Genomic DNA, 54,515 nt, shown 5'->3' with positions numbered 1-54,515 from the left:
ACAGCCGCCGGTGACTTCAGGTCGATCACCATGCCGCGCTTGTTGCGGTTGGCGAGGTGCCAGCCGTAGTTGGCCCGTGCCCTGGGGCTGGGCGGGACCGAACTCAGCATGCGCTGGGGGTCGCCCGCGCCCGGCGGCTCGATCTTGATGACGTCCGCTCCGAAGTCGGAGAGCATGGTGGCCGCTGCCGGTGCCGCGATGAAGCTCGCCGCGTCGAGCACCTTCAGACCGGTGAAGACGGATTCGGTGGTCATCGCCGTCACCCCACGAAGGCGCTGAGGCCGGTGATGGACTTGCCCACGATGAGGGTCTGCATCTGGTGGGTTCCCTCGTACGAGTAGAGGGCCTCGGCGTCGGAGAAGAACCGGGCGACGTCGTAGTCGAGGACGATGCCGTTGCCGCCGAAGATCTCGCGGCACCACGCGACGGATTCACGCATGCGGGCCGCGACGTACTCCTTGGCCAACGCGGACTGCTCGTCGCGGAAGATGCCCTGGTCCTGGAGCCGGGCGAGCTGGACCAGCATGCCCCAGGAGGCGGTGATGTTGCCCAGGCTCTTGACCAGCAGGTCCTGCACCATCTGGAACTTGGCGATCGGACGGCCGAAGGCTATGCGTTCCTTGGCGTAGTCGAGTGCGAGTTCATAGGCGCCGATCATGACACCCAGCGCCTGCCAGGCGACTCCGCCGCGGGTGACGCGCAGGACCTCCGCGACGTCCCGGAAGCCCTTGATGTTGTGCAGCCGGTTGGCCTCGGACACGCGGACGTCGGTCAGGGTGATCTCGGCGTTCTGCACGATCCGCAGCGCGATCTTGCCATCGATCTTCTCCGGCCGGAAGCCCGGGGTGCCCTTCTCTACGACGAAGGCCTTGACCTTGCTGTCGTCGACGTCCCGCGCGAAGACCACGACGTAGTCGGCGAAGGTGGCGTTGCCGATCCACTTCTTGGCGCCGTTGAGGATCCACTCGTCGCCCTCGCGCCTGGCGGTCGTGCGCATGCCGCCGGAGACGTCGGAGCCGCCGAGCGGTTCGGTCAGGGCGAAGGCGCCGATCTTGTCCATCGAGGCCATGGCGGGCAGGAACCTGTCGCGCTGCTCCTGGTCGCCGCCGTAGTAGATCGAGTAGAAGCCGAGCCCGTTGTGGACGCCGAAGAAGGTGGCGGTCGAGGCGTCGACACGGCCCAGCTCGGTGGCGAGCATGCCGCCGAGCAGATGGCTGGCGGCCGGCTTGTGTTCGCCGTAACCCTCGTAGGCCAGGGCGGCCAGTCCGCTGGCGCGGAACTTCTCGATCATCTCGAAGGGGAACTCGCCTTTGCCCCAGTACTCGTTCACCAGTGGCTTGATCTCCTTGCGCAGGAAGGCGCGGGCCTTGAGCAGGATCTCGCGCTCCTCGTCCGAGAGCAGCGCCTCGTACTGGTAGAAGTCGGCGGCCAGTTGCTCGTCCTGCTCTTCGGCGGGGGTGACGGTGGTGGCGGTCGTGGTGGCTGTGGTCATCTCACTTCTCCTCGGGGTGCTCGGTGCGCCGGATGTCCTCCAGGGCGGACAGGACGGCGAGTTGTCCGCGGTCGCGGGCGTCGGCGAGGTCGGCGTACGGCGTGGAGCCATACGCCCTCTCCACCGCCTGGATCACCCGCTCGCGGTCCTCGGGGTCCTGCGAGGGCTCACCGAGGGGCATCCGCTGCATGGTCGAGCCGATGTGTTCGGTGATGTGGCGGTAGCCGCCGGGGCCACCGCCCAGGTGCGCGCCGAGGAACGGCCCGACCGTCGCCCAGCGGACGCCCAGCGAGTGGGTCACGATGGTGTCCAGGTCCTCGGGGGTCACCACGCCCTCCTGGACGAGGTGGACGGCCTGGCGGCTGAGCGCGTTCTGGAGCCGGTTGCCGACGAACCCGGGGATCTCCTGGCGTTCGACGACGGGGGTGCGGCCGACGGCGGTGTAGAAGTCGACGGCCGCCCGCACGGCTTCCTCGGTGGTGCGTTCGCCGGGTACGACCTCGACGAGCGGCAGCAGGTGGGGCGGGTTGAAGGGGTGCCCGATGAGGATGCGGCCGGCGTCCTCGAGTTCCGTGGTGAAAGCGGTCGCCGGGATCGCCGACGACGAGCTGAGCAGCAGCGCGTGCCCGGGGGTCGCCCGGACCAGCCGGGCGAACAGCTCCTTCTTGAACTCGACGCGCTCGGGGCCGTTCTCCTGGACGATGTCCGCGTGCCGGACGGCTTCGGTGACGTCGGCGGCGACGTGTACGCGGTGGGCGAGGCCGTCGGTGGCCAGACCCTGGGCGGCCAGGTGCGGGGCGAACGCGACAAGCGCTTCGGTGATCGCCTCCGGCAGGTCGGGGCGGGGATCGCTGACGTGGACGTCCAGGCCGTGTGCGGCGAACAGGGCTGTCCAGGAGAGTCCGATGGTGCCCGCGCCGATCACGGCGGCGGTACGGAACGGGTGCGTCACCGCGCGCCTTCCTTCAGGTAGTCGAAGACCGGCTCGACGGGTGCGAGGGTCAGGTCGGTGAGGATGTGGCTGGCCGAGACGACCTCCAGGACGGGCAGGTCCGCCAGCGGGGCGAGGACATGGGCGAAGAGCTGGAGCCGGGCCGGGCCGGCGTACGCCTCCTTGACCACCACGTCGGTGATCTCGGTGCGCACCAGTTCCTGGACGCGCAGTTCACGGCGGTAGCCCGGGACGGACTTGAGCATGAAGGTCGGCACCGTGATCTGGTCCCTGGCCGTGGCCTCGTCGAGGGTCCGGTGCTTGTAGCCCATGGTCGCGGTGGCGACACGGAGGGTTCCGTACTCGAGCGTGCCGACGAGCGTCCCGTTGTCGACGTACAGCGTGGGTGCGACCTTCGGGTACGCGCTGACCTCGCGCCCGGACGCCGTCGCCGGGAAGTTGTCCAGGTACATCGCGTGCAGGTACTCGCCCCGCTCGCCCTCGAAGACGACCTCGATCGCCTGTCCGGCCTCGGTGTAGGGACCGAAACCGCTGACGTCGCCCATCTTCATGATCTCGAAGCGGACCAGCGGGTCATCGATCCGAAGAGGTTCGGGCACGACGGCACGCAGCGCGTCGGGGTCGGTGCGGTAGACGATGTTGAGGTATTCACGGTCGGTGAAGCGGGGAACGGTGGGCGCATACGCGGGGCTGGTCAGCGGGGTGGTCGGATGCCGCCGGACGTCTTCCATCCGCATGTCACTTCCCCGTCCACCGCGGGGCGCGGCGCTCGGCGAAGGCGGTCATGCCCTCCCGGACGTCGGCCGTGGCCATCAGCTCGCTCATCACCGTGCGCTGCGCGGCGAAGGCGGCGGCCTCGGGTACACCGTCCGCGGCGCGGACGACCGCCTTCACGGCGGCCAGCGCCAGGGGGGCGTTCGCCGCCAGCCGTTCGGCGAGCCGGAGGGCCTCCGGCACGGCCTGACCGGCGGGAACGACCCGGTTGACCAGACCCAGCTCACCGGCCCGGACACCGCTCACCGGTTCGCCGGTCAGCAGCAGCTCCATCGCGAGGTGGTAGGGGACGCGCCGGGGCAGCCGGATCACTCCCCCGCCGGCGGCGATCAGTCCCCGCTTGACCTCCGGCAGACCGAAGTGCGCGTCCTGGGCGGCCACGATCAGGTCGCACGCGAGGGCCAGTTCGAAGCCGCCGCCCATGGCCCAGCCCTCCACGGCGGCGATCAGCGGCTTCGTCCGGTCGACCTCGGTGACACCGCCGAATCCGCGCCCCGGGATGTCCGGGGACTCGCCCCGCAGGGCCGCCTTCAGGTCCATGCCGGCGCTGAAGGCGCCCTCGGCACCGGTCAGCACGCCGGCCCGGAGTTCCGGGTCCGCCTCCAGTTCGTCCAGGGCGCTCGCCAGCAGGGCGGCGACCTCGGCGTTGACGGAATTGCGTGCTCGTGGGCGGTCGATCGTGATGAGCAGGGTCGTACCCGCCCGTCGGACCTGCACGTCGGCTCTGCTCGTACCGGTCCCCCGGTCCGTGTCGAGCGGCCCGGTGACGAAGCGTTCCGCCATCGCCTCTTCCTTCCGTTCGTGGGTCGTCGTTCCTGCCACATAACGTTAGGGAAGGGCACCGGATGACGGAATCATCAAAAGGGTGACGGCGGTGTGACCACGTCAGTCACACCATTTTCGGAATTACTCCGGCCGTCGCCTCAACCATTACTCCGCATTCCATTCCGATGGACCCGGAGCCGGAATTCCGCACGAAGATACGGCTCTCCCGTCGATATTCATGTGCCTGATTTCCTGTGGCCCCGCGGTTCGCTTCGACCGGATCTTCCGATGGCACCATTCCGTTTCCCCGGAAGCGGGCGGCAGGCGGCAGGCGGCAGGCGGCGGCGATCCTGGGTCTGCCGGGACCAGGCTGGGCAGGGCCAGGCAACGTATGGAACGGGCCCGGCGGGCGGCGTTGACTGAGGGCACAGCCCGCCCCGGTCCGGACCGCCGACGCTGTCGCGGAGGCCGCCGGGCGCCGGTGCCCGCCCCGTCCCGTCCCGCGTCGCATCGCGAAGGGAACCCCGCGTCCGCGGGGCCCCCGCGTCCGCCCGGAACGCCCACCTGTGCCGAAGGCACTTCCTCTCCTGGAGTTCGTATGTCCACCACCTGGTTCGTCACCGGCGCTTCCCGCGGCCTCGGGCTGCACATCGCCCGGCAGGCCCTCGACGCCGGCGACAACGTCGTGGCGACCGCCCGAAATCCGCGGGCGGTGCACGACGCGCTGCCGGGGTACGGCGACAGGCTGCTGCCACTCGCGCTCGACGTCGACGATTCCGCCCGGGCCGAGGCCGCCGTGCACAGTGCGCTGTCCCACTTCGGGCGGGTCGACGTACTGGTCAACAACGCCGGACGCGGACTGGTGGGAGCGGTGGAGGAGACCTCCGACGACGAGGCACGCGCGCTGTTCGACACCAACGTCTTCGGCCTGCTGAACGTCACCCGCGCCGTCCTGCCGGCCATGCGCTCGTCGCGGGCCGGCACCATCATCAACATCAGCTCGGTCGGTGGCTTCGTCGGCTGGGCCGGCTGGGGCGTCTACTGCGCCACGAAGTTCGCGGTGGAAGGGCTGACCGAGGCCATGGCACTGGAATTGCGGCCCTTGGGCATCAGGGTGAGCGCCGTCGAGCCGGGCCCGCTGAGGACCGACTTCCTCGACACCACGTCGCTGGTCCGCGCCGAGAAGGTCATCGACGCCTACTCCGCGACCTCGGGAGCGTCCCGCGACTGGGCCCAGGACTCCAACCACGCGCAGGCCGGCGACCCGGCCAGGGCCGCCGCCGTCGTGATCGACGCGGTCCGCGGTACCAGCCTCCCGGTCCGCATCCCGCTGGGCGGCGCCACGGTCGCCGATGTCGGGACGAAGCTGGCCGCCACCGATGCCATCCTGCGCCAGTGGCGGCAGACCGCCCTGTCCGTCGACGACGAGGTGGCCATCGGTTGAGGAGCCGCCAGGCCGGGGCCGGTGGCGCACACCTCCGGCCCCGGCCGTGGCGCCCCTACGACGTCCGCCGCACTTCCTCCGGGTCGGCACACCCGGTGAGGGCCTCCGCACGGAGGTCCGCGGCCCAGCTGGACAGGATGCGCAGCTTCTCCTCGGAGGGCGATCCGCTGTCCGCCGTGTACACGAGCAGCGACAGACCCGGGTCGTCGGGCAGCGCGAGGGACTCGTAGTTGACGGTCATGATGCCGACCGCCTCGTGATGGAACCGCTTCCTGCCGTGCGTGTGCTGGAAGACCTCGTACTCGGCCCACACCCGGGAGAAATCGTCGCTGCGCGCGGTCAGCTCGCCGATCAGCCCGGCGAGCGCCGGGTCCGGCTCCTCCCCGGCGGCGACCCGCAGGACGGCCACCATCTGGGCACCGATCTCCGCCCAGTCGGGATACACCGTGCGGGCACGGGGGTTGAGGAACATCCACCGCACCAGGTTCCGCTCGGCCGCCGGCATCGCGTCGAAATCGTCGATGAGGACCTTGCCCATCCGGTTGGAGGCGATCACCTCAAGCCGGGGGCCGTGCAGCACGACCGGAGTGGGATCCAGGGCCTCCATCATCATCCGCACGGCCGGCCGCGCCTTGAGCACCCGCGCCGTGTGCGGCCGGGCCGGTCCGTCCGGCACGAGCCCCGGCTGGGCCATCGAGAAAAGATGCCGCCGCTCGAGCCCGGTCAGCCGCAGCGCGTCCGCCACGGCGGACAGCACCTGCGCGGAGACGTTCCTGGCTCTGCCCTGTTCCAGGCGGGTGTAGTAGTCCGCGCTCACACCGGCCAGCAGCGCCAGCTCCTCGCGGCGCAGTCCCTTGACACGCCGCGCGCCGGACGGCCACGGCAGCCCCACGTCCTGTGGGGTCAGTGCCGCGCGGCGCGACCGCAGAAAGTCCGAGAGCTCCGCAGAATGCATCGTTCCTCCCACGGTGCGGTCCCGACGCCGGCGATCGGGGCTCGGAACCATTGTCTCCCGCACGCGCCCGGCTCCTCCAGCCGGACGGAGGGTGCCGCACCCGTCCGTCGGTCCGTCCCGGGAAGCATCGGAACACGCCTGGTCCGGGGGTCGGACGGCGGAGGCGTGCGTCGGCTCCGGGCCCGTAGGCGACCTTCGCGGTCTTCCGCGGGGAGCGGCCGACGAGCGGGGACGCGGTCCCGGCGGGTCCGGTCCGCCGGTACTGGGTCCGGTCCGCCGGTACTGGGTCCGGTCCGCCGGTACTGGGTCCGGTCCGCCGGTACTGGGTCCGGTCCGCCGGTCCTGGGTCCGGTCCGCCGGTCCTGGGTCCGCGCCGACGGCCTCCGCGAGCCGGCGATCGGCACGACGTCCGCTCTCGGGCACCACGTCCGGGGTGTCTTTCGCGCCGGCGCACGGACGTTGCCCGCGGAGGCAGTCGGCGAACCGCCCCGGAGCGGGTGGCGGCTCGGGCCCGTGATCAGGATCGGATGCGACGCCCCGGGCTCACGCGTGTCGGCCCCTGGGCGGGGCCTGCTGCCGCGCCGCCGGCGATCGAGGGCTTCCCGAGGAGCCGGCCCGCCCCGCGGCGCTCGTCGGCATGACCGGCGGACGAGCACCCGCCCCGACAAGGTGGATTCCCCGTTCCCTTCCGTGGGACGGAAGAGCCGTTGCGGCACGGTGAACCCCTTCCCGACGATGCCACCACAGCAGTCAGACGGGAGCCGCAGCGATGCCGCACACGACCGCCTTCGCCAGGAACCAGTGGTACGTCGCCGCCCTCGCCCACGAGGTGGGGCGCGAGTTGCTCGGCCGGACGGTTCTGGGTGAACCGCTCGTCCTCTACCGGACCGAGGACGAGGGGGCTGCCGTCGCCCTGGCCGACCGCTGCGTGCACCGCCGGTTCCCGCTCTCCGAGAGCCGGCTCGACGGGGACCGGATCGTGTGCGGCTATCACGGGTTCACCTACGACACCACGGGTACCTGCGTGTACGTGCCGGGGCAGAAACGCGTACCGCGCACGGCCCGGGTCGCCGCGTACCCGGTCCTCGAGCAGGACGCGTTCGTCTGGGTGTGGATCGGCGACCCGGCGCTCGCCGACCCGCGGACCGTCCCGCGGGCCGAGCACATGGACTCTCCGGACTGGACCACGGTCTCGGGCATGGAGCCCATCGACGCCGACTACGGGCTGCTCGTCGACAATCTCCTCGACCTCTCTCACGAGACCTATCTGCACGGCGGATACATCGGCACCCCCGAGGTCGCCGAGACGCCGATCACGACGGAGGTCGACGAGGGCGCCGGCATCGTGCGCGTCAGCCGGCACATGGACGACGCCGAGTGCCCGCCGTTCTACGCACGTTCGACCGGGATCGAAGGCCGGATCACCCGCTGGCAGGACATCGAGTACCACGCGCCGTGCCTGTATCTGCTGCACAGCCGTGTCGCACCGGTCGGGGTACTGCCCGAGGCGGACGGCGGCGACCCGCGCGCCTTCCACACCGAGATCACCTACGCGATCACCCCCTCGCGGGACGGCCATGTCTACGACTTCTGGGCGGTCTCCCGGGACTTCGCCCGCGAGGACGGCGAAGTCACCGCGTTCCTGCGGGACTTCAACCACACGGTCGTGATGCAGGACGTAGACGCGCTCAACCTGCTGCAGCGGACGCTGGGCACCGAGCGCGACGGATACCAGGAACTCAGCATCAACATCGACACCGGTGGTCTCGCGGCCCGCCGTATCCTCGCCCGGCTGGCCGAGGAGGGCGACAAGCCGACGGAGCGGGTCCGGTGACGCCGGCTCCCCGCTTCGCACCCCGGGAGGTCTACCGCGTCGACTGGCTCCCGGGCACCGATGTCCTGCACGGCACCTGCCACTGCGGCGCCGAGCACACCGCCCAGGATCCGGTCGAGATGTGGGAGTGGATGCTCGCCCACCCCGAGGGACACACGCCCCCGGAAATCCGGGGATGACCGTCCACGAAGCCGATCTCGTCGTGTCACGGCGGGAGTTCGCGGCCGTGGGGGTGGTCGCCCTCACGCTGCGCCACCCCCTCGGCGAGGACCTTCCCCGCTGGGAGCCGGGCGCCCACATCGACGTCGTGCTCGGACCCGGGCTGGAGCGGCAGTACTCGCTGTGCGGCGACCCGGCGGACCGCGGGACGTGGCGGATCGCGGTGCTGCGGGAGCCGCACGGCCGCGGTGGGTCCTCGTACGTGCACGAGCGGGTGGAAGCGGGCGACAGGATCCGCGTCCGCGGTCCGCGCAACCACTTCGTCCTGACTCCCGTTCCCCGGTACCGGTTCGTCGCGGGCGGTATCGGTATCACCCCGATCCTGCCGATGCTCGCCGCGGCGCAGGCGGCCGGCGCGCGGTGGACGCTGCTGTACGGCGGACGGACCCGCGACTCCATGGCCTTCGTAGGGGAGTTGAGCCGGTACGGGGACCGGGTGACGATCGCTCCCCAGGACGAGTGCGGGCTGCTGGACCTCGACTCCGTGCTCTCCGGTGTCCCCGGGGACACGCTGGTCTACTGCTGCGGTCCCGGGCCGCTGCTCGACGCCGTGGAGGAGCGGTGCCCCTCCGGGCTGCTGCACGTCGAGCGCTTCCGGCCGAAGGCCCAGGGACGCGGCGGTGACGGCGAGTTCGAGGTCGTCCTCTCGCGCAGCGGCCGCACGCTGACCGTCCCCGCGGACGCCTCCGTGCTCGACACCGTGCGAGGTGCGGGCGTCGAGGTGCTCTTCTCCTGCACCGAGGGCACCTGCGGTACGTGCGAGACGGACGTCCTCGAAGGGGCCCCGGACCACCGGGACTCGGTGCTCACCGAGGCGGAGCGGGCGGCCGGGGAAACCATGCTCATCTGTGTCTCCCGGTGCCGGGGGGAGCGGCTCGTGCTCGACCTGTAGGCAGCCCGGTCGGGCGACCGGGAGCACGCTTCGGTAACTGTCAACAATATTGTCAGCCACGGCCATTGACCGCGTCGTACGGGAGTTCTACCGTCCGCTGAGCACCACTGTGCGGTGTGCGCACAGCCTGTCGGAACACTGTCGTCTGCACAGGAGGAGCCATGCGTCGTCTGCTCGCCGGTCTCGCGGTCGGAACCTTCCTGGTCGCCGCGTCGGCCTGTGGATCGTCCGACGACTCCGGAACGTCGGACAAGGGCACGTCGTCCGGCGGTACCACCACGGTCGAGGTCGGGATCATCCCCATCGTCGATGTCGCGCCGCTCTACCTGGGCCGGCAGAAGGGCTTCTACGGCAAACGCGGTCTGAAGCTCTCCATGACGACCGCGCAGGGCGGCGCCGCGATCGTCCCGGGCGTCGTCAGCGGCCAGTTCCAGTTCGGCTTCTCCAACATGACCTCGCTGATGATCGCCCGGAGCCAGAACGTGCCCGTCAAGGCGGTGGCCAACGGCGTCGCCTCAACAGGCTCGGCAGGCAAGGACTTCGGTGCCATCACGGTGAAGAAGGGCAGCGCCCTCACGTCGGCGAAGGATCTGGAGGGGAAGAAGGTCGCCGTCAACACGCTGAAGAACATCAACGAGACCGCGGTACGCGAGTCGGTGCGCAAGGCGGGCGGCGACCCCTCGAAGGTGAAGTTCGTCGAGCTGGCCTTCGACCAGATGCCCGCCGCCCTGGACAGCGGTCAGATCGACGCGGCGATGGTCGTCGAGCCCGCGCTCGCCACCGTCAGGAGCCAGGGCGGCACGGAGATCGCGTCGTCCCTGGTCGACGTCGCCAAGGACCTCACCGTGGCGATGTACTTCACGTCCACCCAGTACGAGCAGAAGCACCCCGATGTGGTGAAGAGGTTCCAGGAGGCGACCGCCGAGTCCCTCGCCTACGCCGACGCCCACCCGGACGAGGTCCGCTCCGTCGTCACCTCGTACACGAAGATCCCCGCGGCGGTCCTCGCGAAGGTCACCCTGCCGAAGTGGCCGGCCGAGCCGGACCGCGCGTCGATCGAGGCGCTGGAGAAACTGGGCGAACAGGACGGGCTCTTCAAGTCGGCCCCCGATCTCGACGCACTGCTGCCGTGAGGGGTACGAACGCGGCACTCGGTACGGCCGGGCTCGCGGCCTTCCTCGCCCTGGGCGAGCTGGCGCCGCGGCTCGGCCTCGTCAAAGCGGTCTACTTCCCGCCGACCAGCCGCATCGCCGACGCGCTCGGGCAGGAGGCCACCGACGGCGCCTTCTGGGCGGCCCTCGGCGACACCCTCACCGGCTGGGCGCTGGGCCTCGCGACCGCGGTCGTCGCGGGCGTGGTCGTGGGGCTGATCGTCTCGGTCGTGCCGTATCTGCGCGAGGCCACGGCCTCCACGATCGAGTTCCTGCGCCCGATCCCCTCCGTCGCGCTGATCCCCCTCGCCGTCCTGCTGTACGGCACCGAGCTGCGCTCCGTCCTCCTCCTCGTCGTGTACGCCTCCTTCTGGCAGGTCCTCGTCCAGGTCCTGTACGGCGTCCGCGACGTCGACCCGGTCGCGGAGGAGACGGCACGCTCGTACGGCCTCGGCCCCTGGGCGCGCACCCGGCACGTCCTGTGGCCCACCGCGCTCCCCTACGTCATGACGGGTGTCAGGCTGGCCGCCGCGGTCGCCCTCATCCTCGCCGTGACCGCCGAACTCGTCATCGGGGCACCGGGGCTGGGCGCGCGGATCGCGGTCGCCCAGTCCTCGCAGGCCGTCCCGGACCTGTACGCGCTGGTGGTGGTCACCGGCCTGCTCGGGCTGCTGATCAACGTGGGTGCCCGCGCGGTGGAGCGACGGGCGCTGGCCTGGCACCAGTCGGTGCGCGGGGAGGTGGCGGTGTGACGGGAGTCCCGTCCGGCCGCACGAGGCCGAACGTCTGGAGTTCCCTCCTGACGCGGGTGCTGTTCGTCGTGGCGCTCCCCGTGCTGCTGGTCGTCGGCTGGTGGCTCGCGTCGGACGGCAGCACCGACGTCTACTGGCCGCCGCTGCGCACGATCCTCAGGACATTCCCCGACGTCTGGACGGGCGACCGGCTCCGTGCCGACCTGGTGCCCAGTGTGCTGCGGCTGCTCGGCGGCTACGCGGTGGCGGCCGTCGCGGGGATCCTCCTCGGCGTGGTCATCGGCTCGTACCGGCGGGTGCGGGCGTTCTGCGAGCCGGTCCTGGAATTCCTGCGCGCGGTGCCGCCGCCCGTCCTCGTGCCGGTCATCATGCTGTTCGCGGGCATCGGCGACACGATGAAGATCGTCGTGATCGCGAGCGGCTGCCTCTGGCCGGTCCTGCTCAACACGGTCGAGGGGGTGCGGGCCGTCGACTCCGTGATGGCCGAGACGGCGCGTTCGTACGGCGTCACGGGCGCCGCCCGGCTGCGGCACGTGGTCCTGCGGGCGGCGAGCCCGCAGATCTTCGCCGGCCTGCGCCAGGCCCTGTCCGTCGGGATCATCCTGATGGTCATCAGCGAGATGTTCGCGGCGAGCAACGGCCTCGGCTTCACCATCGTGCAGTTCCAGCGCGGCTTCGCGATCCCCGACATGTGGACCGGGATCATCGTCCTCGGCCTGCTCGGCCTTCTCCTCTCGGTCGCCTTCCAGTTCGTGGAGCGCCGGGTGCTCGGCTGGTACCACGGCTTCCGGGACTCCTCCCGGCGGTCCCCGTGACGCTCGTGAGAGGGCGGTCCATGCACGCGTCTTTGGTCGTCACCGGCCTGCGGAAGGTCTACGAGGGGTCGGGGCGCCGCGTGGAGGCGGTCCGCGACCTCACCTTCACGGTGGACGCGGGTGAACTCGTCTGCCTGGTGGGCCCGTCGGGCTGCGGCAAGACCACGTTGCTCAAGTGCGTGGGCGGGCTGCTCGCACCGACCGCGGGCGAGGTGCGGCTCGCCGGGCGTCCGGTGAACGGGCCGCCGCCCGGCATGGCGTTCGTGTTCCAGGAGTACGGGCGCAGCCTCTTCCCCTGGATGCGGGTCGGCGAGAACGTCGAACTTCCGCTGAAGCAGAAGAAGCTGGGCAGACTCCGGCGGCACGAACTGGTCGCCGACGCACTGGAGTCGGTCGGTCTGTCCGAAGCGGCGGGGGCCTATCCGTGGCAGCTGTCCGGCGGCATGCAGCAGCGGGTCGCGATCGCGCGGGCGCTGGCGTACGAGCCCGAGGTCCTGCTGATGGACGAGCCGTTCGCGGCGGTCGACGCGCAGACCCGCGCGGACCTGGAGGACCTGGTCCGCAGACTGTGGCGACGGCGCGGCATGACCATCCTGTTCGTCACCCACGACATCGACGAGGCGGTCTATCTGGGCGAGCGGGTCCTGGTCCTCTCGGCCTCCCCCACCGTCGTGCGGGAGCAGCTGAGGATCGACCTGCCCGAGGAGCGCGACCAGCTGCACACCCGGGTGGCCCCGCGCTTCGCCGAGTTGCGGACCCAGGTCTACGAGCAGATCCAGGCGGCGAAGCGCGGGGAGGCGGTCACGAGGAGGGATATGCCTCCCCTTCACTGAACTGGGTCACGGGCCATGCGGTGTTGGTGGTGACGTCGTTCCGCGGGCAGCGCTGGCCGGTGTACCGCCCGGATGCCTCCGAGGCGAGCGTGCCCTGTGTGTGGTCGGGGCCGATCTTCGTGCCGGTGGTGGTGGCGGACTCGGCCGAGGTGAGGGGGTGGCTCGCGCCCGCCGCGGCCACCGCGGCGTGGGCCGTGGTGGTGCCGGGCATGCCCGCGGCGTGGGCCGTGGTGGTGCCGGGCATGCCCGCGGCGAGGGCGGCGGACGCGGCGCATGCCGGTGGCATGCGCCTGACGGTTGTCCTGTTGTGCATGTGCTGATCACTTCGGGGTGGGGGCGCGGACAGCGGTGTGCGATTCGGCGGTCTCAGGCGCGCAGCCACACCGCCGTGTCCGGCGGGAGGAGTCCGTCGGCGTCCAACGGACCGCTGCCGAGCAGGAACGCGGAGTGTTCAGGAAGTCCGACCGGGCCGGCGGCCAGGTTGACCACGCAGAGCAGACCGTCCGTGCGGGCGAAGGCGAGGACGCCCTCGTCGGCGGGCAGCCAGCTGAGCGGGCCGTCGCCGAACCCCGGTTCGGTGCGGCGGACGCGAAGCGCGGCCCGGTAGAGGCTCAGCATCGAGGCCGGGTCCTCGGACTGGCGGTCGGCGGCGTAGTCGGGCCAGCCGGCGGGCTGGGGCAGCCAGGGGTCACCGCCGAATCCGGCGTACGGGGCCTCGGCGTCCCAGGGCAGCGGGACCCGGCAGCCGTCCCGGCCCGGGTCGGTGCCGCCGGAGCGGAAGTGCATCGGGTCCTGGATGCTGTCGAGGGGCAGTTCGACCTCGGGCAGGCCGAGTTCCTCGCCCTGGTAGACGTAGACGGAACCGGGCAGGGCGAGCGAGAGCAGGGCGGCGGCGCGGGCCCGGCGGGTGCCGAGGGCGAGGTCGGTGGGGGTCCCGAATGCCTTGGCCGTGAAGTCGAAGCCGGTGTCCGTGCGCCCGTAACGGGTGACCGTGCGCGTCACATCGTGGTTGCACAGCACCCAGGTGGCGGGCGCCCCGACGGGCGCGTGCTCGGCGAGGGTCTCGTCGATGGAGGTGCGCAGCCGCCCGGCGTCCCAGGGGCAGGACAGGAAGGAGAAGTTGAAGGCGGTGTGCAGCTCGTCGGGGCGCAGATAGCGGGCGAAGCGCTCGGAGTCGGGGAGCCAGACCTCGCCGACGAAGATGCCGTCGTAGGCGTCGGCGACCGAACGCCACGAGCGGTAGATGTCATGGAGTTCGTCTCGGTCGACGTACGGGTTCGGGTCGCGGCCCTCGACGTAGTCGGGCAGGTCGGGGTCCTTGGCGAGCAGGGCGGCCGAGTCGATGCGGACGCCGGCCACGCCCCGCTCGAACCAGAAGCGCAGGATCTCCTCGTGCTCCTGGCGGACGGCCGGGTGCCCCCAGTTGAGGTCGGGCTGCTCGGGGGTGAAGAGATGGAGGTACCAGTCGCCGTCGGGCAGCCGCGTCCACACCGGTTCGGAGGAGCCGGCGAACTGGGACGGCCAGTCGTTGGGCGGGAGTTCGCCGTGCTCTCCGCGTCCGGGGCGGAAGTGGAACAGCTCGCGCTCCGGGCCGCCCGCCAGGGCCGCCTGGAACCAGGGATGCTGGTCGGACACGTGGTTCGGCACGATGTCGACGAGGGTGCGGATGCCCAGTTCCCGGGCCTCGGCGATGAGCTTCTCCGCCTCGGCGAGCGTCCCGAAGGCCGGATCGATGGAACGGTAGTCTGCGACGTCGTAGCCGCCGTCCGCCATGGGTGAGCGGTACCAGGGGTTGAACCACAGGGCGTCCACACCGAGTTCGGCGAGGTAGGGCAGTCTGGCGCGGACGCCCGCGAGGTCGCCGGTGCCGTCGCCGTCGCCGTCCGCGAAGCTGCGGACGTACACCTGGTAGATGACGGCGGAACGCCACCACGCGGACTGATTTCGGGCAGGGCGGGGCTGTCCCACGGTGCGTTGCCTTTCGTTCGAGGAGGTCACGTACAGGCGTCAGCCCTTGGTGCTGCCCGCGCTGATCCCGGCGATGATGTGCCGCTGGAACACCAGGAACATCACGACCATGGGGATGCTCGCGATCACCATCGCGGCGATGAGCACGGTCAGTTGGATGTTCTGCGACAGCTGGACGAGAGCCACGCTGATGGGCTGCTTGTCGGTGTCGGAGAACACCATCAGCGGCCACAGGAAGTCCTGCCAGACGGCGACCAGGGCGAAGATCGACACGACTCCGAGGACGGGCCGGGACATCGGCAGCACGATCGACCACAGGGTGCGCAGTCTCCCGGCGCCGTCGATCTCGGCGGCCTCCAGGACGTCGCGCGGGATCTGGTCGAAGAACCGTTTGAGGAGATACAGGTTGAAGGCGTTCGCGACGGCCGGCAGCCAGATGCCGAGCGGTGAGTTCAGCAGACTCGTGTGCAGGAGGGGCAGGTCCGCGACCGTCAGGTACTTCGGGACCACCAGGGCCTGTGCGGGGACCATCAGGGTGGCGAGGATGCCGCCGAGGACCACCTTGCCGAAGGCGGGCTTCAGCTTGGACAGGGCGTACGCGGCGGCGGTGCAGAAGACGAGCTGGAGGAGCCAGGCGCCCGCCGCCTGGACGACCGTGTTCCACAGGTGCGTGGGCAGGTCCATCAGGTCCCACGCGTCGGTGTAGCCGCTCAGGTGCAGTCCGTGCGGTACGAGGGTCGGCGGTGTGCGCGTCACCTCGTCCGGCGACTTCATGGCGCCGGTCACCATCCAGTAGACGGGGAAGAGGAAGGCCACCGCGAAGAGCAGGACGACACCGCTGAAGACCGTCCAGTAGACGGCCTTGCCGCGCGGACGCGCCAGGGCGAGCGGGGAGACCAGGGTGCGGGTGCTCATGCGTCGTCCCCTTCCGAGCGGGTCAGCCTCAGGTACACCGCGGAGAAGGCACTGAGCAGGACGAGCAGCATGACGCTCAACGCGCAGGCTCCACCGAAGTCGTTGTAGAGGAAGGCGTACTTGTAGATCAGGTAGAGCACCGTGACGGTCTTGTCCTCCGGACCGCCGCCGGTGATCACGAACGGTTCCGTGAAGACCTGCATGGTGGCGATGATCTGCAGCAGCATCAGCATCAGGATGATGAAGCGGGTCTGCGGGATCGTCACGTGCCGGATGCGCTGCAGGATGCTCGCGCCGTCCAGCTCGGCCGCCTCGTACAATTCGCCGGGGATGCTCTGGAGCGCGGCGAGGTAGATGAGGACGGTGCCGCCGAGGTTGGCCCAGGTGGCGACGATCACCAGCGAGACGAGGGCGGTGTCGGCGCCGTTGGACCAGTTCGAGGTCGGCAGGTGCAGAAAGCGCAGCGTCTCGTTGGCGAGGCCCGCTCCGGGATCGTAGAACCACTTCCACAACAGGGCGCTGACCACCGGCGGGATCATCACCGGCAGATAGACCACGACGCGGAAGAATGCCTTCGCGTGGCGCAGTTCGTTGAGGACCAGGGCCATCACGAAGGGGACGGCGAAGCCGATGAGCAGGGCGAGGAGGGTGAAGGTGAGGGTGTTGCGCCAGGCGGCGGTGAACTCCGGGTCGTGGAAGACCCGGGTGAAGTTGGCGGTGCCGACCCACTCGCCGCCGCTGCCCGGCGTGTACTTCTGGAAGGCGATCACGACCGCGCGGATCGCCGGGTACCAGGAGAACAGCGCGAAGCAGAGCACTCCGCCGATCAGGAAGGCGTAGGCCCGGGTCTGGTCGGCCAGGCGCCTGCGCCACGGTCCCCCGGGCCGGCGCCCGGCCGACCGCGACACCTCCGGCGCGCCGACGGCGGCCGGAGGGAACGCTGCGGGGGGCTTCGATGCGGTCTTCATGAACGGTGTCAGCCTCGGGCCAGGATGGAGTCGATCTTGCCGGAGGCGTCCTTGAGGAGCTGGTCGATGTTGGCGTCCTTCTTGGTGAGGACCGCGGACACCGCGCCGTCGAGGACGGAGTAGATCTGCTGGGCCTGCGGCGGCTCGATCTTCATCTGCAGGCTCTGGTTGCCGTCGAGGAAGCCCTGGTAGTTCTCCACCGGCACGTTCGCGTTGGCCTTCTTGACCTCCTGGTCCTTGGCGTCCGCGGCGCCGGTGAACAGACGCGGCTCGGGCAGGCCGACCGGGGCGTTGTTCTGCTTGGCGCGGGCGTAGTCACCGAGGAAGCCCTTGCCGGGCGTCAGGAACATGTGCTCGAGCCACTTGAGGCCGGCCTTGATCTGCGCCGGGCTGTCCTTCTTGTTGAACATGTAGCCGTCACCGCCGACGAGCGTGCCCTTGCCGCCGGGCATGGGGGCGAGGGCGAGATCCTTGTAGTTGCCGCCCTTCTCCTTCACCAGGATCGGGATGTTGTCGGGCGCGGAGAGGTACATGCCGAGCTTGCCGGAGCCCATCATCTGCTGGACGTCGTTGAGGACGAGCAGTTGCTTGGTGCCCATGGAGTTGTCGGCCCAGCGCATGTCGTGCAGGTTCTGCAGGACGGCCTTGCCCTCCGGGGTGTCGACGCTGGACTTCTTGCCGTCCGGATCGACGACGTCGCCGCCCTGCGAGTAGAGCTCGGCCGTGAAGTGCCAGCCGCCCTGGTTCTGGGCGCTGTAGTCGGCGTAGCCGACGGTGCCGCCGCCGAGCGCCGCGATCTTCTTGGCGTCCGCGCGCACCTCTTCCCAGGTGGCCGGGGGCTTGTCGGGGTCGAGGCCGGCCTTCGTGAAGAGCGCCTTGTTGTAGATGAGGCCCATCGAGTACCCGGTGCGCGGGACGCCGTAGATCTTGCCGTCGACGGTGTAGATGTCGCGCAGTTGCTGCTGGAGGGTGCCGTAGCTCTTGAGGTCCTTGACGTAGGACGTGATGTCGGCGGCCTGGTTGATGTCGACCACGTGCTTGGCGTCGGTGAAGTACGTGTAGAAGACGTCCTCCATCTGGCCGCCGGCGAGCTTGGCGTCGAAGGTCTTGGGGTCCTGACACGGGAACGCGTCATGGGTGACGACGTCGATGTCCGGGTTGGCCTTCTCGAAGGCCTTGACGTCGGCATCGAAGAACGAGCGGTCGACCTTGGCACTCTTGGGCGGCTCGCAGTTGACCGTGATGCGGGTCTTGCCACCCGCGGAACCGTCGTCGCCACTCGAACCGCAGGCGGTGGCGGTGAGCGCGAAAGCGGACGCCGTGAAGACGACGAAGGTACGGCGGAACCCGGGATTTCTCATCGGTGGACCCCTTTGGGCAGGAGCGGTTGGGCGCCTTGGGCAGGAGCGGTGGGCGCCGCACACTCAAGCACCGCCGACAGGGGTGCGCAAGATGTCACGCAGAATCTGTAATTATTTGACAGATGAATGGATCTCGACGGCGAGGCGCTTGCGCGGTCGGACGGACGCCGACGGCACGGCGCTCACGCCGTCGAGCCGGTCTCAACGGCGAGGCGCCTGCGCGGTCGACCCCCGCACCACCAACTCGGGCTCGAACAGGAGCTCTTCGGGCGTCACACTGCTGCCGCCGATCTGTGCGTTCAGCAACTCGACGGCCGCCCGGCCCATGGCCTCGATGGGCTGACGCACGGTGGTCAGCGGCGGCTCGGTGCAGTTCATCAGCGCGGAGTCGTCGTACCCGACGACCGACACCTGTGACGGCACGTCAAGTCCCTTGCGGCGGGCGGCCCGCACCACGCCGAGGGCGAGCGGGTCGCTCGCGCAGATGAAGCCGGTGACCCCTCGGTCGATGAGCCGGGAGGCCGCCGCCTGGCCGCCCTCGATGGAGAACATGGCCCGGCCGATGTGCTCGTCGGGCAGCTCGGGGGCGAGGCTCCGCACCGCCGCCAGCTTCCGGCCCGAAGGGATGTGGTCGGCGGGTCCGAGCACCAGGCCGATCCGCTCGTGGCCGAGCGAGACGAGATGCCGCCAGGCCTGTTCGACGGCCACCGCGTCGTCGCAGGAGACGCCCGGGAAGCCGAGGTGCCCGATGGCCGCGTTGACCAGCACCACCGGGATGTTGCGTTCCGCGAGTTGCCGGTAGTGGTCGTGGGGCGCGTCGGCCTGCGCGTACAGACCGCCGGCGAACACCACACCGGAGACCTGCTGCTGGAGCAGCAGGTCCACGTAGTCCGCCTCGGAGACCCCGCCCTTGGTCTGGGTGCAGAGCACCGGGGTCAGACCGAGCTGCGCCAGCGCTCCCCCGATCACCTCGGCGAACGCCGGGAAGATCGGGTTCTGCAGCTCGGGCAGGACGAGACCCACCAGCCGTGCGCGTTCACCGCGCAGTTGGGTGGGCCTCTCGTAGCCGAGCACGTCGAGCGCGGAGAGCACTGCCTGCCGGGTGGAGTCGGAGACGCCGGGCTTGCCGTTGAGCACCCGGCTGACCGTGGCCTCGCTGACCCCGACCTTCTTCGCCACCTGAGCAAGTCGTCGTGTCATGAGCGCAAGAATACCGCAAGAATTGCAAACGACTTGCGTAATCAGGCCATCGACGAGCCGGCCGCCCACAGACCCCGGACATGACCGAGATGCCGCGTCATGACCCTGCGTACGGCCTCCCCGTCCCGGTCCAGCAGCGCTTCCAGGAGTTCGAGGTGCTCCTCCGCGGAGTCCTGGAGACGGCCCGCCTCCACGAGGGCGTTGAGCCCGTAGAGGCGGGAGCGCTTGCGCAGGTCGCCGACCACCTCCACCAGATGCGCGTTGCCGGCGAGGGCGAGCAGGCCGAGATGGAAGCGGATGTCCGCCTCGACGTACGCGATCAGGTCACCGGCCGCCGCCGCGGTCACGATCTCCCGGGCGGCCGGGCGAAGGGCTTCCAGGGAGACCGGGTCGGCGGTGGTGGCCAGCCGCACCGTGGTGGGGATCTCGATGAGTGACCGGATGTGCGTGTACTCGTCCAGCTGCTTCTCGGACACCGCGGTGACCCGGAAGCCCTTGTTGGGCACGGTGTCGACCAGGCCCTCCTTGGCGAGGTCGAGCATGGCCTCGCGCACGGGCGTCGCGGAGACGCCGAAGCGGGCGGCGAGCGTCGGCGCGGAGTAGACCTCACCCGCGCGGAGTTCGCCCGCGATCAGCGCGGCCCGCAGGGCGTCGGCGACGCGCTCGCGGTAGCTGCTCTTCTTGCCGCCGAGCGTGGGCAGGGCGGCGGGAGCGGCGGAAGGTGCGCTGCTGCGCTGGGCGGGCATGGGGTGTCTCCTCGTACGGGCCGGTGCGCCGGTCTGCTCGCACGGGCCGGCGCACCGGCATGTGCAATGTCACGTGCCACCAGTATCCCAGGGTTCTACAGGATGAATCCGGCCGGGAACGGATCGGAGGGGTCCAGCAGGTACTGGGCGGTGCCGGTGATCCACGCGCGGCCGGTGAAGCTGGGCAGCACGGCCGGGATGCCGGCGACCTCGGTGGTGCCGAGCAGCCGTCCCGTGAACCGCGTCCCGATGAAGGACTCGTTCACGAACTCGGTGTGCAGTGGCAGTTCACCGCGCGCGTGCAACTGTGCCATGCGCGCGCTGGTGCCGGTGCCGCAGGGCGAGCGGTCGAACCAGCCGGGGTGGATCGCCATCGCGTGCCGCGAGTGCCGGGCGGTGGCGCCGGGCGCGTACAGGTGGACGTGGTGACAGCCCCGGATGGTCGGGTCCTCGGGGTGCACCGGTTCGTCCTCGGCGTTGACGGCCTCCATGAGCGAGAGGGCCGCCTTGAGGATGTCGTCCTGGCGGGAGCGGTCGAAGGGCAGTCCCAACTGCTCCAGTGGCAGGATCGCGTAGAAGTTGCCGCCGTACGCGAGGTCGTAGGTCACCGTCCGGCCGTCGGCCAGGGTGGTCTTGCGGTCGAGTCCGGCCGAGAAGGACGGCACGTTCTTCAGCGTGACCGCCTTCGCGGCGCCGTCCTCGACCTCGACCTCGGCGACGACCGGGCCGGCCGGGGTGTCGAGCCGGATGGTCGTGACGGGCTCCACGACCTCGACCATGCCGGTCTCCACCAGGACGGTGGCGACGCCGATGGTCCCGTGCCCGCACATCGGGAGGTAGCCCGAGACCTCGATGTACAGCACCCCGTAGTCGCAGTCGGGGCGGGTGGAGGGCTGGAGGATGGCGCCGCTCATCGCGGCGTGGCCGCGCGGCTCGTTCATCAGGAGCCGCTTGATGTCGTCGCGGTGTTCGCGGAAGTACAGCCGCCGCTCGTTCATCGTCGCGCCGGGAATGGTGCCGATGCCCCCGGTGATCACCCGGGTGGGCATTCCCTCGGTGTGCGAGTCGACGGCGTGCAGGACGAGTTTGCTGCGCATGGGTCCGTAACTCCTGGTGAGCGAGGGCGGTTGGGGGACGGCGGGGCGGCTCAGCCGAGGCCGGCCGCGACGGCCTTCTCGGTGGCCGCTCGCACGGCGGCCTCCTGCTCGGGCAGCAGCGGAACACGCGGCGGGCGCACCGGGCCGCCGGGCCGGCCGACGATGTCCATGGACAGCTTGATGGCCTGGACGAACTCGACCCGGGAGTCCCAGCGCAGTAGCGGGTGCAACTGCCGGTAGAGCCGGCCGGCCGTGTCGAGGTCGCCCTTGACGGCGGCGTGGTAAAGCTCGACGCTCGACGCGGGCAGTGCGTTCGGGTAGCCGGCCACCCAGCCCTTGGCGCCCGCCACGGCGAGCTCCAGGAGGACGTCGTCCGCTCCGACCAACAGGTCGAGTTCCGGGGCGAGTTCGGCGATCCGGTAGGCGCGGCGGACATCGCCGGAGAACTCCTTGACGCCTTGGACGAACCCCTCCGCGTGCAGCTTCGCGAGGAGTTCGGGCACCAGGTCGACCTTGGTGTCGATCGGGTTGTTGTAGGCGACGACCGGGAGGCCGACCTCGGCGACCGCCGCGTAGTGGGCGAGCACGGAACGTTCGTCGGCACGGTAGGCGTTGGGCGGCAGCAGCATCACCGACGCGCAGCCCGCGTCGCGGGCCTGTTCGGCCCAGCGGCGGGCCTCGGCGGAGCCGTAGGCGGCGACACCGGGCATCACCCGGGAGCCGCCGACCGCCGACACGGCCGTCTCGACGACCCGTGCGCGCTCCTGCGGCGTGAGCACCTGGTACTCGCCGAGCGAGCCGTTGGGGACGACCCCGTCACAGCCGTTCTCGACGAGCCAGGCGCAGTGCGCGGCGTACCGGTCGTGGTTCACGGAGAGGTCGTCGTTCAGCGGAAGCGCGGTGGCGACGAGGACGCCGCGCCAGGGACGGTTCTCGGTGGTGGTCATCAGCGGTTCCCTCTCAATGGGGTGTGACATTTTACCGACCGTCGGCTGCCTTGAGCCGACGCGTGTGCGATGCGGTGGAACGGATGGGCTGCGGGTCAGGATGAGGCGCAGCGCGGTCGGGGTCGGTGGTCGGTCACTCGTCCGTCGGCTCCCCGGCCCCGGCGAGCACCCCGAGTGGGACGGGGCGCGCCAGCAGCCTTCGCACGCGGGTCTGTTCGCAACCGGTGAGTCCGGCGACCGCGGGCTCGCACATCCGGCCCTGGCACCAGCCCATCCCCGCGCGGGTGAGCAGCTTCACGGTGCGTACGTCCCCCGCGCCCAGCTCGTCGACGGCCGCCCGGACCGCCCCGCCGGTGACCTCCTCGCAGCGGCAGACGACGGTGTCGTCGGTGACCCGCTCCGTCCACCGCGCGGGCGGTGCGTAGACGGTGTCGAGCGCGGCGGAGAACGCCCGCAGCCGCGTACGGGACCGGGTGGCCGCGGACCGCTCGCGCGGGTCGGGTTCCGCGCCGCGCAGCCGGGCGGCGATCGAGTGTCCCGCGATGTGGCCCTCGGCGAGCGACAGGGCCGCGCCGCCGATGCCGGTGGTCTCGCCCGCGGCCCACACGCCCGGCACATCGGTCCGCTGCTCCTCGTCGACGTGCACCCGTACGCCCTTGAGGCGGCAGCCGAGCGAATCGGCGAGGTCGGTGTGCGGCAGCATGCCGTGCCCGACCGCGAGCGTGTCGCACGGGACGCGCCGCTCGGTGCCGGACCTGACGTGTCCTTCCGCGTCCAGCGCGGCGACGGTCACGGCGTCGAGCCGGTCCTCGCCGTGTGCCTCGACGACGGCGTGGCGCGTGCGCAGCGGGACGCGGTGCCGTAGGAGACGGGCCGCGTACCCGGCGCCTTCGACGACCTTCCCCGGCTGTGCGGCCAGCACCGCGGCATGGCGCAGGAACGCCCGTGGGTCGGCCGACTCGACGAGCGCGGCGATCTCGACCCCGGCCGCGGCGAGCCCGGTCGCCACGGGCAGCAGCAGCGGGCCGGTGCCGGCCACGACGGCCGTGCGGCCCGGCACGACGAGCGCCCCCTTGAGCATGGCCTGCGCACCCCCGGCGGTGACGACGCCGGGCAGGGTCCAGCCCGGGAAGGGCAGCACCTTCTCGTAGCCGCCGGTGGCGAGGAGGACCGCGTCGGCGCGGACGGCGGCGGGCTCCTCCTGGAGAGGCCCTCGGAGCGCGTGCACGACGAAACCGCCGGTGCCCGCGCTCGGACGCGTCTCGGCGGAGCGCTCCACCCGTTCCACGAGCCAGACATGATGGTCCGTCAGGTGGGTGATCGTGCCGGCCTCCACCTCGGCCGCGAGCGCTCGGGACAACCGTTCCCAGGTCCGCCACCCGTGGTGCAGGGCCCCCGGGCGCCGCGCCCGCAGGCCGGCCGCGGGCTGCCGGTAGAACTGTCCGCCGGCACGGGCGGCCGAGTCGATCAGGGTGACCCGGACCCCGCGTCCCGCCGCGGCCAGGGCGGCGGCCAGGCCCGCCGGACCCGCGCCGATCACCGCGAGACGCGCCCGCTCAGTCGCCATGTCCGGTCCCTTCCTGCGTACGGATCGTGTCGCCCGGTCGCACCTGCGCCAGACAGGCCCGTTGGTTGGGGCGGCCGTTGACGGTCACCAGGCAGTCGAAGCAGACGCCGATGCCGCAGAGGACTCCGCGTGGCCGCCCCGAGCCGCGGGTGGTGCGCCAGGAGGTGATTCCCGCCGTCCACAGCGCCGCGGCGACGGTCTGCCCCGGCAGCGCCGGGACGGCGCGGCCGTCCAGGGTGACGGTGAACGCGGGCCCCGGCTCGGCGCCCGCCTGCTCCAGGGGATTCACACGGCCTCCTGCGCGAAGCGGTCGGGCCTGAACGGGGTGAGGTCCAGGTCGGGTGTCCCGCCGGAGAGGACCTGGGCGATGAGGTGCCCGGTGCCGGCGGCGAGACCGATTCCCGCTCCCTCGTGCCCGCAGGCGTGGAAGAGTCCGGGCACCCGCGGATCGGGGCCGATCGCGGGGAGGTGGTCGGGCATGTACGGGCGGAATCCGAGGTACGTCCGCAGGGCGCGGACGTCCGTCAGGAACGGGAAGAGCCGGATCGCCCCCGCCGCCAGCGCCCGTACGGCCGGCAGCGAGAACGAGCGGTCGAAGCCGACCCGTTCGCGGCTCGCGCCGATCAGTACCGGGCCCGCCGCCGTCCCCTCCACGACCGGCGAGGTCTGCAGCGCGGCCGAGTCGCTGGCGACGTCGGCGACGTAGTCCGCGGCGTACACCTTGTGCCGCACCCGTCGCGGCAGCGGCTCGGTCACCAGCACGAAGCCGCGCCGGGGCAGCACGGGCAGCCGCACGCCCGCCAGCGCGGCGACCGCCGAACCCCAGGTCCCCGCCGCGTTCACCACCACCGGCGCGTGCAGGTCCCCCCGGTCGGTCCGTACACCCTGGACCGATCCGTCCGCCGCGCGCAGCACTTCGGTCACGGTCCGGCCGGTGAGCAGCCGCGCGCCCGAAGCGCGTACCAGATGCGCGGCGGCCAGCGCCGGCATCACCTGGGTGTCCTGCGGATAGTGCACGCCGCCCGCCAGGCCGGGCGCCAGGTGGGGCTCCAGATCGTGGAGCCGGTCCGCCGGTACCGGTACGGCCGAGACCCCGGCCGTCCGCTGCCCCGCCGCGAAGTTCTCCAGTGCGGTGAGCCCCTCGGGCGTGGCGGCCACCACGACGCCGCCCTTGGACTCGTACTCGATGGCGCCGCCCAGTTCTTCCCCGAGACCGGACCACAGGCGTCCCGACAGCAGCGCCAGGTCGAGTTCGGGACCGGGCTGCTTGTCGGAGACGAGCAGATTGCCCTCGCCGGCGCCGGTGGTGCCGCCGGCCACCGGGCCGCGGTCCACGACGGCCACGTCGATGCCTGCCCGAGCCGCGTAGAAGGCGCAGGCCGAGCCCACCATTCCGGCTCCGATCACCACGACATCGCAGGTCAGTCGCTTGCTCACGTCAGTACTATGTCACATGCTTCTATGGGTGGGAACAGTGCCGGGACCCCACCCGGACCGAACTGCCGAACAACCGACCGGCCGAATAACCGACCGACCGACAGAAGAGGTGCCCACCGTGGCCGAGGCCCGGAAGAACGGTCTGTATCCAGAGATCTCCGAGGAACTGTCCGCCCTGATGCGCACGGGCTGGGCGGACACCGAACGGCGCGACGTACAACCGGTCGAGCAGGCGCCGTACGCGGCCCGCCGCCGCGCCGCGCTGAGCGCGCTCTTCCCCGGCGAGCGACTCGTCATCCCCTCCGGAAGCCTCAGGATCCGCTCGAACGACAGCCATTACCCGTTCCGCCCGTACACCGGCTACGTTCACCTGACGGGTGATCAGTCTCGGGATTGCGCCCTGGTCCTCGAACCCCGGTCCGAGGGCGGCCACGACGCGTACTGCTATCGGCTCCCCCGCGACGGCCGGGACACCGACGGGTTCTGGACCGGCATGACCGCCGAACTGTGGACGGGCCGCCGCCCCTCCCTCGCCGAGTCGGAGCGCGAACTCGGCCTCGCCTGCCGGGACATCCGCACACTCCCAGGGCATCTGCGGGACACCCCCGTACCTACGCGCGTCGTACGCGGCCACGACGCGGCGCTGGACGCGACGCCGGGGACGGACGACGAGCGGGACGCCGAGCTGGAGGAGGCGCTGTCCGGTCTTCGGCTGGTCAAGGACGCCTGGGAGATCGGCGAGATGCGCCGGGCCGTGGACTCCACGGTGCGCGGATTCACCGATGTCGTGAAGGAGTTGTCCCAGGCGGTGGCCACCTCCGAGCGCTGGATCGAGGGCACCTTCTTCCGCCGCGCCCGGGTCGAGGGCAACGACGTCGGCTACGGCTCCATCTGCGCCGCGGGCGAACACGCCACCATCATGCACTGGACGGACAACGACGGACCGGTCCGTCCGGGCGAACTACTCCTGCTCGACGCGGGCGTGGAGACCCGGACCCTCTACACCGCCGACGTCACCCGCACCCTCCCCATCAGCGGCACGTTCAGCCCGCTCCAGCGGAAGGTCTACGACGCGGTGCACGAGGCCCAGGAGGCCGGCATGGCCGCGGTGAAGCCGGGTGCCCGGTACCGGGAATTCCATGAGGCGGCCCAGCGCTCGATGACCGAACGGCTGGTGGCCTGGGGCCTGGTCGAGGGGCCGGCCGAGCGCGCCTACGAGCTCGGCCTGCAGCGCCGCTTCACCATGGCGGGCACCGGTCACATGCTCGGCCTCGACGTGCACGACTGCGCTCAGGCCCGTAACGAGGACTACGTCGACGGGGTGCTGGAGCCGGGCATGGTGCTGACCGTCGAGCCGGGCCTCTACTTCCAGCCCGACGACCTGACCGTGCCCGAGGAGTGGCGCGGCATCGGCGTCCGGATCGAGGACGACCTGCTGGTCACCGCCGACGGCTACGAGAACCTGTCGGGCGGGCTGCCACGCTCGGCCGCCGAAGTCGAGTCCTGGATGCGGGAGTTCGCCGGCTGACCGGACGCGCCCCCTGCCGGACCCCGGCAGGGGACGTCAGACGACCCTGAGGTGGGTGCCGCCGAGGCGTGTCCGGACGATCCTGCGCGGGGGCCGCGCGTCGCGGCGCGTCTCGCGCAGGACCAGGGTCATTCGCGTGTAGCCCAGGTCCTGGAGGTTCTTGGGGGTCTCGTCGACGATCCGGCAGTCCGTGCGCCCCCAGCGGGGGTCGGGGTGGATCACCGGCCGTACCGCGCCGTCGTGCTGGACGGCGTCCTGGCCGACCGCGCGGATCCAGTGCGGCAGGCCGTGCCGGTAGGCCGCCTCCATGATCGGGTCCTGGGCGATGTCCCGGCGGATCGACTGCAGCCCGCGGTCCTGCCCGTCACGCTCCACGGCGGCGGCGAAGTGGGCCAGCATCGGCAGGCACCAGCTCGCCTCGTGCTCGCCGAGAACAGTGGCCGCGTCCGGGTGGAAGAGGACGAACCGAAGGAAGTTGTCGCCCGGCATCGCCGTCGGATGAGGACCGACGCCGCCGAAAAGTGTCTGGAACGCGGCGTTGGACAGGACGACGTCCCAACGGTGGTCGAAGACGACGGAGGGGAACGGCACGGCATCGAGGAGGGTGGCGTAGTCCTGGAGATACGCCTGAGCCTCGGGGCTCTCGGGGACAGGTCGCGGCTGGGACCGCTGCCTTCCTGCCTGGTACGCCATCGGGAGGTCACCCCTCTTGCCTATGCGGCCTTCACGCGGCGCCCCGATCCTGGTGCCCCGAGCTCAGTCGTGTCAACTATCGTGGCATTTGGCGCTTGTTGACGGCTGATTCGCGCCACAGTTGTGGCGAGACCTGGATGTGAGTTCGAGCGAGCGACTAGTCTCCGGGGGTCCTGAGCATCATGTGAGAGACCTGAGAGAGACGTAGGAGATCTGTCGGTGACGGATGGCTTCGAAGTTCCGGGCGCCACGGCGACGGTTCTGCTGACGGCCGTCGTGGCCCGGGTCACCGCGCTCGCCGACCGGCTGGGTGTGCAGCACACCGAGGTTTTCGACATACGGCGCCTTTCGGTGGGGTCCGGCGTCCCCGAGCCCGTGGTGCGGGCGCTGCTCGGTGGCCGCCCCGCCGGCGAGCCCGATCTGCAGGCCCGCTTCCTGCAGCGTCTCGACCTGCTGCGCCGCACCCGGCTCAAGCCCAACGGGCGCAGGTACACCCAGCAGGAGATCGCCGACGGCGCGGGTATGTCGCGTCAGCAGGCGGGCGCTCTCATCAACGGCGACCGGCGCCCCACGATGGAGCACTGCGACGCCATCCAGCGCTTCTTCCGGGTGCACGCGGGATTCCTGACGGCCGAGGACTCCGAGGCGCTCGTGGGTGCCCTGCAGCGCTCCGAGCAGGAGCTGCTGCAACGGCTCGCCGACCGCGAGCGCGTCGCGGCGGCCGCCGCCGCCGACCCGCTGGAGAGACTGCTGCAGGACCACGGTGTCCGCGGCATCGCCTGGCGGGCCGCGCAGTTGCCCACCGACCAGCACCGCGACAAGGTCGCCGAATGGCTGGACATGCTCTTGGAAAGCGTCAAGCGGCCCGAGTCATGATCCGGGGGAGAGCCGTGGGCATCGGAAAGGACATGCGCCGTCTGTGCGGCGAGCTGGTCGCGGAACTCGCGCTCCCGGCGCCGGCGGAACCCGCCACCCTGTACGCCGCCCTGTGCGACGCCATGAGCAGACGCCGCGGCCGCCCCGTCCAGTTCCGTACGGCCGCGTTCCCGCCCGGTACGGCCAGCGGGCTGTGGCTCGACATGGCCGAGCAGGACCTGGTCGTCATCGAGGAACGCACCGCCCCCGACCACCAGTTGGTGATCCTCGGCCACGAGCTGTGGCACATGAAGGCCGGGCACTGCGGCCACCATGTCGAGGGCGCGGCCGTGGCCGCCCGTCTGCTCAGCGACGACGCGGACCTGCGGGCGACCGTGCTGAAGGTCGCCGCGCGCACCCGGTTCGACCTCGCCGACGAGCAGGAGGCCGAGAGCTTCGGCCTGCTGCTCGCCAGTAAGTGCCGTACGTGGCTCGCGGGTTCGTCGCTGCGCGGGCCGGTGAGCCGGGACGGCCTGGCCGGCCGGATCGAGGCGTCCCTCGGCTATCGCGGGCCGAAGGGCTGAGGACACTCCCCAGGAATGGACGGATCCAGCTACTACGTCCCGGCGGTCGCCATGGGCGTCGCCCTGGCCGTGAAGTCGCCCACCCTGATCCGCGGCTGGCGCGACCCGCTGCTGAGGTCCGTGGGCGTCCTGCTGGCACTGGCCTGCCTGGTGTTCCTCTTCGCGGCGCCGCCCACCATCGGCGAGGTCAACGACCTCACGGGGATCCCCAACGTCTCGGCGCCCCTCGTCTACTGCCTGCTGACCGCCTTCAGCGCCTCCTGTCTGGTGCTGATCATCAACTGGCGCGGCGGACCTCCCGAGGTGACCAGGCGGCTCTCCCGTCGGTGGATCACCGGGTACGGCGTCGTGAGCGTGGCACTGGTCGCGCTGTACCTGCTCGGGGACTGCCGTGAGGAACGGCTGCGGGACCTCGATACGTACTACGCCAACACCCCGTTCATCCGCGAGATGATCGTGCTCTACCTCGCCGCGCTGACCGTCGCCGGCGTCGCGATGAACGTCATGTGCTGGCGCTGGGCCCTCCAGGTGAGCGGCTGGCTGCGGGCCGGGCTGCTGACGATCGCCGTCGGCTTCCTCTTCAACATCCCCTACTCGGCGCTCAAGTTCATCGCCGTGGGCGCCCGCTGGAACGGCACCGACCTGGACGGCCTGAGCACCGACGTGGCGCCCGTGCTGGCCTCGGTCGGAGCACAGGTCAGCGCGGTCGGGTTCCTGCTCCCGCTGGCCTGCCAGCGCATCGGGGACAGCTGGTGCACCTGGTCGACGTACCGCCGGCTCGGGCCGTTGTGGCGCGAACTGCAGTCGGTCTCGGCCCATGAGGACCACGCCGTGCGGATCTCCTGGTGGTCCGCCGCCGAACTCCAGGTCACCCAGCGCGAGTCCGACATCCACGACGGCATGCTCAGCCTGTACCCCTACTTCGACTCCGAGGCACGCGCCCTCGCCTACGACGCTGCGGTGGCGGCGGGCTCCGAGCCCGTCCAGGCACAGGCCGAGGCCGACGCGGCGATGGTGACGGCGGCGGTACGGGCCAGGGCGGCCGACCCGGAGGGCCGGGTCATCAGCGCGGCGGAGGCGGCCACCGCCCCCGCCGGACCCGGGTCCGCGTACGCCTACACCGACGGTCCACGCGACCTCGTGCGGATGTCGATGGCCCTGCGTCAGTCACCCGTCGTCGCGGCCGCCCGAGGGCGCGCCGCGGCCAGGTCAGAGAGCGACTTCCATGAGCAATCCCGCTAGCGCCCCCCGGGGCGCGGCAGCAGGCGACCGCGCCCCCGGCTCCGGTCGGGCCGTCGTCATCGGTGCCGGGCCGGCCGGTCTGCTGGCCGCCGCGGCCCTGCACGCGTACGCCGACGTCACCGTCGTCGAGCGTGACGTCCTGTCCAACGGGCCCGAACCGCGCAAGGGCCTGCCCCAGGCCCGTCACGCCCATCCGCTCTGGTCCGGCGGTGCCCGTGCCATGGAGGAACTGCTCCCCGGCGTCACCGCGGCCTGGCTGGCCGCGGGCGCCCGCCGGATCCCGCTGCCGACCGGCCTGGTCACGCTGTCGGCGCGGGGCTGGCTGCGGCGCTGGCCCGAGACGGAGTTCATGATCTCGTGCAGCCGTGATCTGCTCGACGCGGTCCTGCGCGAACAGGTCGCGCGCAAGGCGCGGATGACCGTCCTGGACGGGACGGAACTGCTCGGACTCGAGGGTGACGCCGCCCGCGTGAGCGGAGTGCGGATACGGGCGGCCGACGGCACCGAGCGGGTCCTGGAGGCCGATCTGGTGGTGGACGCCTCGGGACGCGGTTCGCGGTCCACCGCGTGGCTCGACGCGCTGGGTGTCCCGCAGGCGCCGATGGACGAGGTGGACTCCGGACTCGCCTTCGCCAGCCGGGTCTTCCGGGCCCCGGCGGGCACCGAGGACTTCCCGGTGGTCACCGTGCAGCCCGACCCGGCGCAGCCCGTGCCCGCGCGGTCCGCGATCATCGTGCCCTTGGAGGGCGGGCGCTGGCTGGTGACGCTCTCGGGCACCCGCGGCGGGCAACCGACCGCCTCCGCAGAGGAGTTCGAGTTGTTCGCGCGCGCCGTCCGGCATCCTGTGGTGGGCGAGCTGATCGCGCGCGCCCAACCGCTGACGGACGTCGTGCTCACCCGCAGCACGATCAGCCGGCGGCGCTTCTTCGAGAAGGTGCGGGACTGGCCCGAGGGGTTCGTCGCGCTCGGCGACTCCGTCGCCACGTACAACCCGGTCTACGGGCACGGGATGTCGGTGGCCGCCCAGGGTGCGGTGGCGCTGCGCGGGCAGGTCGCCGAGTCCGGGATCACGGCGCCCGGTCTCGCGCGGCGGGTGCAGCGTGCGGTGGCGCTCCCGGTGACGGTCGCATGGGAACTCGCCACGGGAACGGACATCCGTTACCCCGAGGCGATCGGCGAGCAGCCCCGCGCGACACGGAGACTGTTCGGCCGCTACGTGGAACGGCTGACGCGGACCGCGGCCGGACGTCCGGACGTCGCGAAGGCCCTCCATGCGGTGATCACCCTGTCCGCGCCGCTGACCGCCCTCGTGAAGCCCGAGGTGCTCCTCGCGGTGCTGCGCGGTCCTGGGCGCCCCCCGCTGACCGAGCCGCCGCTCACACCCGACGAGCGCGCCGCGGTGTTCAGCGCGCCGGAGCCCTCGGTGACACCGGCCGCGGGCTGACCCTGCAAGGTCCCGGCCGCGTCCCGACCGGGCCGGTCCCGGCCCGGTCGTCACGGGGACCCAGCGCCACGCGGGCCGCCCCCGACCCCACCGGGGCGGGAACCCGGTCCCACGCGGTCCGGGCCCGGCCCCGTCGGAACGGGAACACGGCCCCCACGGAGGAGGGACGCCCCCAGCCCGCCGGGACCGTACCGGTTGCGAGCGACGGGACCCGACTCGGCCGAACGGGTGACGGCGCCACCCGGTCCGGGTGGCGCGGGCCCGAGGGAAGCCGCCCGCGCCCGCGAGGTCTCCTGCGGTGAGGGCGGGCGGCGAACCGCCGGGAGCGCGCGCCGTCTCCCAGGACGTCGTGCGCGCCTGCCCGGAGACCGCGGGCGTCGGATGGGCGACCCGGGCGGTCAGGTCGCGCTGCGTTCGCTCGCCTCCCGCAGGTCCCGCTCCACGGCCCGGTTGTGCGCGGTGTCCGGCTGCCCCACCGTCGTGCCGGGGCGGCCCGCGCGCAGCAGTTCACGCCAGTGCTCGCGGCTCCAGTCGGCCGGACTGGTGGTGCTGGTGAACTCCTCGACGAGGCCGAGGAAGCGCGCCGGGTCGCTGTGGAACGGAAAGTGGCCCGCGCCCTCGAAGATCTCCAGCCGGCTGCCGGGCATCGCCCGGTGCGCCCCGTACGCGTGCCGCACCGGCACCACGCTGTCCCGGTCGCCCCAGAGCAGCATCGTGGGCATGCCCTCGGTCAGATAGCAGCGGTCCAGCATGGTCACCGACTGGCCGCGCCAGTCGACCACGGCGCGCAGGGTGCGGATGAACGCGCTGCGGGAGGTCGCGTCGGGCAGGGCGTCCACGAGGTTCAGCAGTTCCGGCGCGTCCTGACCGAGGTCGGTGTCGAGGAGCTTCATCAGACGTAAGAACAGGCCCACTTGGAATCTCATGCCGGGCAGTCGCAGTGCGGACAGCAGGAGGTCGGCACCCGGCAGTGAGACGGCTCGCAGCACCGGGTTGACCTCGCCGCCGACGCCTCCGGCGCTGACCAGGATCAGCCGTTCCGTACGGTCGGGGAACTGGTACGCGAACTGCATCGCGACGCCTCCGCCGAGCGAGTGACCGACCAGGGTCGCGGACTCGATGTCGAGCGTGGTCAGCAGGTCGCGGACGCCGTTGGCGTACGCGGCCACCGAGTAGTCGGCGCGCGGCTTGTCGGAGGCCCCGTGGCCCAGCAGGTCGGGCGCGATCACGGTGTGGGTGCGGGCGAGGTCGGGGATCAGGTCCGCCCAGGTCGCCGAGGAGTCGCCGATGCCGTGGATGAGGACCAGCGCGGGGCCCTCGCCCGCCACGCGGTAGGCACGCCGGTAGCCGTGCACGACGCGATGCTGCAGGCGCAGTTCCGCGCCGCCCACCGAGCGCAGTCGCAGGTTGCGCCTCGGACGCCGAGGCGGTACGTCGGCCACGGGCTCACCTCCTGTTCCCGGGCCACCGAGCGGGCGGCCTCCGGCTCCTCCTCCCAGCCTAGGGCTCCTGTCCCACGAGGGATTTCCGTGAGGTTTCGCCTCCGCTAAGCGGGCGAACCCCCGCACATCGAAACGGCATTGTCAGTGGTGGACGGCAAGCTGGGGTCACGTAGTGCCACGCACCGCTCACGACCAGCCGACCCGGGGAGAGCCGTCCGATGCCGACCGCCGTACTGACCGACCACGAACGCGCCGCCGTGCAGGCCTATCTGCGTCTCCTCCAGACCGTACGGGCCGCCTTCGACGGTACGCCGGACACGCACCGGCCGCCTGTGGTGGCGCCGTCCGCGCTCGCGGAGGCGGAGCGGGCGCTGGCGGCGGCCGGACTCGCGGGCAACGAGGAGGAGTTCTTCCGGCTCCTGCACCGCTGGTGTCCGGAGCCCGGCGGGCGGCTGCCCTGAGGCCCCGCGCTCCGGGCGGAGCACCCGGGCGGGCGCCGCGGCACGACCCGGGCGGGGCTCGCGTGAGGACAGCCCGGTCACGGGACGGCGGACCCGGCCATGAGGAAGGCGGACCCGGCCGCAGAGTGGGCTGTCCCCGTCGCGGAAAGGACTCCCCGGCCGCGGGGAAGGACATCGCCTCGGCCACGGGAGAGGTTGCCCCAGGCCGCCGGCACCCCGGGGGGCCGGCCTCCTCGTCCTATACCGCGCCCGTTCCGCCGTGGGGCACCGTGACGGCCGTGGCCAGCAGGCCCTGCCGGACGGTCCAGCGTCCGTCGAAGGACTGGATCCGGCGCCCGCCGACCGGCGGTCCCGGTACCAGGAGAGCGGCCCGGAATCCGCCGGAGCGTTCGGGACCGCCGGTGACGGGACCCCGCGGAGAGTCCCTGGACACCGGGTCCCCGGGCGCGAAAGCCCCCGCTCCGGTGCCGTGCGGTGCCGGGCCGCCGTCCTCGAAGAGGTCGATGTCCGCCTCCAGGAAGTCCAGCCACCGCCCCATGAGGGGGAACCACGCCTTGTAGACCGACTCCTTGGCGCTGAAGAGCAGCCGGTCCCAGTGCACGGACTGGTCCCGCTCCGCCAGCCGGCGCAGGCGGTCGAGCTCGGTGGGCAACGCCACCGAGGCGATGACGTCCTCGGGCAGTTCCTGGTGCGGTTCGGCGTCGATACCGAGGGAGGCCAGGTCACCGGCGTGGGCGAGGGACGCGGCGCAGTAGCCCTCGCAGTGCGTCATGCTGCCGATCAGCCCCGCGGGCCAGACCGGCGCTCCGCTGTCCCCGCGCGGAATGGCGCGCGGGGCCACCCCGAGCTTCTCCATGGCCTGCCGGGCACAGCCGCGTACGGCGGCGAACTCACTGCGCCGTTTGTGTACGAACGTGACCGCGAGCGCCTCTTCCTCGGGATACAGCCGCGTGCCCTCGGCCGCGTCGTCACCGAGCGCCTCCACGCTCACGACCGAGTCCGGGAGCAGCTCCTCGATCACCGGTTCCGACCTCCATCGGCAGTATGCGGCGCAGTGTTCCCGGCGGCCCCGGGCGGGGGCGCCACTCACGGGGGTAGCCCACCGAGACCTCTTCGAAGCGGACGCCCTCGTGATGGGTGGTCCGCGGGATGTGAAGGTGACCGTAGACCATGACCTCGACGCGGAACCGGCGGTGCCAGTCCGCGGTCAGCCCGGTGCCGCACCACATCGCGAACTCGGGGTAGCGCAGGACGTCGGTCGGGTGGCGGTCCAGCGGATAGTGGTTGACCAGCACCGTGGGCAGGTCGTCGGGCAGCTCGGTGAGCCTGCGCTCCGTCTCGGCGACCCGGGCCCGGCACCATGCCTCGCGGCTCTGATACGGGTCGGGGTGCAGGGTGTACTCGTCGGTGCAGATCACCCCGGTCTTCTCCGCGTACGCCATGCCCTCGTCCTTGGTCGCGCACCCCGGCGGCAGGAACGAGTAGTCGTAGAGCAGGAAGAGGGGAGCCACGACGACAGGGCCGCCCGGCCCGTCCCAGACGGGGTACGGGTCCTCGGGCGTCGTGACGCCCAGCTCCCGGCAGAGGGCCACGAGGTGCTCGTAGCGCTCCACACCGCGCAGCGTCACGGTGTCCTTGGGATGGGTCCACAGCTCGTGGTTGCCCGGCACCCAGACGACCTTGCGGAAGCGTCCGGCGAGTGTCTCGAGGGCCCAGCGGATGTCGGCCACGGTCTCCGAGACGTCACCGGCCACCAGGAGCCAGTCGTCGTCCGTCGAGGGGCGCATCTCCTCGACCAGGGCGCGGTTCTCCGGATACCCGATGTGCAGGTCGCTGATGGCCAGCAGGTTTCCGTGTCCGCCGGCCGTCGACCGCACCCTCGCCACCTCCGAGAAAAGGACTGGAAACACAAGAACACATTCACCCTCGCGGGACAAGAACGGACCGCGCGCGGCGAGGTCCTGTCGCGGCCCGGGGGGCCCGGTGCCGCGTCCCGGGAATTCCGTAACAGGCCCGTAGCACCACTGCGGTCCCGCTCCCCTTATGATCGCCCCAACACGGCCGCCATGAACCTACCTTGGCGTACGGCGGCTTGGTGTTCCTCCCTCCCCCTTGGCCGGGCACGGCCCGCTCCGCCGTGCCCGGGAACCGTGAAAGGCGGCCTGCATGGTCTCTCGCGTACGCGTCTGGCTCAACCGCACGTACGCGGAGAACGTGTTCTTCATGGACCAGCTGCGAAGTAATCCGCAGCGCCGCGCGGTCGAGATCCATGCCACGCACGGTGATCCCGACTCCCCCGTGCTGGCGGCCGCCGACACCGCCGCCATGGAGCCGGACGGTCTCTCCCCCGCCGCCTATGTCGAGTACGCGCTCGACCAGTGCGCGCGGCACTCCATCGACGTGTTCGTGCCGGTCCTGCACCAGCCGGCGATCGTGGCGCACCGCGCGGAGTTCGCCGCGCTGGGCACGGCTCTGCTGGCGCCGACCGTCGAGGCCGTGGCCGTCTTCCAGGACAAGGCCACCGCGTACCGGGCGGTGGAGGCCGTGGGCGTGCCGGTGCCTCCGTGGTGGCGGGTGCGTACCCCGGAGGAACTGGTGGCGGCGGTCGAGGTGCTGGAGGCCGACGGCCACCGCGCCTGTTTCAAGCCCGCGGCGGGCGCGGGCGGGGTGGGCTTCCGCGTCCTGACACGGACCCCCTTCACGATGATGCATCTCAACGGGTTCCCGAGCCCGTACGTGCCGCTCGACCTGGTGGTGGAGGCGATGCGGCAGTCCGAGGAGCCCGTCGACTGGCTGGTCATGCCGCGCCTGGCGGAGCCGGAGGTGTCCGTGGACTGCCTGACCGGTCCGGACGGCCGGGTCCGGATGGCGGTGGGGCGCACCAAGAACGGGCGACGCCGGGGTTTCACGCTCCACCCTTCGTGGATCGAGCCCGCGCGGCTGCTCGCGGAGGCGTTCGGGCTGCACTATCTGACGAACATCCAGTTCCGTATGTTCGGCGACGAGCCGGTTCTGATGGACGTCAACACCCGTCCGGCGGGCGGTCTGCACCAGCTCGCCCAGTGCGGCGTCAACGCCCCTTGGGCAGCTGTGCAGTTGGCACTCGGTGAGGAGACGGGCGAACTGGTGCCGGCGGCGCTCGCGCCGGACTACACCGTGGTGGCGGGGCCGCGTCCGGTGCGCCCGGTGACGGTGCCGCAGCAGCGCACCGAGTCCCACACTCCCGCCCCTGCCGCCGCTCCCGCCCCCACGCTCCCGGCCGTCCCGGCCCCGGCGGCGGAGGTCGCCACGGCACCGGTCACGGCGTCCGCCGCCGCGTCCGCGTCCACGGGTGCGAGCAGCGCCGCCGTGGCTCCCGCCTGACCGACGCCGCGCCCGTCGTCGCGGGCCGCCCCGCCCCACCGACTTCGCCCTCTCCTTCACCGTCTCCCCCTCCGGCGCCCTCTCCGTTCCCCTCGTTCTCCCCGGCCCGCTTCTCCACTCCCCTCGTGTCCCCTGTCGGCCCACCGGTCCGGACCAGTTCTCGCACAGCGTCTTGACAGCGCGATTGGTCCATACCAACTTGGTTGCGCACCTCTCAGCACTCCCGAACACCCCCATTTATTCAGGGAGATCGCGTGCGCATCACCGACCTCGGACGTTCCAGACGTCGCTTCTTCGCTCTGCTCGGCACCGCCGCCCTGGCCCTGGCCGGGGCGGTCGCCCTCCCCACCACGGCCCAGGCGGCCAACATCCTGTCCAATCCCGGCCTCGAGTCGGGCACTCTCTCCCCCTGGTCCTGTACGGGGAACCTCGGCTCGGTCGTCTCCAGTCCCGTGCACGGGGGCTCCAAGGCCCTCGCGGGCGCGGTGAGTTCGAGTGACAACGCTCAGTGCGGCCAGACCGTCTCGGTGCAGCCGAACACCACGTACAGCCTCTCGGGCTGGGTGCGCGGCAACTATGTCTACCTCGGCGTGGACGGCGGTGCCTCGACCTGGACCACCTCCCCGTCGGCGTACAGCCGGCTCTCCGTGTCCTTCACCACCGGCGCCTCGCAGACCAGCGCCAAGATCTATGTCCACGGCTGGTACGCGCAGGGCACCTACTACGCCGACGACATCAGCCTGGACGGTCCGGGCGGCGGGGGCGGCTCCGACACCCAGGCGCCGACCACGCCGACGAACCTGACCTCCACCGGCAAGACCTCGTCGAGCGTGTCGCTGTCGTGGGGCGCCTCGAGCGACAACGTCGGCGTCAGCGCGTACGACGTCTACAGCGGCTCGAACCAGGTGCTCAGCGTCTCCGGCACCAGCGCCACGGTCAGCGGGCTGTCGCCGAGCACGGCGTACACCTTCACGGTCAAGGCTCGGGACGCGGCCGGGAACACCTCCGCGGCCTCGAACTCGGTGAGCGTGACGACGAGCGCGGGCGGTGGCGGCCCCACCGGCTTCAAGCAGGCCGCGCCCTACCTCTACCTCGGCTGGGGCGACCCGCCGAGCGCGACCTCGGTGATGAGCTCGACCGGGGTCAAGTGGTTCACGATGGCGTTCATGCTCGACTCGGGCGGCTGCAACCCCGCCTGGGACAGCAGCCGGCCGCTGACCGGCGGCACCGACCAGACCGTCATCAACCAGATCCGCTCCGCGGGCGGTGACGTCGTCCCGTCGTTCGGCGGCTGGCAGGGCAGCAAGCTCGGCGCCAACTGCTCCTCCGCCGGTGCGCTGGCGGGCGCGCTGCAGAAGGTGATCGACGCCTATGGCCTCAAGGCGATCGACATGGACGTCGAGAACACCGACGAGTTCGAGAACGAGGCCGTCCAGGCGAAGATCCTGACCGCGCTGAAGACCGTGAAGGCCAACAACCCCGGCCTGCGCACGATCGTCACCTTCGGCACCTCGACGACCGGTCCGACGTACTACGGCAACCGGCTCATCGAGCAGGCGCAGTCCCTCAACGCGGGCATCGACGTCTTCACCATCATGCCGTTCGACTTCGGCGGCGGCTCCGACATGTACAACAACACCGTCAACGCCACCGAGGGGCTGAAGGCCAAGCTGAAGTCGACCTTCGGCTGGGACGACGCCACCGCGTACTCCCACATCGGCATCTCCGGCATGAACGGCCTGTCCGACCAGCAGGAGAACACGACGCCTGCCATCTGGACCTCGATCCGTGACTGGGCCAACACCCACCACATCGCCCGGCTCGCCTACTGGGCGGTCAACCGTGACCGGCCCTGCCCCGGGGGCGGCGTGGTGAGCAACTGCTCGGGCATCAGCCAGAACACCTGGCAGTTCACCTCCATCACCGCCGGGTTCACCGGCTGACACCTCCTCCACGGGGGTACCCGGCCGTCACCCGGCCGGGTACCCCCACCCGCGCTCACCCGAGGTACGCCAGACCGGGGTGGACCGAGGTGTATCCGTCGACCAGTCGCCGGGCCACGTTCACCGAGTCCACCAGCGGGTGGAGGGCGAAGGCCTTGACGGCGGTCGTGCGCGAGCCGGACTCCGCCGCGGACAGCACCTCACGCTCCACCGCCTTGACCGAGCACACCAGTCCGGTGGCGTGGCCCGGCAGGGGGGCGACCGAGACGGGGTGCGCGCCGTTGGCGTCGACGAGGCAGGGCACCTCGACGACCGCGTCCGCGTCCAGCACCGCGAGGGTGCCGCGGTTGCGGACGTTGAGGATCAGGGTGGTGCGCTCGTCGCGGGCGATGGCCCGCATCAGCGCGAGCGCCACCTTCTCGTAGCCGCCGGAGAGATCGTCGGCGGCGCGCTCGCCCGCGCCGGCCGCGTCCCGGTTCTCGGCCATGTAAGTGGCCTCGCGTTCGGCCCGGGTGCGGTCCCAGGCGGTGAGCGCGGCGGTGTCCGGGCGCTTCATCTCCTCGTAGAACCGCCCCTGCTGGTCGCGCAGGAACGCGCCGCGCGTCTTCTCCGCGCGCTGGTAGGCGCTGACGGCTTCCCGGTTGAAGTAGTAGTAGTGCAGGTACTCGTTCGGGACGGCGCCCAGGGAGCGCAGCCAGTCGACGCCGAAGAGTTTGCCCTCCTCGAAGGAGCCGAGCAGTTCGGGATCGGCGAGCAGCCGCGGCAGTTCGTCCCTGCCCCCGACGCGCAGCCCCCGTACCCAGCCGAGGTGGTTGAGCCCCACGTAGTCGATGAATGCCTCGCGGGGGTTCGCGCCCAGGACGGTGGCGATCCGGCGGCCGAGGCCGACGGGCGAGTCGCAGATGCCGATCACGCGGTCGCCGAGGTGGCGGGACATGGCCTCGGTGACCAGACCGGCCGGGTTGGTGAAGTTGATGACCCAGGCGTCGGGGGCGAGCCGGGCCACCCGCCGGGCGATGTCGACGGCGACCGGCACCGTGCGCAGGCCGTACGCGATGCCGCCGGCGCCGACCGTCTCCTGGCCGAGGACCCCCTCTTCGAGGGCGACCCGCTCGTCCGCCGCCCGGCCCTCCAGGCCGCCGACCCGGATCGCCGAGAAGACGAAGTCGGCGCCGCGCAGAGCGTCGTCGAGGTCGGTGGTGAAGGACACCTCGGGGGCGTCGGCGTCCCCCGCGGCCTGCTCGTTCAGCACACGGGCGACGGCCGTCAGCCGTTCCGCGTCCACGTCGTGCAGGACGACACGGGTGACGCGGCCCTCGGCGCGGTCCCCGAGGAGTGCCCCGTACACGAGCGGCACGCGGAATCCGCCGCCGCCCAGAATCGTCAGCCTCACGCCGTCTCCGCCTTTCCTGTCAGGACCACGTGCACGCCCGCTTCTTCCGACGAGGACCGTGTCCGTCACCGGTCCGGATCACGGCGCGCTCGACCGGTTCCTCGATCACGGTGGTGTCCATGACCTGTCCGCCCGCGCAGATCCCGCTGGTGCCGGGGAAGATCCGGTCGACGTGCGAACGATACTCGTCGCGTTCACGCACTTCGGTGATCAACCATGCCTGACTCCTGCAGGATTGTCGCGATGCGCGCACGGCCCTGATCGCCGCTCGCGGCACACCCCGGTCATCGCGAGCACTCGCACGTCGTCGACGACGGCGAGGGCACGCTCGGCGACCACCGGGAGGCCATCGACTCCACCCCGGGGCTTCAGTGCGGTTTCATCCGGGGGCCCTGGGACCACGGCATTCTTCGACGCGTGAACGACGGAGGACCGGCCGGCACGGCCCCCGCGCCGGCGGGCCGGGGGGCTCGACACCGCCCGCCCCGGCCTCGGCGCGGCCGCCCGCGGGCCCGACGTCCGCACCCTCGGCTCGTCCGGGTCCGCGCCCGGCGCCGACCGTGGACGCCGCACCGCTCCAACCTCACTCCCGGCCCACCTTCTTCCCGATGGAGCAGACGTGTGCACTTCGCATGACGCGACACCGACCGAGCACGCCGATGCCGGCAGACGCGGCTTCCTGCGGGCCACGGCTCTGCTCGGCGCCGCGACCGCGGCCGCCACCCTGCCGGCGGCCACCGCCCGCGCCGCGACCGCCTCGGCGGGGACGGGCCATCGGCCCGACCCGGACAGCCGGCGCTTCACCCTCGCCGTCATGCCCGACACCCAGTACCTCTTCGACGGGCCGCGCATCAACCCCGCGCCGGTCGAGGCCTCGTTGCGCTACCTGCTGGAGCACGGGAAGGACGAGAACATCGTCTTCCTCACGCACCTGGGCGACCTCACCGAGCACGGCGCGCAGGCCGAGTTCGACGCGGCGGGCAAGGCGTTCGAGCTGCTCGACCGGCACGGTGTGGGCTACAGCGTGCTCGCGGGCAACCACGACGTCGGGTCCTCCACCGACGACCAGCGCGGCTCCACCCCGTATCTGACGGCCTTCGGACCACGGCGTTTCCGCGCGAGCCACACGTTCGGCGGCGCGTCCCCGGACGGCTACAACACCTTCCACGTCTTCGAGGCGGGGGGCCGCGAGTGGCTCGTCCTCGCCCTGGACTGGCGGTTGTCGGCGCGGGGGTACGCGTGGGCGAAGGACGTCATCGCCCGGCACCCGAGGACCCCCGTCATCCTCACCACCCACGAACTCGTCGTCGAGGACGACACCCTCTCCTCGTACGGCGGGCAGCTCTGGGACGAACTGGTCCACGACCAGGACCAGATCTTCCTGACCCTGAACGGGCACTACTGGCCCGCCGCCCGCGCCACCCGCACGAACGCGGCCGGACACGACGTGCACCTGCATCTGACCAACTATCAGAACCGTTACTACGGCGGGGCGGCGATGATCCGTCTCTACCGCTTCGACCTCGACCGGAACACCATCGACGTCGAGACGATCTCGCCGTGGATCCTGGGCCGGGCCGCCGAGGGGCTCAACGAGCTGGAGCGGCAGGAGATCGAACTCAGCGGCGACGCCGACCGGTTCTCGGTCGCCGTCGACTTCGAGCAGCGGTTCGCGGGCTTCGCACCGGTGCCGTCGCGCCCGTCCCGGCCCGCCGCGCGGATGCTCGTCCGGGGTACGGTCGCGTACTGGCGCTTCGACGGACGCACGGACGGCACGGCGGTCGAGGGGACCGTCCGTGACCTGTCCGGGCACGGCAACGACCTGTCCGTGGTCCCGGTCGGCGGCGGCGCGCTCACCTGGTCGTCCGCGCACCACCCCGACCAGCCGGGACACGGCAGCCTCGCCTTCCAGGGCGGCAGGCCACCACTGGCCGGCGCCTATCTGCGCACGGTCGACGGCGCTCCCCTCAACTCCGCCGTCCTCGAACGCGGTTACACCATCGAGGCCTTCTACCGGCTCCCCGCCGACTGGGACGCCTCCCACCACGCGTGGGCCGCGCTGGTCAGCCGCACCGGGACGGGCGGCGACGCGGGCAAGACCGCCGACGACCCCGACGAGCCCCTCGCCACGCTCTCGCTGTCCGACGGGCCGGGTCCGCAGTGGGCGGCGCGGCCGCTCGACCAGCAGGGCATCGTCACCAACTGGGGCGACGAGACGGCACGCGAGCGGTGGTGGCACGTCGCCGTCGTCAACGACGGCCGGCACACCACGATGTACGTCGAGGGCTGCCCGGTGGCGCGCAATCCGCACACCTCCGCCGTCGGACTCGCCTCGCTCGGGCTGCCCTGGCTGCTCGGCGGCTACGAGTACGCCGGGAAGATCGACCAGATCCTGCACGGCCTGCTCGGCGACGTACGCATCGTCGAACGCGCCCTTCCCGTCACGTCGTTCATGAACCACTGACCGAGGGAGCCACCCGGCCATGACCGAACAGCGCCCGCCTGCCTGGGCCGACCCGTCCGTTTCCCCCGCCCGCCTCGACCCGCAAGGTGTCTCCAGACGCCGACTCCTGTGCCGGGCGGGTCTGTTCGGCGCCGCGTTGGCGGCAGGGCCGCTGGCCGCCCCGGCCGCCGCCCGGGGCCGGGACCTCGGCGGCGACGACCCGTGCCTCGCCTACCTCGTCGGCGACCACCACGTCCACTCCGTGTACAGCCACGACGCGAAGTACACGTTCTCCCAGCTCGCCCGCGCAGGGGCCCGGTACGGCCTGGACTGGATGGTCTTCAACGAGCACGCCAACTTCGGGCACGCCGCCTTCGGCGCGCAGTCGCAGCACCAGGAGATCCTCCGGGCCCGCGCCGAGAACCCGCGCCAGCTGATCTTCCAGGGGCTGGAGTGGTACATCCCGGCCGCCGAGCACGCCACCGTCTTCGCGGCGCCGGGGCCGCACGAGACGGACCTGCTCACCCGCTTCGAACTCGCCTACGACGGCAAGCTGCTGGGCTACACCGAAGGCGCCGCCTCCCATCCGGACACGGCGCGCAACGAGGCACACGCGGTCGAGGCCATCCGGTGGCTCGCCGAGCAGCGCCGCACCGGATACGTCGACGACGTACTCGTCCTGGCCAACCACCCGCTGCGCCTGGGCATCGACTCCCCGCACGAGATGCGCGGCTGGCGGGACGCGGCACCCGAGGTCATGATCGGTATGGAGGGCGCGCCGGGCGCCCAGGGCGGCGGCATCCCGGGCTGGGTCGGCTCGGGGCAGCAGCGCGGCGAGTACACCAACAAGCCGTCCGGGAGCTCCTGGCCGGGTTACGCCGAGGACGCCTACGTCCTGTACGGCGGTTTCGACTGGATGACCGCGACCGTGGGCGGCATGTGGGACGCGATGCTCGCCGAGGGCAGGCTCTTCACGATCACCACCAACTCCGACGTGCACCGCGTCGTCTTCGACACCTGGAGGAACGGCGACTGGGCACCCGGGCGGAACTTCGACAACACCGGGCGCCTCCCGGACCCCGTCGACACCCATACCCCGCAGCCGGGCGGCGACTTCTGGCCCGGCCAGTTCAGCCGCACCCACGTGGGCGTGACCCGCTACGACCACCGCGCCGTGATGGCCGGACTGCGCGCGGGCCGGGTCTGGCTCGACCACGGCCATCTCCTGGACGGCCTCGACGTCCGGCTGAAGCGGGACCGCGATCACGGACACGGCGTGACGACGGGCGGCCGGCTGCGCGCCCGCGCGGGCGAGAAGCTCACCCTGGCGGTCACCGTGACCACCGCCTCGCGCCCCAACCCCCACGACATCCTGCCGAAGTTGGCCCACGTCGACGTCATCCGCGGCGCGGTGCGCGGCCCGGCGGCCGACCGCGACGACTGGCGGGCGCCGGACACCGGAGTGGTACGGACGCTGGACGTGGACGGCCGCAAGGGGACCTACACCCTGCGCGTTCCGCTGGTCGCCGGTGACGAGTCCTTCTACGTCCGGCTGCGCGGCAGCGACGGCAACCGCCACGGCGTGGGCTACCTCGGCGCCTCGGTCGACCCGCACGGCCCGATACCGCACGTGCCCGGAGACGGTGATCCCTGGGTCGACACCTGGTTCTACACGAACCCCGTCTTCGTCGATGTGGTGGGCGGGCGCTGAGGCCCCGCGTCCGCCACGTGATCCGGACGGCGGGCCCCGGGAGTACGGCAGGCCCCAGGAGCTTTGTGGCCACGCTCGTGGTGGGCGACGACCAGTGGGGGCTGCGGGGGTGAACCGCCGGGGTGGGCAGGCGCGGCACGGACGGGGGCAACCATTACGTGCGCCCGTCATTGTTGCCGACCCGCCGGCGCGGCATGCTGTGCGCAGTACGGACGATCCGCCCCCGCCCGGGGCCCGGCCCAGGGAGCCCGCCATCACAGGCCGTAGCGTGCCACCGAGGATGCGGGTCCCCGTGTGACCGGTGATCCGCTCCCGCCCGCCGGCCCAGGCCGAGCGGACCACCCCGCTCGCTCCCCGGCGACGGATCGCGGAACCCGGACCGGGCGCACGAGCCCGCTCTCGGCGCCCGACCGGCTGCTCGCCGTGCTCGCCGCCTTCGACCACGAGCACCCGGCGCTGTGCCTCACGGACATCAGCCGGCGGGCCGGGCTCACCCTCACCACCGCGCACCGGCTGGTGGGCGCGCTCAGTGCGTGGGGCGCGCTGGAACGGGACGAGGACGGCGCCTACCACGTGGGGCTGCGCCTGTGGGAGATCGCGACCCTGGCTCCCCGCGGCCTCGCGCTGCGGCAGGCCGCGCTGCCGTACCTGGAGGACCTGTACGAGGCCACGCACGAGAACGTGCAGATGGCGGTCCGAGACGGCCCTGAGGTCGTGTACATCGAGTGGCTCTCCGGACGCTCCGCGGTGGGCGTCCGCATCCAGGTCGGCGCCCGCTGGCCGCTGCACGCGACGGGCGTCGGCCTCGCGCTGCTCGCGCACGGCGATCCGGGGTTCCAGGAGGCTTACTGCCGTGGTCCGTTGACCGCGTTCACCCCGCACACGATCACCGACGGGGCACGGTTGCGCCGTGAGCTCGCCGAGGTGCGCCGTACCGGCGTGGCGGTGAGCAGCCGTCAGGTCACCGACGACGCCGTGTCCGTCGCCGCTCCGGTGCGCGGGACGGGCGGGGCGGTGGTCGCGGCGGTGTCGGTCGTGGTCCCCTGGCACGACCGGCAGATACCGGCCCTGGTTCCGGCGGTCCGGCTGGCGGCGCGCGGGATCTCGCGGGCGCTGGGATGGCAGCCCCGGCCGGAGCCGCCGGCCCGCACGGGGACGGGGTCGGCCGGCCCGGCGCGGGCCGAGTTCGGGCCCGCGGGACGGCCGTACGGGGCTGCCCCGGGCCCGGAGTCGAAGACCGGCGCCTGATCACCCCCGCACCCGTGAGAACCCCGCCGTACGCGGCCGGGACGCGGGGGCGCTCGCCAGAGGGACCCGGAGGGAGTCCTCGGCCGTCGGGCTCGGTGAGGTGGCGGCCGTGACCAACCCGGGCGGACGGACCGTCGATGCGTCCAACGGCCTCAGCCACCTCAGCGACCTCGACGGCTGAAAACCGTCCCGGTCGGGCCCGAAGGCGGGGAGGGCCTTCTGAACGATGTCCCGTAATCCCCCCTTCATGGCGTGAACTCCCTTGTGGCACAAGGAGTTTCTCGGTTTTACCTCTTGACGGTGCGAGTGGCGGGGAGCACATTGGCCGACGCACTCTGAGAGCGCTCTCAGAGTGCGTCGGCAGCACCCGCGCACCCCCACCCCGTACCTGAGAGGCACCCATGCGTGAACCCTCCGGCACCCTCGCAAGACGCGGCCCCCTGCGGCGCAGCCTGGTGGCCGTCCTCGGCACCCTGAGCCTGGTGGCGGCCGCCGCCGCGGCCGCCACCCTCCCCGCGAACGCGTCCGCGCCCACTCCCCCCTCCGGCTGGTCCCAGGTCTTCGTCGACGACTTCAACGGAGCGGCCGGAACCGGCGTCAACACTTCCAACTGGCAGTACGACACCGGGACCAGCTATCCCGGCGGCGCCGCCAACTGGGGCACCGGCGAGGTCGAGACGATGACCTCCAGCACCAGCAACGTCGCCCTGGACGGCAACGGCAACCTGCTGATCACCCCGCGCCGCGACGCCGCGGGCAACTGGACCTCGGGCCGCATCGAGACCACCCGCACCGACTTCCAGCCGCCGGCCGGCGGCAAACTGCGCGTCGAGTCGCGGCTCCAGATGCCGAACGTGACCGGCGCCGCCGCCAAGGGATACTGGCCCGCCTTCTGGGCGCTGGGCGCGCCCTATCGCGGCAACTACCAGAACTGGCCGAGCGTCGGCGAGCTGGACATCATGGAGAACGTCCAGGGCCTCAACACCGAGTGGGCCACTATGCACTGCGGCACCAATCCGGGCGGCCCGTGCAACGAGACGAGCGGCATCGGCGGCAACACCCCCTGCGCGGGCACGACCTGCCAGGCCGGTTTCCACACGTACGCGATGGAGTGGGACAGGTCGACGAGCCCCGAGGAGATCCGTTTCTACCTCGACGGTGTCAACTTCCACACGGTGAAGGCGAACCAGGTGGACGCGGCGACCTGGGCCAACGCCACCAACCACGGCTACTTCGTCATCCTGAACGTGGCGATGGGCGGCGGCTTCCCGGGCGCGTTCGGCGGCGGTCCCGACGGCGGCACGGTGCCGGGTCACCCGCTGGTGGTGGACTACGTCCAGGTGCTGCAGGCCGGTGGGAGCGGTACCACGCCGCCCCCGACCGGCAACCGCGACGCCTACAGCGCCATCCAGGCCGAGTCGTACGACAGCCAGTCCGGCACCATCGCGGAGACCACCACGGACACCGGCGGCGGCCAGGACATCGGCTCGGTGGCGAACGGCGACTGGGCGCTCTACAAGGGCGTCAACTTCGGCTCCTCGGCGGCCAGGCAGTTCTACGCCCGGGTCGCGAGCGGTGCGGCGAGCGGCGTCAGCGGCCTGGTCGAGGTGCGCCTCGACAGCCGCACGAGCACGCCCGTCGGCAGCTTCGCGGTGGGTGACACCGGTGGCTGGCAGAGCTGGCGGACGGTCCCGGCCAACATCACCGGCGTCACCGGCACCCACGACGTCTACCTGACCTTCACCAGCGGCCAGCCCGCCGACTTCGTGAACGTCAACTGGTTCGACTTCGGCCACTGACAGCGGAGACGATCCGCGCACGGTGAACCGGTGCCGAGGGGGCGGGCCGCACGGCCCGCCCCCTCGGTCGGCTCAGCTCAGCTCCGCCCGGAACACCACCGGGGTCGTCCCCGTGTGCTGGTGGAAGAACTTCGAGAAGTTCGCGGAGTCCGGGAAGCCCACGGCGACGCCGATGCGGCCGATGGGCATCCCGGTGTGCGCCAGCAGTCGCTTGGCCTCCAGGATCACCCGCTTGTCGATGAAGCCCTTCGGCGTCTGTCCGGTGGCGGTGCGCACCGCGCGCACCAGGGTGCGGCGGGAGTAGCCGAGGGCGTCGGCGTACGCGCTGACGCTGTGGTTGGTGGCGAAGCCCTTCTCGACCGCGTCCCGGAAGCGGGTGAAGGTGGTGTCGGTGCGTTCGCGGTCGGCCTCGGCGGAGCTGGCCGCGAGGTGGGAGAGGCGGAGCAGGAACGCGGTGAGGGAGTGCCGCAGCACCGCGGTGTGCAGGCTGAGCGGCAGCGTGGTCGTGTCGACGTACTCGCGCTCCAGCTGGGCCAGCGCGTGCTCCAGGGCGGCGAGCCGCTCGGGGTCGGGGCGCAGCATGGGGGGCAGGTCGTAGCGGTAGAGGCCGGTCGCCTCGACGGTCGCCCTCGGCAGGAAGCCGGGCTGCATGGTCAGGACGGTGCCGCGATAGCGGTCGGTACGGGAGAAGCGGTGCACCTGGCCGGGGCGGATCCACAGGATGTCGCCCGCGGCGACCTCGTACTCGGCGAAGTCGATCATGTGTCGGACCGGGCCCTCGTGGAACAGCATCACGACGTGGAAGTCGATGCGGTGCACGCGCTCCAGGGGCGCGTCCACGTGCCAGGTGTGGCCCGTCCCCATCCCGCCGATCTGCATGCCGACGCCGGAGAGGCTCAGGTCGGTGGGGAAGGGGAAGGTCCTGATCCCGTCCTGGGCCTCTTCGCTCCCGGCACCGCCTTGGGTGGTTCTGTCCGCCATGTCCTTCTCGCGTCGTCTCGGTGCGGCACTGCGTGTCCCACTTTCACCGAAGGCTGACACAGGGGCACCTTTCCCGGCAAAAGTCAGACTTTTAAGTTTGAACGCGTCCGAGCAGTTGAGACGCTTCCCACGAGGACTTCTTGAAGATGAGCACGCAGCAGAGCACCCAGACACCGGACCGTTCCCCGGACGGTCTCGAGTGGACCGAACTCGACCGGCGTGCCGTCGACACCGCTCGTCTTCTGGCGGCGGACGCCGTGCAGCAGGTCGGTAACGGCCACCCCGGCACCGCGATGAGCCTGGCCCCGGCCGCGTACACGATCTTTCAGAAGGTGATGAGGCACGACCCCGCCGACCCGGAGTGGACCGGCCGCGACCGCTTCGTCCTCTCTCCGGGCCACACCTCGCTGACCCTTTACACCCAGCTCTTCCTGTCCGGTTACGAACTGGAACTGGACGACCTCAAGGCGTTCCGGACCCACGGCTCGAAGACGCCGGGCCACCCGGAGTACGGGCACACCGCGGGGGTCGAGACGACGACCGGTCCGCTCGGCCAGGGTGTCGCCAACGCCGTGGGCATGGCGATGGCCGCCCGCTACGAGCGCGGTCTGTTCGACCCCGAGACCCCTCAGGGCGAGTCCCCCTTCGACCACACCATCTGGGCGATCGTCTCGGACGGCGACCTGGAGGAGGGCATCTCCGCCGAGGCATCCTCGCTCGCGGGCCACCAGAAGCTCGGCAACCTCGTCTTCCTCTACGACGACAACCACATCTCCATCGAGGGCGACACCGCGACGGCCTTCTCCGAGGACGTCCTGGGCCGCTACGAGGCGTACGGCTGGCACGTGCAGCGGATCGAGCCCACCGCGGACGGCGACATCGACGTCCACGCGCTCCACACGGCGCTGCGGACGGCGCGGGCCGAGACCGGGCGTCCCTCGATCATCGCGATGCGCACGATCATCGCGTGGCCGGCCCCGAACGCGCGGAACACCGAGGCGTCCCACGGCTCCGCGCTCGGCGCCGACGAGATCGCCGCCACCAAGCGGCTGCTGGGCTTCGACCCCGAACGGTCCTTCCAGGTCGACGCCGATGTGCTGGCGCACACACGGGCCGCCCTCGACCGGGGTGCCGAGGCGCACGCCGTCTGGGACAAGCGGATCGCGGAGTGGCGCACCGCGCAGCCCGAGCGCGCGAAGCTCTTCGACCGCGTCGTCGCCGGCCAGCTCCCCGAGGGCTGGGAGGCCGCGCTGCCGGTGTTCGAGCCCGGTGCCTCCGTCGCGACCCGTGCCGCGTCCGGCGAGGTCCTGCAGGCGCTCGGTGGTGTGCTCCCCGAGCTGTGGGGCGGCTCGGCCGACCTGGCGGGCTCGAACAACACCACCATCGACAAGACCTCCTCCTTCCTGCCGGTGGGCAATCCGCTGCCGGAGGCCGACCCGTACGGCCGTACCGTCCACTTCGGTATCCGTGAGCACTCGATGGCCGCGGAGATGAACGGCATCGCGCTGCACGGCAACACCCGCATCTACGGCGGCACCTTCCTGGTCTTCTCCGACTACATGCGCAACGCCGTCCGGCTGTCCGCGCTGATGCAGCTCCCCGTCACCTACGTCTGGACCCACGACTCGATCGGGCTCGGCGAGGACGGCCCCACCCACCAGCCGGTCGAACACCTCGCCTCGCTGCGCGCGATCCCGGGTCTGAACATCGTGCGCCCGGCCGACGCCAACGAGACGACGGTCGCCTGGGCCGAGATCCTCCGTCGGCACGCCACGAACCCGGCCCCGCACGGTCTGGCGCTCACCCGTCAGGGCGTGCCCACCTACGAGGTCAACGCCGGGGCCGCGAAGGGCGGTTACGTGCTGCGTGAGGCGTCCACCGGGACGCCCGACGTGGTTCTGGTCGCCACCGGTTCCGAGGTGCACCTCGCGGTGGAGGCGCGCGAGCTGCTGGAGGCCGAGGGGGTCGGCACCCGGGTGGTGTCGATGCCGTCCGTCGAGTGGTTCGAGGAGCAGCCGGCCGAGTACCGGCGGAGCGTGCTTCCGCCGTCCGTGAAGGCCCGCGTGGCGGTCGAGGCGGGCATCGGCCTGACCTGGTACCGCTACGTCGGTGACCACGGACGCATTGTCTCGCTGGAGCACTTCGGTGCCTCCGCCGACGCCACGACCCTGTTCGCCGAGTTCGGTTTCACCGCCGAGAACATCGCCGCCGCCGCGCGGGAATCCCTCGCCGCCGCCCGCGGTTGATCCGATCGCACCAAGGAAGATGATCACTGTGACCGAAGCAGCCGCGACCGCGGTAACCCTGAAGCGCCTCTCCGACGAAGGCGTCTCCATCTGGCTGGACGACCTCTCACGGCGGCGCATCGCGTCCGGCAGTCTCGCCGAACTCGTCGAGACCAAGCACGTGGTGGGCGTCACCACCAACCCCTCCATCTTCCAGGCCGCCATCGGCTCGGGCGAGGGCTACGAGGAGCAGCTGGCCGAGCTCGCCGTGCGCGGTGTGACGGTCGACGAGGCCGTCCGGATGATGACCACGGCGGACGTCCGCGCCGCCGCCGACATCCTGCGCCCGGTGTACGACGCGACCGGCGGCCGGGACGGGCGGGTCTCGATCGAGGTCGACCCGCGCCTGGCCCACCACACCACCGCGACCGTCGCCGAGGCCAAGCAGCTGGCCTGGCTGGTGGACCGCCCGAACGTGATGATCAAGATCCCGGCGACCGAGGCCGGTCTCCCGGCGATCACCGAGGTCGTCGGCCTCGGTATCAGCGTCAACGTCACGCTGATCTTCTCGCTGGAGCGCTACCGCCAGGTCATGGACGCCTACCTGGCCGGGCTGGAGAAGGCCCGCGCCGCCGGCGTCGACCTCGCCGGCGTCCACTCCGTCGCCTCCTTCTTCGTCTCCCGCGTCGACAGTGAGATCGACAAGCGGCTGGCGAAGATCGGCACGGACGGGGCGCTGGCCCTCAAGGGCAGGGCGGCGCTGGCCAACGCGCGTCTCGCGTACGAGGCGTACGAGGACGTGTTCGGCGCGTCCCGCTGGACCGCCCTCGCCACGGCGGGCGCCAACAAGCAGCGCCCCCTGTGGGCCTCGACCGGCGTCAAGGACCCGGCGTACAAGGACACGCTGTACGTCGACGAGCTGGTCGCGCCGGGCACGGTCAACACCATGCCCGAGGCGACGCTCGACGCCACCGCCGACCACGGCGACATCCACGGCGACGCGGTGACCGGCGGCTACGCCCAGGCGCGCGCCGACCTCGCGGCCGTCGAGCGGCTCGGGATCTCGTACGACGAGGTCGTCAAGCAGCTGGAGGACGAGGGCGTCGCCAAGTTCGAGGCCGCGTGGGGCGATCTGCTCGACGCGGTGAAGGTCTCGCTGAGCGGAAAGGGAGTCGAGGGGGAATGACCCACAGTGAAGCACTTCCCGACGGTGCCCCGCAGGACGCGGCCGCCACGCCGGAGGGATCCGGTGACCAGGCCGTGGAACCGCGCGCTGTGAAGCCCGCGCCCGCCGCGCCGGGTGCCTCCTCCGAGGCCGGCCCGGACGACTGGGACAACCCGCTGCGCGACCCGCGCGACCGCCGTCTGCCGCGGATCGCGGGCCCCTCCGGTCTCGTCATCTTCGGTGTCACCGGTGACCTCTCCCGCAAGAAGCTGATGCCGGCCGTGTACGACCTCGCCAACCGGGGTCTGCTGCCGCCGGGTTTCTCGCTCCTCGGGTTCGCCCGGCGCGAGTGGGAGGACCAGGACTTCGCGCAGGTGGTGCACGACTCGGTGCGCGAGCACGCGCGGACGGAGTTCCGTGAGGAGGTCTGGCAGCAGCTCGCCGAGGGCATGCGGTTCATCCCGGGCGACTTCGACGACGACGCCGCGTTCAAGCAGCTGAGCGAGGCCGTGCAGGAGCTGGACGCCTCCCGGGGAACCAGCGGCAACTACGCCTTCTACCTCTCGGTACCGCCGAAGTTCTTCCCCAAGGTCGTCCAGCAGCTGAAGAAGCACGGGCTGGCGGACGCGCCGGAGGGTTCCTGGCGGCGCGCGATCATCGAGAAGCCGTTCGGTCACGACCTGGCCAGCGCGCGGGAGCTGAACGCGATCGTGCACGAGGTGTTCGACCCGGAGCAGGTGTTCCGTATCGACCACTACCTCGGTAAGGAGACCGTCCAGAACATCCTGGCGCTCCGCTTCGCCAATCAGATGTACGAGCCGATCTGGAACCGGTCGTACGTCGACCACGTGCAGATCACCATGGCCGAGGACATCGGTATCGGCGGCCGGGCCGGCTACTACGACGGCATCGGCTCGGCCCGTGACGTCATCCAGAACCATCTGCTCCAGCTGATGGCGCTGACCGCGATGGAGGAGCCCATCGCCTTCGACGTCGAGTCGCTGCTGACGGAGAAGCTGAAGGTCCTGAAGTCGGTCAGGCTCCCGGAGAACCTGGGCGAGCACACCGTGCGCGGGCAGTACGCGGCGGCCTGGCAGGGCGGCGAGCGGGTACGCGGCTATCTGCAGGAGGACGGCATCGACCCCGGGTCGACGACCGACACCTACGCGGCCGTCAAGGTGGAGATCGACAACCGCCGTTGGGCGGGCGTCCCGTTCTATCTGCGGACCGGCAAGCGTCTGGGCCGGCGGGTCACCGAGATCGCGGTGGTCTTCCAGCGGGCACCCCACTCCCCCTTCGACTCGACGGCCACCGAGGAGCTGGGCCAGAACGCGATCGTCATCCGCGTCCAGCCCGACGAGGGCATGACGGTCCGCTTCGGTTCGAAGGTGCCGGGTACCTCCATGGAGATCCGGGACGTCTCGATGGACTTCGCCTACGGCGAGTCGTTCACCGAGTCCAGCCCGGAGGCGTACGAACGGCTGATCCTGGATGTCCTGCTCGGCGACGCCAATCTCTTCCCCCGTCACCAGGAGGTGGAAGAGTCCTGGAAGATCCTCGACCCCATCGAGGAGCACTGGGAGACGCACGGCAAGCCCGCGCAGTACCCCTCGGGCAGCTGGGGTCCGAAGGAAGCCGACGAGATGCTCGCACGAGACGGACGGAGCTGGCGCAGGCCATGAAGATCGACCTGACCGACACCACGGCAAGCAAGATCAACAAGGCGCTCGTGCGGGGGCGCCGGGCCATCGGCACCCCCGCCGTGGGCATGGTCCTGACGATGGTCATCGTCACGGACGAGGAGAACGCCTACGACTCGATCAAGGCCGCCGAGGAGGCCTCGCGCGAACACCCCTCGCGCACCCTGGTCGTCATCAAGCGGCACGCCCGCACCCCGCGCGACCGCACCAACTCGCACCTCGACGCCGAGATCCGGGTGGGTGCCGACGCCGGCACGGGTGAGACGGTCGTGCTGCGGACCTACGGCGAGGTGTCCGACCACGCCGACTCCGTGGTGTTGCCACTGCTGCTGCCCGACGCGCCCGTCGTCGTCTGGTGGCCGGTGAACGCGCCCAGCGTGCCCGCCAAGGACCCGCTGGGCGCCCTCGCCCAGCGCCGCATCACCGACATGTACGCCGTGGAGGCCCCGCTCGCGGCCCTGGACGCCCGGGTCTCCTCCTACGCGCCGGGCGACACCGACCTGGCCTGGACGCGGCTGACCCCGTGGCGTTCGATGCTGGCCGCAGCCCTCGACCAGGCCCGGACGAAGGTGACCTCGGCCGCCGTCGAGAGCGAGGCCGACAACCCGAGCGCCGAGCTGCTCGCCCGCTGGCTGGGCGCCCGGCTCGACGTCACGGTCGAGCGGGTCGTCACCGCCGGCCCGGTGGTCACCGCCGTACGGCTCGGCACGGCGGCCGGGGAGATCGTCATCGACCGCCCCGAGGGCCCGCTGGCCACGCTGACCCTGCCCGGACAGCCGCCGCGCACCCTCGCCCTGAAGGTGCGCAGCACTTCCGAACTCATCGCCGAGGAACTGCGCCGCCTCGACGCGGACGAGATGTACGCCATCGCCCTGCGGGGCGAGGGCACCAAGGAGACCTCCCGTCATGCCTGACACCCCCAAGCTCACCCGGCGTCCCGAGTGGGTGGCCCTTGAGGACCACCGCGCGGACGGCATGCTCCACACGCACCTGCGTGACCTGTTCGCCACCGACCCCGCGCGCGCCGAGCGCTATGTCGTACAGGTCGGCGATCTGCGGATCGACTACTCCAAGCACCTGATCACGGACGAGACCCTCGCCCTGCTCCAGGAACTCGCCGTGGCGACGGATGTGTTCGGGCTGCGGGACGCGATGTTCCGTGGTGAGAAGATCAATGTGACCGAGGGGCGTGCGGTTCTGCACACGGCGTT

Annotated in this window: 49 protein-coding genes and 1 pseudogene; 25 read left to right on the top strand and 25 right to left on the bottom strand. The window is 71.5% G+C overall.

Annotated elements, in window-relative coordinates:
• The 5 genes from ACFVTC_RS41020 to ACFVTC_RS41000 all read right to left on the bottom strand — a co-directional run.
• Positions 1 to 254: CoA transferase (locus tag ACFVTC_RS41020; RefSeq protein ID WP_390134708.1), on the bottom strand; the 254-nt coding region annotated here is incomplete at its 3' end.
• 5 nt (positions 255 to 259) lie between these two features.
• Complete coding sequence (locus ACFVTC_RS41015) at positions 260 to 1,492, bottom strand: acyl-CoA dehydrogenase family protein (protein WP_390134707.1); 1,233 nt, start codon at positions 1,490 to 1,492, stop codon at positions 260 to 262.
• A gap of 1 nt (position 1,493) precedes the next feature.
• The gene (locus ACFVTC_RS41010) at positions 1,494 to 2,444 is read right to left on the bottom strand and encodes a 3-hydroxyacyl-CoA dehydrogenase NAD-binding domain-containing protein (protein ID WP_390134704.1); all 951 of its coding nucleotides are present in this window, start codon (positions 2,442 to 2,444) and stop codon (positions 1,494 to 1,496) included.
• A complete protein-coding gene (locus tag ACFVTC_RS41005; RefSeq protein WP_390134703.1) occupies positions 2,441 to 3,181 on the bottom strand; it encodes an acetoacetate decarboxylase in 741 nt (246 codons plus the stop codon). The genes ACFVTC_RS41010 and ACFVTC_RS41005 overlap by 4 nt, the downstream gene beginning before the upstream one ends.
• 1 nt (position 3,182) lies before the next feature.
• On the bottom strand, positions 3,183 to 4,001 hold the full coding sequence (locus tag ACFVTC_RS41000) for a crotonase/enoyl-CoA hydratase family protein (protein WP_390134701.1): 819 nt from the start codon (positions 3,999 to 4,001) through the stop codon (positions 3,183 to 3,185).
• Between the two features lie 580 nt (positions 4,002 to 4,581).
• Between ACFVTC_RS41000 and ACFVTC_RS40995 the strand changes: the two genes are divergently transcribed.
• The gene (locus tag ACFVTC_RS40995) at positions 4,582 to 5,427 is read left to right on the top strand and encodes an SDR family NAD(P)-dependent oxidoreductase (protein ID WP_390134698.1); all 846 of its coding nucleotides are present in this window, start codon (positions 4,582 to 4,584) and stop codon (positions 5,425 to 5,427) included.
• A 55-nt stretch (positions 5,428 to 5,482) separates the two neighbouring features.
• Here ACFVTC_RS40995 and ACFVTC_RS40990 read toward each other — a convergent pair whose 3' ends face one another.
• The gene (locus ACFVTC_RS40990) at positions 5,483 to 6,382 is read right to left on the bottom strand and encodes a helix-turn-helix domain-containing protein (RefSeq protein ID WP_390134696.1); all 900 of its coding nucleotides are present in this window, start codon (positions 6,380 to 6,382) and stop codon (positions 5,483 to 5,485) included.
• Positions 6,383 to 7,151: 769 nt separating this feature from the next.
• Here ACFVTC_RS40990 and ACFVTC_RS40985 point away from each other — a divergent pair.
• From ACFVTC_RS40985 to ACFVTC_RS40955, 7 genes are all read left to right on the top strand, one after another.
• Complete coding sequence (locus tag ACFVTC_RS40985; RefSeq protein WP_390134694.1) at positions 7,152 to 8,216, top strand: Rieske 2Fe-2S domain-containing protein; 1,065 nt, start codon at positions 7,152 to 7,154, stop codon at positions 8,214 to 8,216.
• The gene (locus ACFVTC_RS40980) at positions 8,213 to 8,395 is read left to right on the top strand and encodes a hypothetical protein (protein ID WP_390134692.1); all 183 of its coding nucleotides are present in this window, start codon (positions 8,213 to 8,215) and stop codon (positions 8,393 to 8,395) included. Before ACFVTC_RS40985 ends, ACFVTC_RS40980 begins: the two co-directional genes overlap by 4 nt.
• Positions 8,392 to 9,327: a PDR/VanB family oxidoreductase gene (locus ACFVTC_RS40975; RefSeq protein WP_390134690.1), complete on the top strand. Its 936-nt coding sequence runs from the start codon at positions 8,392 to 8,394 to the stop codon at positions 9,325 to 9,327. Before ACFVTC_RS40980 ends, ACFVTC_RS40975 begins: the two co-directional genes overlap by 4 nt.
• A gap of 161 nt (positions 9,328 to 9,488) precedes the next feature.
• Positions 9,489 to 10,460 (top strand): ABC transporter substrate-binding protein, encoded by a 972-nt coding sequence (locus tag ACFVTC_RS40970; protein WP_390134688.1) that lies wholly within the window; start codon positions 9,489 to 9,491, stop codon positions 10,458 to 10,460.
• On the top strand, positions 10,457 to 11,230 hold the full coding sequence (locus ACFVTC_RS40965) for an ABC transporter permease (protein WP_390134686.1): 774 nt from the start codon (positions 10,457 to 10,459) through the stop codon (positions 11,228 to 11,230). The genes ACFVTC_RS40970 and ACFVTC_RS40965 overlap by 4 nt, the downstream gene beginning before the upstream one ends.
• On the top strand, positions 11,227 to 12,045 hold the full coding sequence (locus tag ACFVTC_RS40960; protein ID WP_390134684.1) for an ABC transporter permease: 819 nt from the start codon (positions 11,227 to 11,229) through the stop codon (positions 12,043 to 12,045). The genes ACFVTC_RS40965 and ACFVTC_RS40960 overlap by 4 nt, the downstream gene beginning before the upstream one ends.
• Before the next feature lie 20 nt (positions 12,046 to 12,065).
• Positions 12,066 to 12,878 carry an ABC transporter ATP-binding protein gene (locus ACFVTC_RS40955; RefSeq protein ID WP_390134682.1) on the top strand — a complete coding sequence of 271 codons (813 nt, stop codon included), beginning with the start codon at positions 12,066 to 12,068 and terminating at the stop codon, positions 12,876 to 12,878.
• Here the strand turns inward: ACFVTC_RS40955 and ACFVTC_RS40950 are convergent.
• The 12 genes from ACFVTC_RS40950 to ACFVTC_RS40895 form a co-directional block, all read right to left on the bottom strand.
• A complete protein-coding gene (locus tag ACFVTC_RS40950) occupies positions 12,847 to 13,164 on the bottom strand; it encodes a hypothetical protein (protein WP_390134680.1) in 318 nt (105 codons plus the stop codon). The two genes, ACFVTC_RS40955 and ACFVTC_RS40950, sit on opposite strands and share 32 nt — an antisense overlap.
• Before the next feature lie 80 nt (positions 13,165 to 13,244).
• Entirely contained in the window at positions 13,245 to 14,846 is a 1,602-nt protein-coding gene (locus ACFVTC_RS40945; protein WP_390134678.1) for a glycoside hydrolase family 13 protein, read from the bottom strand.
• Between the two features lie 39 nt (positions 14,847 to 14,885).
• A complete protein-coding gene (locus tag ACFVTC_RS40940; protein ID WP_390134676.1) occupies positions 14,886 to 15,761 on the bottom strand; it encodes a carbohydrate ABC transporter permease in 876 nt (291 codons plus the stop codon).
• Positions 15,758 to 16,729, bottom strand: coding sequence for a carbohydrate ABC transporter permease (locus ACFVTC_RS40935; protein ID WP_390134674.1), 972 nt, complete (start codon positions 16,727 to 16,729; stop codon positions 15,758 to 15,760). Before ACFVTC_RS40935 ends, ACFVTC_RS40940 begins: the two co-directional genes overlap by 4 nt.
• An 8-nt stretch (positions 16,730 to 16,737) precedes the next feature.
• Positions 16,738 to 18,090, bottom strand: a complete 1,353-nt coding sequence (locus ACFVTC_RS40930) for an ABC transporter substrate-binding protein (protein WP_390134672.1) — start codon at positions 18,088 to 18,090, stop codon at positions 16,738 to 16,740.
• Positions 18,091 to 18,291: 201 nt separating this feature from the next.
• The gene (locus tag ACFVTC_RS40925; RefSeq protein WP_168531072.1) at positions 18,292 to 19,290 is read right to left on the bottom strand and encodes a LacI family DNA-binding transcriptional regulator; all 999 of its coding nucleotides are present in this window, start codon (positions 19,288 to 19,290) and stop codon (positions 18,292 to 18,294) included.
• A 41-nt stretch (positions 19,291 to 19,331) separates the two neighbouring features.
• A complete protein-coding gene (locus ACFVTC_RS40920; protein ID WP_356804225.1) occupies positions 19,332 to 20,036 on the bottom strand; it encodes a GntR family transcriptional regulator in 705 nt (234 codons plus the stop codon).
• Positions 20,037 to 20,131: 95 nt separating this feature from the next.
• Positions 20,132 to 21,133 (bottom strand): proline racemase family protein, encoded by a 1,002-nt coding sequence (locus ACFVTC_RS40915; protein ID WP_390134669.1) that lies wholly within the window; start codon positions 21,131 to 21,133, stop codon positions 20,132 to 20,134.
• A 50-nt stretch (positions 21,134 to 21,183) separates the two neighbouring features.
• Positions 21,184 to 22,080: a dihydrodipicolinate synthase family protein gene (locus tag ACFVTC_RS40910; protein ID WP_390134668.1), complete on the bottom strand. Its 897-nt coding sequence runs from the start codon at positions 22,078 to 22,080 to the stop codon at positions 21,184 to 21,186.
• 133 nt (positions 22,081 to 22,213) lie between these two features.
• A complete protein-coding gene (locus ACFVTC_RS40905) occupies positions 22,214 to 23,647 on the bottom strand; it encodes an NAD(P)/FAD-dependent oxidoreductase (protein ID WP_390134666.1) in 1,434 nt (477 codons plus the stop codon).
• Positions 23,637 to 23,936 carry a (2Fe-2S)-binding protein gene (locus ACFVTC_RS40900; RefSeq protein ID WP_390134664.1) on the bottom strand — a complete coding sequence of 100 codons (300 nt, stop codon included), beginning with the start codon at positions 23,934 to 23,936 and terminating at the stop codon, positions 23,637 to 23,639. Before ACFVTC_RS40900 ends, ACFVTC_RS40905 begins: the two co-directional genes overlap by 11 nt.
• Positions 23,933 to 25,084 carry an NAD(P)/FAD-dependent oxidoreductase gene (locus ACFVTC_RS40895; RefSeq protein ID WP_390134662.1) on the bottom strand — a complete coding sequence of 384 codons (1,152 nt, stop codon included), beginning with the start codon at positions 25,082 to 25,084 and terminating at the stop codon, positions 23,933 to 23,935. The genes ACFVTC_RS40900 and ACFVTC_RS40895 overlap by 4 nt, the downstream gene beginning before the upstream one ends.
• A gap of 118 nt (positions 25,085 to 25,202) precedes the next feature.
• Between ACFVTC_RS40895 and ACFVTC_RS40890 the strand changes: the two genes are divergently transcribed.
• A complete protein-coding gene (locus tag ACFVTC_RS40890) occupies positions 25,203 to 26,612 on the top strand; it encodes an aminopeptidase P family protein (protein WP_390134660.1) in 1,410 nt (469 codons plus the stop codon).
• Positions 26,613 to 26,648: 36 nt separating this feature from the next.
• Here ACFVTC_RS40890 and ACFVTC_RS40885 read toward each other — a convergent pair whose 3' ends face one another.
• The gene (locus ACFVTC_RS40885) at positions 26,649 to 27,305 is read right to left on the bottom strand and encodes a hypothetical protein (RefSeq protein WP_390134657.1); all 657 of its coding nucleotides are present in this window, start codon (positions 27,303 to 27,305) and stop codon (positions 26,649 to 26,651) included.
• A gap of 219 nt (positions 27,306 to 27,524) precedes the next feature.
• On the opposite strand from ACFVTC_RS40885, the gene ACFVTC_RS40880 reads away from it, so the two are divergent.
• From ACFVTC_RS40880 to ACFVTC_RS40865, 4 genes are read left to right on the top strand one after another with little or no spacing between them, the layout of a single operon-like run.
• Entirely contained in the window at positions 27,525 to 28,181 is a 657-nt protein-coding gene (locus tag ACFVTC_RS40880; RefSeq protein ID WP_390134655.1) for a helix-turn-helix domain-containing protein, read from the top strand.
• 32 nt (positions 28,182 to 28,213) lie between these two features.
• Positions 28,214 to 28,744, top strand: a complete 531-nt coding sequence (locus tag ACFVTC_RS40875) for a toxin-antitoxin system, toxin component (RefSeq protein ID WP_390134711.1) — start codon at positions 28,214 to 28,216, stop codon at positions 28,742 to 28,744.
• Between the two features lie 15 nt (positions 28,745 to 28,759).
• Positions 28,760 to 29,986 (top strand): MAB_1171c family putative transporter, encoded by a 1,227-nt coding sequence (locus ACFVTC_RS40870; RefSeq protein ID WP_390134652.1) that lies wholly within the window; start codon positions 28,760 to 28,762, stop codon positions 29,984 to 29,986.
• Complete coding sequence (locus ACFVTC_RS40865) at positions 29,970 to 31,430, top strand: FAD-dependent monooxygenase (RefSeq protein ID WP_390134650.1); 1,461 nt, start codon at positions 29,970 to 29,972, stop codon at positions 31,428 to 31,430. The genes ACFVTC_RS40870 and ACFVTC_RS40865 overlap by 17 nt, the downstream gene beginning before the upstream one ends.
• Before the next feature lie 398 nt (positions 31,431 to 31,828).
• Here ACFVTC_RS40865 and ACFVTC_RS40860 read toward each other — a convergent pair whose 3' ends face one another.
• Positions 31,829 to 32,872 (bottom strand): alpha/beta fold hydrolase, encoded by a 1,044-nt coding sequence (locus ACFVTC_RS40860; protein ID WP_390134648.1) that lies wholly within the window; start codon positions 32,870 to 32,872, stop codon positions 31,829 to 31,831.
• Between the two features lie 218 nt (positions 32,873 to 33,090).
• Between ACFVTC_RS40860 and ACFVTC_RS40855 the strand changes: the two genes are divergently transcribed.
• The gene (locus tag ACFVTC_RS40855) at positions 33,091 to 33,333 is read left to right on the top strand and encodes a hypothetical protein (RefSeq protein ID WP_168531061.1); all 243 of its coding nucleotides are present in this window, start codon (positions 33,091 to 33,093) and stop codon (positions 33,331 to 33,333) included.
• Positions 33,334 to 33,571: 238 nt separating this feature from the next.
• On the opposite strand, the gene ACFVTC_RS40850 is transcribed toward ACFVTC_RS40855, so the two are convergent.
• Together ACFVTC_RS40850 and ACFVTC_RS40845 are read right to left on the bottom strand one after the other, a co-directional pair.
• Positions 33,572 to 34,354 (bottom strand): 4'-phosphopantetheinyl transferase, encoded by a 783-nt coding sequence (locus tag ACFVTC_RS40850; RefSeq protein WP_390134646.1) that lies wholly within the window; start codon positions 34,352 to 34,354, stop codon positions 33,572 to 33,574.
• The gene (locus tag ACFVTC_RS40845) at positions 34,302 to 35,210 is read right to left on the bottom strand and encodes a metallophosphoesterase (RefSeq protein ID WP_365218164.1); all 909 of its coding nucleotides are present in this window, start codon (positions 35,208 to 35,210) and stop codon (positions 34,302 to 34,304) included. Before ACFVTC_RS40845 ends, ACFVTC_RS40850 begins: the two co-directional genes overlap by 53 nt.
• A 289-nt stretch (positions 35,211 to 35,499) precedes the next feature.
• Between ACFVTC_RS40845 and ACFVTC_RS40840 the strand changes: the two genes are divergently transcribed.
• Both ACFVTC_RS40840 and ACFVTC_RS40835 read left to right on the top strand, forming a co-directional pair.
• On the top strand, positions 35,500 to 36,696 hold the full coding sequence (locus ACFVTC_RS40840) for an ATP-grasp domain-containing protein (protein WP_390134644.1): 1,197 nt from the start codon (positions 35,500 to 35,502) through the stop codon (positions 36,694 to 36,696).
• Positions 36,697 to 36,950: 254 nt separating this feature from the next.
• Entirely contained in the window at positions 36,951 to 38,639 is a 1,689-nt protein-coding gene (locus ACFVTC_RS40835) for a carbohydrate binding domain-containing protein (protein ID WP_390134642.1), read from the top strand.
• A 55-nt stretch (positions 38,640 to 38,694) separates the two neighbouring features.
• Here the strand turns inward: ACFVTC_RS40835 and ACFVTC_RS40830 are convergent, their stop codons facing one another.
• Both ACFVTC_RS40830 and ACFVTC_RS40825 read right to left on the bottom strand, forming a co-directional pair.
• A complete protein-coding gene (locus tag ACFVTC_RS40830; RefSeq protein WP_390134639.1) occupies positions 38,695 to 40,032 on the bottom strand; it encodes a 6-phospho-beta-glucosidase in 1,338 nt (445 codons plus the stop codon).
• Between the two features lie 19 nt (positions 40,033 to 40,051).
• Complete coding sequence (locus tag ACFVTC_RS40825) at positions 40,052 to 40,246, bottom strand: hypothetical protein (protein ID WP_390134637.1); 195 nt, start codon at positions 40,244 to 40,246, stop codon at positions 40,052 to 40,054.
• 405 nt (positions 40,247 to 40,651) lie between these two features.
• Here ACFVTC_RS40825 and ACFVTC_RS40820 point away from each other — a divergent pair, with 405 nt between their 5' ends.
• The 4 genes from ACFVTC_RS40820 to ACFVTC_RS40805 all read left to right on the top strand — a co-directional run bounded on the left by ACFVTC_RS40820 (position 40,652) and on the right by ACFVTC_RS40805 (position 47,233).
• On the top strand, positions 40,652 to 42,496 hold the full coding sequence (locus ACFVTC_RS40820) for a LamG-like jellyroll fold domain-containing protein (RefSeq protein WP_390134635.1): 1,845 nt from the start codon (positions 40,652 to 40,654) through the stop codon (positions 42,494 to 42,496).
• 19 nt (positions 42,497 to 42,515) lie between these two features.
• Positions 42,516 to 44,186 (top strand): histidinol-phosphatase, encoded by a 1,671-nt coding sequence (locus tag ACFVTC_RS40815; protein ID WP_390134634.1) that lies wholly within the window; start codon positions 42,516 to 42,518, stop codon positions 44,184 to 44,186.
• Positions 44,187 to 44,600: 414 nt separating this feature from the next.
• Positions 44,601 to 45,434, top strand: coding sequence for an IclR family transcriptional regulator (locus tag ACFVTC_RS40810; protein WP_390134710.1), 834 nt, complete (start codon positions 44,601 to 44,603; stop codon positions 45,432 to 45,434).
• A 401-nt stretch (positions 45,435 to 45,835) separates the two neighbouring features.
• The gene (locus ACFVTC_RS40805; protein ID WP_390134632.1) at positions 45,836 to 47,233 is read left to right on the top strand and encodes a glycoside hydrolase family 16 protein; all 1,398 of its coding nucleotides are present in this window, start codon (positions 45,836 to 45,838) and stop codon (positions 47,231 to 47,233) included.
• Between the two features lie 72 nt (positions 47,234 to 47,305).
• Here the strand turns inward: ACFVTC_RS40805 and ACFVTC_RS40800 are convergent, their stop codons facing one another.
• Positions 47,306 to 48,214, bottom strand: coding sequence for a helix-turn-helix domain-containing protein (locus ACFVTC_RS40800; RefSeq protein ID WP_390134630.1), 909 nt, complete (start codon positions 48,212 to 48,214; stop codon positions 47,306 to 47,308).
• Between the two features lie 146 nt (positions 48,215 to 48,360).
• Between ACFVTC_RS40800 and tkt the strand changes: the two genes are divergently transcribed.
• The 5 genes and pseudogenes from tkt to ACFVTC_RS40775 all read left to right on the top strand — a co-directional run.
• Positions 48,361 to 50,460: a transketolase gene (tkt, locus tag ACFVTC_RS40795; RefSeq protein ID WP_390134627.1), complete on the top strand. Its 2,100-nt coding sequence runs from the start codon at positions 48,361 to 48,363 to the stop codon at positions 50,458 to 50,460.
• A gap of 19 nt (positions 50,461 to 50,479) precedes the next feature.
• On the top strand, positions 50,480 to 51,625 hold the full coding sequence (gene tal / locus ACFVTC_RS40790; protein ID WP_390134625.1) for a transaldolase: 1,146 nt from the start codon (positions 50,480 to 50,482) through the stop codon (positions 51,623 to 51,625).
• Positions 51,622 to 53,286 (top strand): glucose-6-phosphate dehydrogenase, encoded by a 1,665-nt coding sequence (gene zwf / locus ACFVTC_RS40785; RefSeq protein ID WP_390134623.1) that lies wholly within the window; start codon positions 51,622 to 51,624, stop codon positions 53,284 to 53,286. Before tal ends, zwf begins: the two co-directional genes overlap by 4 nt.
• Positions 53,283 to 54,218: a glucose-6-phosphate dehydrogenase assembly protein OpcA gene (opcA, locus tag ACFVTC_RS40780; RefSeq protein WP_390134621.1), complete on the top strand. Its 936-nt coding sequence runs from the start codon at positions 53,283 to 53,285 to the stop codon at positions 54,216 to 54,218. The genes zwf and opcA overlap by 4 nt, the downstream gene beginning before the upstream one ends.
• A pseudogene (locus tag ACFVTC_RS40775) lies at positions 54,211 to 54,515 on the top strand (glucose-6-phosphate isomerase); the annotation flags it as partial. The gene opcA and the pseudogene ACFVTC_RS40775, both read left to right, overlap by 8 nt.

Origin of the sequence: Streptomyces sp. NPDC057950 (assembly GCF_042887295.1) — a bacterium.
GTDB classification, from domain to species: domain Bacteria; phylum Actinomycetota; class Actinomycetes; order Streptomycetales; family Streptomycetaceae; genus Streptomyces; species Streptomyces kaempferi.
The sequence above is the reverse complement of the archived record's forward strand: the minus strand, read 5'-3'. Positions and strand labels throughout refer to the sequence as shown.

Bases quoted from the DNA above. Each gene is read 5' to 3' on its own strand.
- ACFVTC_RS40840 (WP_390134644.1), top strand. From the start codon at position 35,500: ATGGTCTCTCGCGTACGCGTCTGGCTCAACCGCACGTACGCGGAGAAC.
- ACFVTC_RS40990 (WP_390134696.1), bottom strand. From the start codon at position 6,382: ATGCATTCTGCGGAGCTCTCGGACTTTCTGCGGTCGCGCCGCGCGGCA.
- ACFVTC_RS41005 (WP_390134703.1), bottom strand. From the start codon at position 3,181: ATGCGGATGGAAGACGTCCGGCGGCATCCGACCACCCCGCTGACCAGC.
- ACFVTC_RS40975 (WP_390134690.1), top strand. From the start codon at position 8,392: ATGACCGTCCACGAAGCCGATCTCGTCGTGTCACGGCGGGAGTTCGCG.
- tkt (WP_390134627.1), top strand. From the start codon at position 48,361: ATGAGCACGCAGCAGAGCACCCAGACACCGGACCGTTCCCCGGACGGT.
- ACFVTC_RS40940 (WP_390134676.1), bottom strand. From the start codon at position 15,761: ATGAGCACCCGCACCCTGGTCTCCCCGCTCGCCCTGGCGCGTCCGCGC.
- ACFVTC_RS40915 (WP_390134669.1), bottom strand. From the start codon at position 21,133: ATGCGCAGCAAACTCGTCCTGCACGCCGTCGACTCGCACACCGAGGGA.
- ACFVTC_RS40955 (WP_390134682.1), top strand. From the start codon at position 12,066: ATGCACGCGTCTTTGGTCGTCACCGGCCTGCGGAAGGTCTACGAGGGG.
- ACFVTC_RS40905 (WP_390134666.1), bottom strand. From the start codon at position 23,647: ATGGCGACTGAGCGGGCGCGTCTCGCGGTGATCGGCGCGGGTCCGGCG.
- ACFVTC_RS40800 (WP_390134630.1), bottom strand. From the start codon at position 48,214: ATGGCGGACAGAACCACCCAAGGCGGTGCCGGGAGCGAAGAGGCCCAG.
- ACFVTC_RS41015 (WP_390134707.1), bottom strand. From the start codon at position 1,492: ATGACCACAGCCACCACGACCGCCACCACCGTCACCCCCGCCGAAGAG.
- ACFVTC_RS40985 (WP_390134694.1), top strand. From the start codon at position 7,152: ATGCCGCACACGACCGCCTTCGCCAGGAACCAGTGGTACGTCGCCGCC.
- opcA (WP_390134621.1), top strand. From the start codon at position 53,283: ATGAAGATCGACCTGACCGACACCACGGCAAGCAAGATCAACAAGGCG.
- zwf (WP_390134623.1), top strand. From the start codon at position 51,622: ATGACCCACAGTGAAGCACTTCCCGACGGTGCCCCGCAGGACGCGGCC.
- ACFVTC_RS40855 (WP_168531061.1), top strand. From the start codon at position 33,091: ATGCCGACCGCCGTACTGACCGACCACGAACGCGCCGCCGTGCAGGCC.
- ACFVTC_RS40995 (WP_390134698.1), top strand. From the start codon at position 4,582: ATGTCCACCACCTGGTTCGTCACCGGCGCTTCCCGCGGCCTCGGGCTG.
- ACFVTC_RS40950 (WP_390134680.1), bottom strand. From the start codon at position 13,164: ATGCCACCGGCATGCGCCGCGTCCGCCGCCCTCGCCGCGGGCATGCCC.
- ACFVTC_RS40875 (WP_390134711.1), top strand. From the start codon at position 28,214: ATGCGCCGTCTGTGCGGCGAGCTGGTCGCGGAACTCGCGCTCCCGGCG.
- ACFVTC_RS40885 (WP_390134657.1), bottom strand. From the start codon at position 27,305: ATGGCGTACCAGGCAGGAAGGCAGCGGTCCCAGCCGCGACCTGTCCCC.
- ACFVTC_RS40925 (WP_168531072.1), bottom strand. From the start codon at position 19,290: ATGACACGACGACTTGCTCAGGTGGCGAAGAAGGTCGGGGTCAGCGAG.
- ACFVTC_RS40920 (WP_356804225.1), bottom strand. From the start codon at position 20,036: ATGCCCGCCCAGCGCAGCAGCGCACCTTCCGCCGCTCCCGCCGCCCTG.
- tal (WP_390134625.1), top strand. From the start codon at position 50,480: ATGATCACTGTGACCGAAGCAGCCGCGACCGCGGTAACCCTGAAGCGC.
- ACFVTC_RS40865 (WP_390134650.1), top strand. From the start codon at position 29,970: ATGAGCAATCCCGCTAGCGCCCCCCGGGGCGCGGCAGCAGGCGACCGC.
- ACFVTC_RS40935 (WP_390134674.1), bottom strand. From the start codon at position 16,729: ATGAAGACCGCATCGAAGCCCCCCGCAGCGTTCCCTCCGGCCGCCGTC.
- ACFVTC_RS40870 (WP_390134652.1), top strand. From the start codon at position 28,760: ATGGACGGATCCAGCTACTACGTCCCGGCGGTCGCCATGGGCGTCGCC.
- ACFVTC_RS40805 (WP_390134632.1), top strand. From the start codon at position 45,836: ATGCGTGAACCCTCCGGCACCCTCGCAAGACGCGGCCCCCTGCGGCGC.
- ACFVTC_RS40910 (WP_390134668.1), bottom strand. From the start codon at position 22,080: ATGACCACCACCGAGAACCGTCCCTGGCGCGGCGTCCTCGTCGCCACC.
- ACFVTC_RS40930 (WP_390134672.1), bottom strand. From the start codon at position 18,090: ATGAGAAATCCCGGGTTCCGCCGTACCTTCGTCGTCTTCACGGCGTCC.
- ACFVTC_RS40815 (WP_390134634.1), top strand. From the start codon at position 42,516: ATGACCGAACAGCGCCCGCCTGCCTGGGCCGACCCGTCCGTTTCCCCC.
- ACFVTC_RS40970 (WP_390134688.1), top strand. From the start codon at position 9,489: ATGCGTCGTCTGCTCGCCGGTCTCGCGGTCGGAACCTTCCTGGTCGCC.
- ACFVTC_RS41000 (WP_390134701.1), bottom strand. From the start codon at position 4,001: ATGGCGGAACGCTTCGTCACCGGGCCGCTCGACACGGACCGGGGGACC.